Below are 57,671 nucleotides of genomic sequence, written 5' to 3'. Positions count from 1 at the left end.
AGGGGGCGACACCAACATCAGCCTGTCCAGCCTGGACCGGCTGGCCGACGCGCTGGGCGCCAGCTTCATCGAAATCGTCAGCGACCCGGCCGCGCAGCGCCTGCGCATGGACGCCATGGCCTGGCGCGGCACCCGGCCCGAAAGCCAGGCCATGCTGCTGGGCAGCGTGCCCGCCACGCGCGAGGCCCAACTGTGGTCATGGTCCCTGGGACCCGGCGAACGCTACCAGGCCGAACCCGACCCGGAAGGCTGGCACGAGATGATCGTGGTGATCGAGGGTCGCCTGCTGGTGGATCTGAGCGAAGGCCCCATGACCATCGAGGCTGGCGACTATGCCATCTACGGCAGCGCCCAGGACTACGCTTATGTGAACTTGCACGAAGGCGTGACGCGCTTCATCCGGAATGTGATTTCCTGAGAAGCGATCGAGTCCGATCCATAAGGGTTTCTTATCCTTGCAGCCCTGAACTTGTTGTTGGAACTGCGCGCAAGCCTCTGACATCATGGCCATCCATAAGCAGAGCAATGGAGACAAGCCATGGATGCCAAAGTGCAGCCCCCCGGGCTGGAAGGCGCAGCGCAGCGCAACCGCCGCCATATGCAGGAGCGCCTGGACGAGGTGCGGCAGCTGGAGCAGCGCGCCGTGCAGCGTTCGGCGCGCGCGGCGCAGCAGTTCCATGCCCAGGGCAAGCTGCTGCCGCGCGAGCGGCTGGCACACCTGCTTGATGCCGACAGGCCTTTCCATGAACTGATGTCCCTGGCCGGCTATTGCAGCCTGGAGGACCCGGACCCCGCCACCAGCCTGCCCGGCAGCGCCTTGATCACGGGCATAGGCCATGTCTCGGGCGTGCGCTGCATGGTGGCCGTCAATGATGCGGGCATCAGCGCGGGGGCCATGCAGTCGCTCACGGGGCAAAAGCTCATGCGGGCGCAGGAGATCGCGCTGGCGCAAAAGCTCCCGCTGATCCAGCTGGTGGAGAGCGCGGGCGGCAATCTGCGCAAGTACCGGGTGGAGCGCTTCCTGGTGGGCGGCGGCATGTTCTACAACCTGGCGCGGCTGTCGGCGGCAGGGCTGCCCGTGGTGTCGCTGATCCATGGCTCCTCTGCGGCTGGCGGCGCCTACCTGCCGGGGCTGTCCGATTATGTGGTCATGGTGCGTGGCCAGGCCCGCGCCTACTTAGCAGGGCCCTCGCTGCTCAAGGCCGCCACGGGCGAGGAGGCCAGCGACGAGGAACTGGGCGGCGCCGACATGCATGCCGCCACCTCGGGCCTGGCCGACTACCTGGCCGACAACGACCTGGACGGCATCATGCGCGTACGCGAGATCATGGCCCGCATAGGCTGGACCGATGCGCCAGCCCCCGCCTGGCGGCCCCCGCGCCACGACGCAGAGGAGCTGCTGCAGATCATGCCGGCCGACACGCGCACGCCGGTGGACATGCGCGAGGTCATCGCGCGGCTGGTGGACGGATCGGACTTCCATGCCTTCAAGCAGGCCTTCGGCGCCCAGACGGTCTGCGGCTACGCGGCCATCGAAGGGCACGAGCTGGGCCTGCTCACCAACAACGGCCCGCTGGACAGCGACGGCGCCAACAAGGCCGCGCAGTTCATACAGCTGTGCGTCCAGCTGGGCCGTCCCCTGGTCTTCCTGCAGAACATCACGGGCTTCATGGTGGGGCGCGGCCATGAGGAGGCCGGAATGATCAAGCATGGTGCCAAGCTGATCCAGGCCTTGTCGAATGCACCCGTGCCGCGCTTCACGGTGATGTGTGGCGCCTCCTATGGCGCGGGCAACTACGGCATGTGCGGGCGCGCCTTCCGGCCCGACCTGCTGTTTTCCTGGCCCAACGCGCGCACGGCCGTGATGGGCGGCGAGCAGGCGGCCATGACCATGCGCATGGTGGCCGAAGCCGCCGCACGGCGCGCGGGCGCCGAGCCCGACGCGCAGGCCCTGGATGCGCAGGACCGGGACATCGTCCAGGCCTTCGACTCGCAGTCGGGCGCTATCCACACCAGCAGCCTGTTGCTGGACGACGGCGTGATCGACCCGCGCGAGACACGCGCCTGGCTGGCCATGGCGCTGGCCACGGCGGCCGGCGCGCGCCGGCGCGACCTGCATCCCGTGCAGTTCGGCGTGGCCCGCCTCTAGAGCGCTGAGGGCGGCCCCGCCATCCCTTCCCGCCTGGTGGCGCGGCGCCATGCCGCGCGGGCCCGGCTTCGCAAGTTCACAGCCCACCAAGGAGAGCACAGCATGATGACTTCCGACCATATCGCCCTGCAAGACAGCGTGCGCAGGCTGATCGCCAGGGAGATCGAGCCCCATGTCGATGAATGGGAGGCGGCCGAGATCTTCCCCGCCCACGAGGTGTTCAAGAAGCTGGGCGCGGCGGGCCTGCTGGGCGTGAACAAGCCCGTGGAATACGGTGGCATGGGCCTGGACTACAGCTACGAGATCGCATTCTGCGAGGCCATAGGCAGCATCAGCAGCGGCGGCGTGGGCATGGCCATTGCGGTGCAGACGGACATGGCCACGCCGGCGCTCACGCACTTCGGTTCGGACGCATTGCGCGAGCAGTTCCTCAAGCCCACGGTGGCGGGTGACATGGTGGTCTGCCTGGGCGTGTCCGAGTCGGGCGCGGGTTCGGACGTGGCCTCGCTCAAGACCACGGCGCGCAAGGACGGGGACGACTATGTCATCAACGGCTCCAAGATGTGGATCACCAACGCCACCCAGGCCGACTGGATGTGCCTGCTGGCCAATACCAGCGAAGGCGATGTGCACCGCAACAAGTCGCTGATCTGCGTGCCGCTGCGCGAGAACGGCAGGCTGCGCCCCGGCATCAGCATGCAGAAGATCCGCAAGGTGGGCATGTGGGCCTCGGATACGGCCCAGGTCTTCTTCGACGACGTGCGCGTGCCCCAGCGCTATCGCATCGGCGAGGAGGGCAAGGGCTTCACCTATCAGATGCGCCAGTTCCAGGAGGAACGCCTGAGCGGTGCCACTCGGCGCGTGACGGCGCTGGACAAGGTGATCCATGACACCATCGAATACACGCGCCAGCGCCAGGCCTTTGGGCGCTCCATCCTCGACAACCAGTCCGTGCACTTCCGGCTGGCCGAACTCAAGACCGAGGTGGAACTGCTGCGCTCGCTGATCTACCGCGCGGCCCAGGTCCATATGGGCGGCGGCGACATGACCCAGCTGGCCTCCATGGCCAAGCTCAAGGCCGGGCGCCTGTGCCGCGAGGTCACGGATTCCTGCCTGCAGTACTGGGGCGGCATGGGCTTCACCTGGGACAACAGCGTCTCGCGCGCCTGGCGCGACCTGCGGTTGATCTCCATCGGCGGCGGCGCCGATGAAATCATGCTGACCATCATCTGCAAGCACATGGGCACTTTGCCCCGGCGTGCGGATTGAGCGGGGAGCCGGACATGCGCTTCGACACCCTGCTGATCGCCAACCGTGGAGAGATCGCTCTGCGCATCATGCGCACGGCGCGGCGCATGGGCCTGCGCTGCGTGGCCGTGTATTCCGATGCCGATGCGCACAGCCCCCATGTGCGCCTTGCCGACCTGGCCGTGCACATAGGCCCCACGCCGGCCGACCAGAGCTACCGCGATGGCGCGGCGCTGATCGCGGCCTGCCGGCGTGCGGGCGCCCAGGCCCTCCATCCGGGCTATGGCTTCCTGTCCGAGAACGCGGACTTCGCGCAGGCCGTGGCCGATGCGGGGCTGGTGTTCGTGGGGCCCTCGCCGGGCGTGATCGACCTGATGGGCAACAAGGCCCGGGCCAAGCAGGCCATGGACGCCGCAGGCGTGCCCACGGTGCCTGGGGCGGCGGCCCATGGCGATGCGCGCCAGGTACTGGATGCCGCGCGGCGCATCGGCTTTCCTGTGATCCTGAAGGCTGCGGCGGGCGGTGGCGGCCGGGGCATGCGCGTGGTGCGCCGCGAAGATGAACTGGAGGCGCTGCTGCGCCAGGCGCGGTCGGAGGCGGCCAGCGCCTTCGGCTCGGACGAGATCATCCTGGAGCGCGCCATAGAGCATGGCCGCCATATCGAAGTGCAGGTGCTGTGCGACGAGCATGGCCGCTGCCTGCACCTGGGCGAGCGCGACTGCTCGACCCAGCGGCGCTTCCAGAAACTGATCGAGGAGGCGCCGTCGCCCGCCGTGGACGAGGCGCTGCGCCAGGCGATGGGCGAGGTGGCGCGCAAGGCCTGCGAGGCCATCGGCTACACGGGCGCAGGCACGCTGGAGTTCCTGCTGGACGCGCAGCGGCGCTTTTACTTCATGGAGATGAACACGCGCCTGCAGGTGGAGCATGGCGTGACCGAGCTGGTCACGGGGCTGGATCTGGTGGAGCAGCAGATCCGCATCGCCCAGGGCCAGCCGCTGGCGCCGGCACAGCAGGACGTGCGCCTGCGCGGCCATGCCATCGAGCTGCGCCTGTGTGCCGAAGACCCCTGGCAGGGCTACCTGCCCCAGGTCGGCACGGTGGGCCTGTGGCGCGCGCCGCCCGAGGTGCGTGCCGACACCTGCCTGGAGGATGGCGCCGAAATCGGGCCCTTCTATGACTCCATGGTGGCCAAGCTCATGGCCTGGGGCGACAGCCGCGAGGCCTGCCTGGCAAGCCTGCGCCAGGCCTGCGAACGCACGGCGCTGCTGGGCGTGCGCAGCAACCTGGGCTTTCTGCGCCGCTGCCTGGCGCATCCGCAGTTCGCTGCAGGCGAGGTGACCACGGATTTCCTGGGGCGCCAGGACCTGGGGCAGGACCCCTGGCGGCGCACACCCTCGCCCCATGCGCGTGCGGCGGCCGCGCTTTTGCTGGGCGGCGGCATCGGCCTGGCGGCAGGCGCCGTCGCTGCGGGCCGGATCACGGACCGGTTGCCGGGCCGGTCGCTGTGGCTGCGCGATGCCAGCCACCCGGCGTCGCCATCCCCGGCGCAGGGCTACACGCTGAGCCACACCGGGGGCGGGCTGCAACTGATCTGCGAGGATGGCCCGCCGCCCATGGCGCGCGGTGCCACCGATCCTGCGCCTGCGGCCCCCTCTCTCTCCGTTTCCTGGCAACTGGGCAATCTGCGCTGGGAGCCCCAGACGGGTCTGCTGGGGCTGGAGATCGACGGCCTGTACCGGCCACTGCACTGCCACCAGGACGCCAGCGGGCAGCTCTGGGTACAGGACGGTGCGGACAGCTTCGTGTTCGAGCGCCTGCTGCGCTTCGATGCCGGCCACGGCAGTGCGGGCGGGGGAGGGGCGTTGCGCGCGCCCATGAGCGGCCGTGTCATCGCCGTGCTGGTGGACGAGGGCCAGCGGGTGGAGCGGGGCGATACCCTGCTGGTGATCGAGTCCATGAAGATGGAAATGCCGCTGGCAGCGCCCGGCGCGGGCCGCATCGCGGCGCTGGGCGTGCGCCCGGGCATGCAGCTGGCCGCGGGCCAGGTGCTGCTGCAGGTGCGTGCCGATGAAGACAAGGAGCTGTCATGAGCCGCTTGAACCTACCGGACCGGCCCGCGCAGCACACGGTGCTCATCGGCGGTGCATCGGGTTTCTGGGGCGACTCCCAGATGGCCGTGCCCCAGCTTTTGCAGCAGCCGGGCCTGCAGTACCTGGTGTTCGACTACCTGGCCGAGACCACCATGTCCGTCCTGCAGCGCGCACGGCTGCGCTCGCCCGAACTGGGCTATGCCACCGACTTCGTGACGGCGGCGGTCGGGCCCCATCTGCGGGCCATCCGCGACAAGGGCGTGCGCCTGGTCTCCAATGCGGGGGGGCTGCATCCTGCAGGCTGCCGCGATGCCATCCTGGCGCTGGCGCGCGAGCAGGGCGTGCAGGTCAAGGTCGCCATCGTCACGGGCGACGATGTGCTGGACCGACAGCAGGACTTCGAGCCCTGGCTGCAGGAGCCGCTGCCCGCGCAGCTGCCGCCGCTGATGTCGGCCAACGCCTATCTGGGCGCCGGGCCCATCGCCCGTGCGCTTGACGGCGGCGCCGACATCGTGGTCACGGGCCGCTGTGTGGACAGTGCGGCGCTGCTGGGCATTGCCATCCACGAGTTCGGCTGGCGCATGGACGACTACGACCGCCTGGCCCAGGCCAGCCTGGCCGGCCACCTGGTCGAGTGCGGCGCCCAGGCCACGGGCGGCCTGTTCACCGACTGGGAGTCCGTCCCCGACTGGGCCGACATCGGCTATCCGCTGGTGCGCATGCAGGCCGATGGCGGCTTCGAGCTGTTCCAGCCCGCAGGGCGCGGGGGCCTTGTCACGCGCCAGACCGTGGGCGAGCAACTGCTCTACGAGATAGGCGATCCCTGCGCCTATGCGCTGCCCGACGTGGTCTGCGACTTCTCGCAGGTGCGCATCGAGGACCTGGCTGGCCATGGCGGCGAGGGCGGGCGCGTGCGCGTCGGCGGTGCACGGGGGCGCGCGCCAGGGCCGGGCTACAAGGTCACGGCCACCTACCAGCAGGGCTGGCAGATCGCCATCATGATGGCCATCCGTGGCCAGCGCGCCATGGACAAGGCCCGCCGCACGGCCCAGGCGCTGCTGGCGCGCACCCGTGTGCAGATGCGTGCGGCGGGCTTTGCCGACTATGGCGAAACGCTGGTGGAACTGCTGGGCGCCGAGTCCATGTACGGCCCCCACCGCCGCGTGGCCGATAGCCGCGAGATCGTGCTGCGCATTGCCGCGCGGCATGCGGACCGGCGCGCGCTGGGCTTTTTGCAAAAGGAAGCCTCCTCGGCCGGTACCTCCATGGGTCCGGGCACGCGCAGCCACTTCGGCGGCCGGTCCGAGGTGCAAAGCGTTATTCGCACCGCCTCCTTCCTGCTGCCCAAGGCGGCCGTGGCCGTGCAATGCCAGGTGGCGGCCGATGCCTTGCCGGTCCCGGTCCCGGTCCCGGTCACGGTCGCAGTTACGGCGGATGGGGTGGCGTCAGCCATCGCTGATGAGGCCGCCGTGGCGGAGGCTCCCGCCGCGATGCCGTCGGACGAGGACACCGTGCGTGTGCCGCTGGGCTGGATCGCCCATGGCCGCAGCGGCGACAAGGGGGACGACGCCAACATTGGCCTCATGGCGCGTGCACCGCAATGGCTGCCCGTGCTGCGCGAACAGGCCAGCGCCGATCGCGTGCAGGCCTACTTCGCCCACCTGGCCAGCGGGCCGGTCACGCGCTACGAACTGCCTGGCCTGGGCGCATTGAACTTCGTGCTGCGCCAGGCGCTGGGCGGCGGCGGCTCCTGCAGCCTGCGCTCCGATCCGCTGGGCAAGTGCTATGCCCAGATGCTGCTCGATATGGAAATCGACTGCCCGCGGGCCCTGGCTCCCCAGGGCCCGCCCGTGGCCGCCCGCGCGCCCGGCGCATCACTGTGAAGGAGATCGATCATGCAGACGCAGGAACTGGAAACCCCAGAGGGCTGCGGCCCGAGCACGTTCAGGCCCATGCCTATGCCCTCGTCCCGCCGCGCCTGGCTGCGGGGCGGCTGTGCCGCGGGCCTGGTGGCCGCGCTGCCACCGCTGGCCCTGGCGCAGGGCAGCCGTCTGGACAAGCCCGTGCGCATCGTCGTCGCCTACGGAGCGGGTGGCGCCTCGGACAGCATTGCGCGCTATGTGGGCGAGGCCATCGCCCAGCGCGGCGGCAAGCCCGCCATCGTGGAGAACCGGCCCGGCGCGGACGGCAACATCGCGGCCGAGTACGTGCTGCGCGCGCCCGGCGATGCCTACAACCTGCTGGTGTCGGGATCGTCCACGCATGCGGCCAACGCCACCATCTACCGCAAGCTGGGCTATAGCCCGCAGGGCGATTTCACGCCGCTGGCCACCATGGCGACCACGCCCTATGCCATGCTGGTCAACCCCCGGCGCATCGCCCAGGCCACGGCGACCGACTTCCTGGCCTGGGCGCGCAGGCAGGGATCGCAGCTGTCCTTTGCCAGCGCCAATGTGGGCGGGCGCATCGCGGGCGAGCGCTTCAAGCAGCTCACCCGGATCAATGCCGTCAACGTGCCCTACAAAAGCAGCGCCCAGGCCATGACGGACCTGATCGGCGGGCAATTCGACTACTACTTCTGCGACATGCTCACGGCGCTGCCCCAGGTCAAGGCCGGCACGGTGCATGCGTTGGCGCTGTCCAGCGCCCAGCGCATACCCAGCCTGCCCGATGTGCCCACCGTGGCCGAGCTGGGCTACCCCGACTTCGACGTGAGTTCCTGGATCGCCGTCTGGAGCGCCAGGGCCGCCACGCCGCCCGCCGTCTCGGTCCTGCTGTCGCAATGGGTGGGCGAGGCCCTGTCCAGCGCGGCGGGCAAGGACTTCCTGGTCGGCAAGGGACTGGTGCCCACGCCCGTGTCGCCCGAGCACCTGCTCTTCCTGCAGGAGCGCGATACCCGGCTGTGGGGGCGGATCATCACCGAGGCGGGCATGACGGCCCCCTGAGCCGGGGCAATGCGCCATGGCGACTCAACGCGGAGCGATCAGATGAAGCACTTTTCTTGCGCTGTCATCCAGCGCGTCGGCGCGCCAGTAAAGGTGAAACCGCATGGGGGCGAGGGCGGGCAGGCGGACCTGGGGGTCGAGCACGCGCACGTCTGGGGCCAGCATCTCCACCGTGCGGGCCGTGATGCCCAGGCCCGCACGCACGGCGGCACGCACACCGGCCAGGGTGGAAGTCTGGAAGGCCGCATGCCAGCCGATGCCGGCCTCGTCCAGGGCCTGCACCATGCTGCTGCGAAACGGGCAGGCGTTGTCCATGAGGATCAGCGGCACGGAGCTGCCGGCCTGGTGGTGGTAGCGCGCACCCGCGATCCAGGCCACGGGCGAGGTACGCAGCACCAGCTGCTCGAAGCCCGCATGGGCGGCAATGTCCACCAGCAGGTCCACGTCGCCCCGGCGCAGCGCCGAGGCCAGCCAGCGGCTGCGCCCCACCTGGATGTCGATGCTGAGCTTAGGAAAGTTCTCGGCGCACAGCTCCAGGTAGGCGGGCAGCAGGGCGTCCAGCGCGTCGGCGCAGACGCCTATGCGCACCGGGTGGGAGAAGGTCTCCTCGGTGATGGCGCGGTAGGCCTCGTCGTTGAGGCTGACCATGCGCCGCGCGTATTCCAGCAGCCGCGCGCCCTCGGTCGTCAGGCGCTTGCGCCGGCCCACGCGCTCGAACAGCGCGCAGCCCAGCAGGGCTTCCAGTTTTTGCATCTGCTGCGAGACCGCTGCCTGGGTACGGTAAACCTTCTCGGCGGCATTGGTGAAGCTCTCGCGCTCCGCCACGGCCACGAAGGTGCGCAGCAGGCTGATGTCGAGGTTGCGGGCCGTCATCGCGTGGCCGGTCCCTGCCATGTGGTCGGGTGCACTTTGTCTCCTTGCCAGCCTTCAAAGGCCTTCTTTCTTGTCTGAACGCCGCATTCCATCGGAGGAAACCATGTCCGACGCCATCCTAGACCAGGCCGCGCCCGCCTGCGTGCTCCGCACCATAGACGGGCCGGTCTGCACCATCCACCTGAACCGGGCCGAGGCCCGCAACCCGCTGGGCGCGGACACGGTGCAGGCGCTGTCCCAGGCCGTGCGCGAAGCCTCGCAGGCGCCAGGCGTGCGCGCCATCGTGTTCACGGCCGCCGGGACGGCCTTCAGTGCCGGAGGCAACCTGGGCAATCTCCAGGACCGGCTGGACGCACCGGCAGGCCGCGATGGCCGCGACCCCATCGCGGCCGGCAATCGCCGCTACGGGGACTTCCTCACCGAGCTGTCCTGCGTGCCCCAGGTCACCATGGCCTGTGTGCAGGGGCCGGCCATGGGCGGTGGCGCGGGCCTGGCCTGTGCGGTGGACATCGCCATAGGTTCGCCACTGGCCCGGTTCGGTTTTCCCGAGGCGTCCATCGGCCTGGTGCCCGGGCAGATCCTGCCCTTCGTGGCCGCGCGCCTGGGCCTGCAGGCAGCGCGCCGCCTGGTGCTGACGGCAGAGCGCATCGATGCCACCGAGGCCCATCGCATCGGCCTGCTCGACTACCTGGCCGAATCGCCGCAGGAACTCATGCCCCTGGCCCAGCGCGTGTTGCGCTCCATCCTGGCCACCGCGCCCCAGGCCTCGGCCGCCACCAAGCGCCTGCTGGGCGGGCTGCCCGTGGCGCCGTTGCCGGCCAGCGAGGCGCTGCAAGGCTACCTGGACGCGGCCGCCGACCTGTTTGCACGGCAGATGCGCTCGGAAGCGCCCGAAGGCGTGGCTGCCGCACGCGAGCGCCGGCCGGCCAGCTGGAACCAGGCGGCCGGCTTGAGCCTCGGCATTTGAAACACTCAAGGAGACTTGCAATGGCTGCCATGGACGGACTCAAGGTGATCGATCTCTCACGCGTGCTCGGCGGGCCGCTGTGCGCGCAGATCCTCGGCGACCACGGTGCCGACGTGCTCAAGATCGAAGGCCCCGACGGCGACGAGACGCGGACCTGGGGCCCTCCCTTCGATGCGGCCGGCATGGCCTCCTACTTCGCGGGCATCAACCGCAACAAGCGCACGGTCTGCCTGGACCTCTCGCGGGCCGAAGGGCGTGAAGTCGTGATGCGGCTGCTGGAAGATGCAGACGTGCTGATCGAAAACTTCAAGGTCGGCACGCTGGAGCGCTGGGGAATGGGCTTTGGCGAGGTTCTGCGCCAGCGCTTTCCGCGCCTGGTCCACTGCCGCGTGACAGGCTTTGGCACCACCGGCCCGCTGGGCGGACTGCCGGGCTACGACGCGGCCGTGCAGGCGCTCAGCGGCCTCATGAGCATCAATGGAGACCCCGATGGTGTGGCCACGCGCATGGGCGTGCCCATCGTGGACGTGACCACGGGCCTGAACGCCGTCATCGGCATCCTGATGGCGCTGCACGAGCGCGAGCGCAGCGGCCTGGGCCAGTCGGTGGAATCGGCCCTGTACGACAGCGCCATCTTCTCGCTATACCCGCACTCCATCAACACCTTGTTCACGGGCCGTGCACCCCAGCGATCGGGCAACGGCCATCCCAACATCGCGCCCTACGACACCTATGCCACGGCCACTGACCCCATCTACTTGGCCGTGGGCAACAACGGCCAGTTCCAGCGCCTGTGCGAAGCCCTGGGCCATGGCCACCTGTCCAGCGACCCACGCTATACCACCAATGCCCAGCGGGCCGTGCACCGCTTCGAACTCAAGCGCGATCTGGAGGCCGCCTTTGCCCGCTTCGATGCGCAGGCGCTGTTCGAGAAGCTGGTCGCCACGGGCGTGCCCTGCGGCGTGATCCACAACGTGGTCGAGGCCCTGGACCATCCCCACACCGCCCATCGCGGCATGGTGGCGGAGGTGGACGGCTTCCGTTCCGTGGCCTCGCCCGTGAAGCTGGGCCGCACCCCGGCCAGCTACCGCCTGCGGCCGCAGCAGCGGGGCCAGAGCACCCTGCAGGTGCTGCAGGAGGCGGGGCTGAGCGCCGCGCAGATCCGCCAGTTGCTGGACCGTGGGGTGGCGGTCCAGGCCTGATGTTCAGCGCCTGCCTCTCAAGCCTGTGCCAGCAGCTCTTGTACCCGCCCCTTTACCTGCCCCTTTACCCGGCCCGATGCCCGCCCGGATGCCGGCCACGATGAAGCGCACCAAGTAGTCAGCCTTGTGCTCGATGTCGCCCGCGCGCATGGCGCCGGCCGACAGGCGCTCGATGCGCTGGTCGAACACGCTCATCACCAGCGCTCCCACCGCGAACAGATAGGCCCAGTGCGCGTAGTCCGAGCCCAGCTCGGGCAGGGCCTGCTCGATGGCGCGGATGAACTCGACGGCGAAGGGGTCGAAGTAGTCCTGCACGATGCCGCGCTCGGCCTCGCGCGGGTCGGAGGTCTCGCGCGCGATCAGCCGGGCGTAGGCCAGGCCGGCCTCGCCGCCCTGGCCCTGGATCACCGGCAGCACGAAGGCCCGGGCGATGTGCTCCAGTGCGTCCTCGCCCTGCGCCAGCGGCTGGCGCAGGGCGGCCAGGCGCGCGTCCAGCACGGCCTTGTAGCGGTCGAACAGGGCACGGTACAGGTTCTTCTTGGTCTCGAAGTGGTAGACGATCAGCGGCAGCCCGACACCTGCGGCCGCGGCGATGTCGCGCATGGACACGCCGTCGAACCCGCCTTCGGCGAACAGGCGCTCGGCCGCGTCCAGGATGCGTTCGCGCTTGCTCGCGGTGGCGCCAGCGCCTGCGGCGGCGGGCGCTTCGTCCGGGCGGGCCTTTTTCGTCTTCGGCGGGGTGGTGCCTTGCATGCGTCTCCTTGATGCAGGCGCGATTGTAGGGAAAGGGCAGGGGACTGCCGCAGTTCCGGTCATGGTTTGTACCGATGAAAATACTGACTGTACGATCGTACAGTCGATGCAAACAACCACCGGAAACCGGGAGACAAGACTGTGACCCCCTCACCCAACACACTGAAGTGGCGCGTGCTGATCGGCTACTTCCTCAGCTACATGTTCGATGCCGTGGACATCATCATCCTGGCCATCGCCATGCCCTCCATCACCGCCTCGTTGCAGATCGGCCCCACGCAGGCGGGCCTGCTGGTGACGGCGACGCTGCTGGGCATTGGCCTGAGCGGCGTGGTGATGGGGCCGGTGGCCGATGCGCTGGGGCGGCGCAAGGCCTTGCTGCTGTCGCTGGCCACGTTTGGCGTGCTGACCATGGCCATCGCGGCTGCCACGGACTGGCGCCAGATCCTGGTGCTGCGTTTCCTGGCCGGCCTGGGCCTGGGCAGTGTCTGGAGCACGGCTGCCGCCCATGTGAACGAGTCCTGGCCGGCGCACCAGCGTGGCCGGGCCACCTCGTTCGTGCTCAGCGCGTTTTCGGTGGGCGCGGCGCTGGCCGCGGCTGCGGCCGCATATTTCCTGCCCGTGCATGGTTGGCGCGTGCTGTTCTTCGTGTGCGGGGCGGCGGTGTCCCTCGCCATCGTCTATGTCTGGCTGCGCGTGCCCGAGTCCCAGGCCTGGCTGGAACAGCGCCAGCAGCGCCGCAGCCACGGCGCAGGCACGGCGGCGCGGGCGCCTGGCATTGCCGCTCTGTTCGCGCCGGACCTGCTGCGGGTCACCGTGCTGGGCACGCTGACCTCGGCCCTGGCCCTGGCCGCCTACTGGGGTGCCAGCACCTGGCTGCCCACCTTTCTCGTCAAGGAGCGCGGGCTGGACATGGGCACCATGGCGCGCTTCATGGCCCTGCTCAATATCGGCATGTTCGTGGGCTACAACGCCTTCGGCCTGATCGCGGACCGCATCGGCAAGCAGCGGGCCGTGATCGTGTCGCTGGTGGGCACGGGCCTGGCCCTGCCGCTGTACATCCAGGCCACGGACCGCACGGTCCTGCTGTGGCTGGGCCCTGCCTTCGCCTTCTTCATGGCCTTCGCGGGGCTGATGGGCTCGTACTTTGCCGAGCTGTTTCCCACGCACCTGCGCGCCACGGGCACGGGCTTTTGCTTCAACGTGGGTCGCGGCATTTCCGCCTTCGCGCCGCTGGCCCTGGGCTCGCTGTCGGCCAGCCTGGGATTCGCCATGGGCATTGCGCTGTGCGGCGGCCTGTTCCTGGTGGCCGCCGCCGTGGTCGCAATGCTGCCGCGCGATGGCGCCGTGGCTACCCCCAGTGCGCGCTGATTCCCATCCCACACACGACTCCAAGGAGAACACCATGCCCCGCCGTTTTGTCGATCTGTCCATCTACCTGGAGAACGACGTCGTCTCCGACCCGCCGGCCTTCCGGCCCGAGATCCAGTACTTCACCCATGAAAACACGGTCGAGCAGATCGAGCCCTTTTTTCCGGGCCTGCGCAAGCAGGACCTGCCTGATGGGGAAGGCTGGGCGGTCGAGAAGGTCACGCTGTCCACCCACAACGGCACGCACCTGGATGCGCCCTTCCACTTCCACAGCACCATGGACAAGGCGCTGGGCGAGAAGAAGCCGGCCATCACCATCGACCAGGTGCCGCTGGAATGGTGCTTCCAGCCCGGCGTGAAGCTGGATTTCCGCCACTTCGCGGACGGTTACGTGGTGACGGCCGCCGACGTCGAGGCCGAGCTGCGACGCATAGGCCATGCACTGCAGCCGCTGGAGATTGTGGTGGTCAACACGGGCGCCGGCAGCCGCTACGGCAGCAACGACTATGTCTCGTCCGGCTGCGGCATGGGCTACGAGGCCACCATGTACCTGCTGGAGCGCGGCGTGCGCCTGACGGGCACCGATGCCTGGAGCTGGGATGCGCCCTTCGTCCACACGGCCGAGAAATACGCGGCCACGCGCGATGCCAGCCTGATCTGGGAAGGCCACAAGGCCGGGCGCGACATCGGCTATTGCCACATCGAGAAGCTGCACAACCTGGAGGCACTGCCGCCGGACGGCTTTTTCATCAGCTGCTTTCCGCACAAGATCCGCGGGGCCTCGGCCGGCTGGACGCGGGCCGTGGCCATCTTCGACGAAGCGCTGCTGGCGCAACCCGCCTGAGGAACGCCATGACTGCACTCGACCATACCCATGACGCCGGCGCCCGCAGCTGGCTGGCATCGGCCCAGGCGGCCGGCACCGACTTTCCCTTGCAGAACCTGCCGTTCGCGGTGTTGCGGCCGCAAGGCTCCGGGCAGGCCTTTCGCGGCGGCGTGGCCATCGGCGACCAGGTGCTGGACCTGGCGGCGCTGGCCGCCGCCGGCGTGCTGGACGGGCCCGCGCGCCAGGCGCTGGGCGCGGCGGCGCAGCCGGCGCTCAACGACTTCCTGGCCCTGGGGCCGCAGGCCTGGCGCGGGTTGCGCCATGCGCTGTTCGCGCTGCTGCACGCCGATGCCCCCGCGGCGCAGGCCGACGCGGCACGCGCATGCCTGCTCCCCCTGGCCGATGTCGAGTACGCGCTGCCCGCGCGCATCGGCGACTTCACGGACTTCTACACTTCGCTGGACCATGCGCTCAACTGCATGCGCATCATGTATCCCGAGGCGGACGTGCTCCCCAATTTCCGCTGGCTGCCGCAGGCCTACCATGGCCGGGTGTCGTCCATCGGCGTCAGCGGCCAGCGCTTTCACCGGCCCATGGGCCAGTACCTGCCGCAGGGCGCCGCCACGCCGGTGTTCCAGCCATGCGCGCGCATGGACTACGAGCTGGAACTGGGTTTCTGGATAGGGCCGGGCAATGCCCAGGGCCGCCCCATTGCCCTGGAGCGCGCCGAGGCGCATGTGTTCGGCGTCAGCCTGCTCAACGACTGGTCGGCGCGCGACATCCAGGTGTGGGAAATGGCCCCGCTCGGGCCCTTCCACGCCAAGAATTTCGCCACCACCGTGTCGCCCTGGATCGTGACGCTCGATGCCCTGGCGCCTTTTCGCACGGCCTGGACCCGACCGAGCGGCGATCCGCAGCCGCTGCCCTACCTGGAGTCCCCGGGCAACCGTGCAACCGGCGCCCTCGACATCCAGCTGGAAGTCTGGCTGCACAGCGAGCAGGCACGCGCGCAGGGGCGGGGGCCGGCGCGGCTGTCGGGCACCAGTTTTCGCCACCAGTACTGGAGCATGGCCCAGATGGTGGCCCACCACACGGCCGGCGGCTGCAACCTGCAGCCGGGCGACCTGATCGGCAGCGGCACCATCTCGGGCCCCGGTCCCGGCGAGGCGGGCGCCATGATCGAGCTGGCGCGCGGTGCGCAAAGCCCCGTGGATATCGGCGGTGGCGAGCAGCGCGGCTTTCTGCACGATGGCGACACGGTGGTGCTGCGCGGCTGGTGCGAGAAGCCGGGCGCCGCGCGCATCGGGTTCGGGGAGTGCCGGGGGACGGTGCTGGCGGTGGATGTGCCAGCCTTGCCCGCTGCCACCGGGGGCACCGGGGCCGCCAAGTGCCGGGCGGACAAGATGCCTTTCGGGTGATGCCTCAGCCGATGGCTGCGCCCGACTGCCTGGCGATGTCCTGCCACTTGCGCGTCTCGGCCTGCATGAAGGACTCGAAATCGGCCGGCGTGCTGGAGACCACCTCGCCGCCCAGGTCGATCAGGCGGGCGCGCAGTTCGGCTTGGTCCACCACGGCACGGATGTCGCGGCTGATGCGCTCGCGCAGTGGCGGTGCCAGGGCGGCGGGGGCCAGCACGCCGAACCAGGTGGCGGCCTCGAACCCGGCCAGTCCCGATTCGGCAAAGGTGGGAATGGCGGGCACCTTCTCCACGCGGCGGCCGTTGGCCAGGGCGATGGCCTTGAGCCGGCCCGAGGCGATATGCGGCAGCACCACGGTGAGGGTGGCGAACATGGCGTCCACCGAGCCGCCCATGAGGTCGGTGATGGCCGGGGCATCGCCCTTGTAGGGCACATGGACCAGGCGTGACCGCGTGGCCGTGTTGAACATCTCGCCGGCCAGGTGCTGGGCCGTGCCATTGCCGGGCGAGGCAAAGCTGGCCTTGTCCGGTTGGGCCTGCGCATGGCGGATGAAGCCGGCCAGGTCGCCGACGCCCAGGTCCGGGCGCACCACCAGCACCAGGGGCACCTTGGCGATCAGGCTCAGCGCCGCAAAATCCTTGAGCGGGTCGTAGTCCAGCTTCTTGTAGAGGGTGGCGCTGATGGTGTGGGCCGAGGTGGTCATGTACAGCAGGTGCCCGTCGCCCGGGCCGCGCGCCACCTGGGCCGCGGCCAGCGTGGTGCCGGCGCCGGGGCGGTTGTCTATGACCACGGGTTTGCTCCAGCGGGCGTGCAGCCGCTCGGCCACGGCGCGGGCCACGATGTCGGTGGCGCCGCCGGCCGCGTAGGGCACGACCATGCGCACGTTGTCCGTGGGGAAGCTGGCGGCGCGGTCCTGTGTGCGGTCCTGGGCTTGGACCAGGGCCGGCTGCAATGCAGGCGCCAATGCGGCGGCCAGGCCGCAGCGCAGTGCGCGGCGGCGGGTGGGATGGGGCATGTCTGTCTCCTCGGGGTTCTTGTCGTCTTTGCGCCGGCCCGGCGCGGTCAGTGATGGCCGGCGATCAGGCGGCTGATCACCGGGTGGTATTGCTCGCCCAGGCCGCTGTCCAGGGCCTGGGCGAACCAGGCATCGACCACGGCGGCGCCGCGTGCGTCCACGCCGGCCTCGCGGGCGAGCTGCAAGGCGTATTGCAGGTCCTTGCGTGCGTAGCGCACCGAGAAGGCGCGCTCGGGGAACTCGCCGGGCAGCACGGCCTTCATGCCGTGGTTGCGCAGCGCAAAGCTGTCAGCCGAGCCCTTGGACAGGGTGTCGAACAGCACGGCGGGATCGACGCCGGCCTTCTCTGCAATCGCCTTGGCCTCGCTGAAGGCGACGACGGTCTCGAACAGCACCATGTTGTTGAGGATCTTGAGCACCTGGCCGCAGCCCACGCGGCCGCACAGGGCGATGCCCGAGGCGAAGGTGGCGATCAGCGGGCGCAGCGCCTCGAACAGCGCGGGCTCGGCGCCCACCATCACGGCCAGGGTGCCGGCCTCGGCGGCGGCGCGGGTGCGGGCCACGGGCGCATCGGCAAACTGCACGCCGCGTGCCTGGAATTCCAGGGCCAGGGCGCGCGTGGTGTCGACGGGGGAGGTGCTCAGGTCCACGAGGGTCTGGCCTGCGCGCGCCGACTCCAGCAGCCCGCCGGGCTCGCGGCACAGACGGGCCACGACTTCGCCCGAGGGCAGGGACAGGAAGATGGTGGCGGCGCGCGCCATCACCTCGGCCGCGCTGGCGGCGGCCTGCACGCCATCGGCGGCCAGGCGCTGCAGGGGCGCGGGGTCCAGGTCGAAGGCGATCACGGGGGCGCCGGATTTCTGCGCCAGGTTGCGGCAGATGGGCTCGCCCATCACGCCCAGGCCGATGAAGCCGATGGGGTGCTTGTTGTCGGAGTGCATGGTGTGGCTCGGTGCTTTCATGCCATGGAGAAATAGATGCCCTTGGGCTGCTGGTACAGGCGCATGCCGCCCACGCCCTTTTCGCGGCCCAGGCCGCTGTCCTTGAAGCCACCGAAGGGCGTGGCGATCGACAGCTGCTTGTAGGTGTTGATCCAGACCGTGCCGGCCTCCAGCGCGCGTGCCACGCGCCAGGCGCGCGGGTAGTCGGCCGTCCACACGCCCGAGGCCAGGCCGAAGGCGCTGTCGTTGGCCTGGGCGATGAGGTCGTCCTCGTCCTCGAAGGGCAGCACGCACAGCACGGGGCCGAAGATTTCCTCCCGGGCGATGCGCGCGCTGTTGGCAATGCCGCCGATCACCGTGGGCAGATAGTAGGCGCCGGCGGCCAGCCGCGCTGCATCGGGCCGTGCTCCGCCCGCAAGGATCTCGGCGCCCGCTGCGCGTGCCGCTTCCACCATGCGCTCCACCCGGTCGCGCTGGGCGAAGCTGGCCAGCGGCCCCATCTGGGCGCCAGGCGCATCGGGCAGGTCCACGCGCAGTGCGCGGGCACGCTCCAGTAGGCTGCCCACCACCTGATCCAGTACGGAGCGCTGCACGAACAGCCGCGAGCCCGCCACGCAGGACTGGCCGCTGCCTTCGAAGATACCGTCGGCCACGGCCGCCACGGCGGCTTCCAGATCCGCATCGGCAAACACGATGTGGGGCGACTTGCCGCCCAGCTCCAGTGCCACGGGCATGAGCTTGCGCGCCGCCACTTCGGCGATGCGCCGGCCGCTTTCCGTGCCGCCCGTGAACGACACCATGCGCACCAGCGGATGGGCGACCAGGGCGGCGCCGGCTTCGGCGCCCGTGCCGGGCAGCACATTGAGCAGGCCCGGCGGCAGGCCGGCCTCCAGCGCGATGCGGCCCACGGCCAGGCCCGTGGACGGCGTGACCTCGGAGGGCTTGAGCACCACCGCGTTGCCAGCGGCCAGGGCGGGGGCGATCTTCTGGGCCTCCATGGTCAGCGGCGAGTTCCAGGGCGTGATGGCCGCCACCACGCCATAGGGTTCGTAGGCCGTCATCGACAGGTAGTTGCCGCGTGCGGGCGTCACCTCGGCGCCCGTGGTTTCGCAGACGGCGCCGTAGTAGCGGAAGGTGGCGGCGGCGCTGTGCACCTGCTTGACGCATTCACTCCAGACCTTGCCGTTTTCCAGCATCTGCAGCCGTGCCAGCCGTTCACTGTCGCGCTCCATGCGTTCGGCCATGCCATGCAGGATGCGCGCCCGGTGCATGGGCAGCATCTGCGCCCAGCTGCGCTGGCGCACGGCCTGGGCAGCATTGCAAACGGCTTCGTCAACCAGCGCCGCGCCGGCCGCGGCCACCTCGTGGTTGGGGGTGCCCGTGGCCGGGTTGACCGAAAGCAGCGCAGCGATGCCTTGCTCGCCGCCGCGGTCCTGCCCGGCGATGAGCAAAGGGTGGGGTTGTGTCATAAAAGTTCTTTCAGAGAAAACAACTGTTCTGTTTTTGCGAATTCTAGGATTGATGTCGCAAAAATCAGTATTGGTGTTTTTACTGTCAGAACTTTTGTTCTGTTTTCAAGGTTAGTCCTGGCGATGGAAGATGCAGGCATGCACGGGCAGCGCACCGGGCGCCAGGCCGGGTGCGCAGGAAAGATGGAAAGAGGAGGAGGGCAGAAGCTGCGCCGCGTGCGCAGAACGAACCCTGGTCGTCAGGCCAGCGGCCAGTTCCCGCCCAGGCTTTCGGTGGCGCGCCGGGCAGCGCTCGTCACCAGGGATTTCATGCCTTCAACCGCCAGCTCGGAAAAGCGCTCCAGCGGCCCGGACACCGAGATCGCGCCCAGCAGCGAGGCCGACGGCCCGAACACCGGCGCCGCAATCGCACCACACAGCGGATCGCGTTCGCCGAACGAGGTGAAGATCAGATCGGCCTGCGTGGGGGACGCCGGCAGGCCCGCCTCCAGCGTGGTGATGACCTTGCCCGCCGCACCGCGCGCCAGCGGCAGCAGATCCCCCACGCGCACGCGGTCCAGCGTGGAGTGGTGGGAGTCCAGGCGCATGACGCAAAGCCGGTGCTGCTGGTCGTGGCGCACGTGGAAGGACGGGCTTTCCGTTCCCTGGTCCACCAGCCACTGCAGCACGGGCTCGATGGCGCCCTGCAGGCCATGCGTCTGCTCGAAGGAGCGACCCAACACAAAGGCCAGCGGTCCCAGCGTGTACTTTTTGTCCGCCCGGTGCATGACCAGGCCCGCGCGCTCCAGCGAGGCCAGCAGGCGCAGCAGCGTGCTCTTGTACATCTGCGTGGCGTGCGACAGCTCCGTCAGCGTCAGCCCCCGGTTGGCGTGGGCCAGGGCCGTTGCAATGTGCAGCGCGCGGTCTACGGCCGCGACGCCGTCGTTCTTCTCGGTGGCTTCGGCGGGGGCAATGGTGGACATGGGGTGTCAAAAAGCGGGATGTTTGCACAAGGTACGGAAGACCGATCGTATGCCGGCTTTGGAACGCTGCAGGCCTTGCAGGTGCGACATCCCGGCCAACTCCGCTCTTTGTCCTTTAGTCCTGGGGTTGATACCTAATGTCTAAGCATGTATAGACAACTAAAGTCATGCAATACCAAGGAGATGCAAATGAGGCGAGACGGACTGTTCCGGGGCTGGTACATCGTGGGCGCCGTCCATGTGCTGCTGGCGCTGATCTTTGGCGCGGCCTATTCGTTCGGGGCGTTTTTTGCCAGCATCCAGGCCCAGTTCGGCGCCAGCCGCTTTTCCACGGCCTCCATCTTTTCCCTGACGGCCCTGATCTACTACGGCGTGGGCGTGTTCTCGGGCGCCTGGAGCGACAGGACCTCGGTGCGCACCGTCACCTCGGCCGGCATCGTGCTGCTGGCGCTGGGCTTTGTGGCCAGCAGCCTGCTGTCGTCATCGCTGGTTGTGTTCCTGGGTGCCTTCTGCATTCTGGTCGGCCTGGGCGTGGGCCTGGTGTATGTGCCCGCCGTCTCCACCATTGCGCGATGGTTCGTGTTGTGGCGCAGTTCGGCCTCCGGCATCGCCCTGGCGGGCACTGGGCTGGGCACCTTGCTCGGCCCCGTGGTGGCGGGTGCACTCATGGAGCACCTGTCCTGGCAACTGACCATGCAGGTCTATGCCGCAGCCATCGCACTGGCCGGCCTGGCTGCTGCGGCCGTCCTGCGCGGCAGGCCTGAGGAGCTGGGGCTGCATCCCGATGGCGTGCCTCCCGGCGGTGCCGAGGCTGCAGGGCAGGCGGACCAAGGCCGGGATGTGGGTCTGGGGCAAGCTGCCCGGCAGGCGCGCTTTTGGTGGTATTTCGCCGCCATCTTCTTCGGCTCCATCGGCCTGTTCCTGGCGCTGATCCACATCAATCCGCTGGCACGTCAGCAGGGGCTGCCTGCCGCGCAGGCCAATCTGCTGATCGGGCTGATCGGCGTGGGCAATGTGCTCGGGCGTCTGGTGCTGGGGCGCCTGGGCGACAGGATGGGTCCGCTGCGCTTTCTGATGGTGCTGACCGTGTCCCTGGCCGTGCTGTGCGGGCTGTGGTCCATGGCGCAGGGCTTCACGGCCCTGGCAAGCTTCGCGCTGGCATTCGGTGCGGTCAATGGCGGCTGCATCGCGCTGTACCCGGCCGTGGCTGCCACCTGGTTTGGCACTCGGAGCCTGGGCGCCATCCTGGGCGCGCTCTACGTTTCGGTCGGTATTGCTGCCGTGGCCGGGGGCAGCCTGGCGGGGCTGTTGTTCGATCTGTCGGGCAGCTACACATCGTCCATCCTGCTGGCGGGCGGCAGCGCCGTACTGTCGGCCCTCGCAGTACGGATGGCGGCGCGCGCAGGAGGCGCGAAGCCACGAGCATGACCCAACGAAAAGCCCCAGGCTCTTGCGAACCTGGGGCTTCAAAGTGGTGCCGGAGACATGAATCGAACACGCGACCTTCTCATTACGAATGAGCTGCTCTACCAACTGAGCTACACCGGCGACAGAAAGAAATTATAGCGGCAAAATCAGGCCTCGGAATGATATTGCGTCACTTTTTCGACTTCGTTCCTGGAGCCGAGGATGACGCTCACGCGCTCATGCAGCTGCGTGGGCTGGATGTCGAGGATGCGCTGCTTGCCGTTCGTGGCGGCGCCGCCGGCCTGCTCGATCAGCCAGGCCATGGGGTTGGCCTCGTACATCAGGCGCAGCTTGCCGGGCTTGTGGGGCTCGCGCTTGTCCCAGGGATACATGAAGATGCCGCCGCGTGTCATGATGCGGTGCACGTCGGCCACCATGGAGGCGATCCAGCGCATGTTGAAATCCTTGCCGCGCGGACCTTCCACGCCGGCCAGGCACTCGTCCACGTAGCGCTTGATGGGGGCGTCCCAGTGGCGCATGTTGGACATGTTGATGGCGAATTCCTTGGTGTCCTCGGGAATGCGCACGTTTTCCTGTACCAGGACGAAGGAGCCTTGCTCGCGGTCCAGCGTGAACATGGCCACGCCGTCGCCCACGGTCAGCACCAGGGTGGTCTGGGGACCGTAGATGCAGTAGCCGGCGGCGACCTGCTGGGTGCCGGGTTGCATGAAGTCCTCCTCGGTCACGCCGGGGTGGCCTTCGGGCTTCTTGAGCACGCTGAAGATGGTGCCGATGGAGACGTTGACGTCGATGTTGGAGGAGCCGTCCAGCGGGTCGAACATCAGCAGGTATTCGCCATGGGGGTAACGGTTGGGCACCAGGTAGATGCCTTCCATTTCCTCGGAGGCCATGGCCGCCAGGTGGCCGCCCCATTCGTTGGCCTCGATCAGCACCTCGTTGGCGATGATGTCCAGCTTCTTCTGGACCTCGCCCTGCACGTTCTCGCTGCCGGCCGTGCCCAGCACGTCGCCGATGGCACCTTTGTTGACGGACTGGCTGATGCGCTTGCAGGCGCGGGCCACGACTTCCAGCAGCAGGCGCAACTGGCCGGGGATGAGGCCGTCCACGCGCTGCTGCTCGACCAGGTAGCGGGTCAGGCTGACGTTTTTCTTCATGGGTTCAACTCCTAAAAATCCGGGAGCAGATGCGGCGTGGCGCATGCATCTGCTGATGAACAGCATTTCAGTGATTCCTGGCTTGCAGCATAAAACCGGCGCTGCTCAAGCCAGGGACACCGAGGAAGAGCAGCCTCGCACCGAGGGTGTCGTCCCCCTGCAAGGGGGAAGGCGCGAAGCGACTCAGGGGGTGGCTCGTCAATCCGCGAGGGCGCGGGTGACGACTTCACGCACATCGTTGCTGAGTTCGGCGCGTGCCGCCACGCGGGCGATGGCTTCGCGCGCGGCCGTGCGGTAGGGTTCGGCCAGCTTGCTCCAGCGGTCCAGGGCGCGTGCCAGGCGGGCGGCGACCTGCGGGTTGATGGCATCCAGCTCGATGACGCGCTCGCTCCAGAACACGTAGCCTGCCGCGTCGGTGCGATGGAAGGCGCCGGGATTGGCGCTGCAGTAGCTGAAGATCAGGCTGCGGGCGCGGTTGGGGTTCTTGATCTGGAAGTCCGGGTGCTTCATCAGCTGCTTGACGGCCGGCAGCACGTTGCCGCCGCGGTCGCAGGCGCCGCCTTGCAGCGCGAACCACTTGTCCAGTACCAGCGCGTCGTGCTGGAACAGCTTGTGGAAACGCGCCAGGGCCTGGGCGGCCAGCGGGTGGCCGCTTTGCACCAGGGCCGAGAGGGCGGCCATGCGGTCGGTCATGTTGCCCGCGTCCTTGAAGCGCTGCAGCGCCTTGCCGGGCCAGACGCTGTCGCCCGAGGCGCGTGCTGCCAGGCACAGCATGGACAGGGCCATGCCGGCCAGCGCGCGGCGGCCGGAGCTGACGGAGTCGGGGCGGTAGGCCCCGGTCTCACGGTGCTCGTCCCAGGCCCATTGCCAGTCGGCCAGCAGCTCGGTGGCCAGTTGCAGGCGCATGGCTTCGCGCACGGCATGCACGCGCTGGGGATCGACCACGTCCAGCTGCTCGGCGATGTAGCTTTCCCCGGGCAGGGTCAGCACCAGTTCCTTGAAGGCGGCGTCCAGCTGCGGGTGGCGCAGCACGCCGCGCATGGCCTCGATGAAGGAGGCGGGCAGCAGGGGGGCCGTGATCTGGCCCGTGCCGTCAGCGGCAATGGCGTTGTCGCCGATGGCCTGCAGCGCAATGCGCAGCGCCAGGCGCTGGCCGGCTTCCCAGCGGTTGAACGGGTCGCTGTCGTGGGCGAGCAGGTTCAGCAGGGCCGTGTCCGTGATGTCCTGGTGCAGCACCACGGGGGCGCTGAAGCCGCGCAACAGCGAGGGCACGGGCTCCTGCTCCACATCGGTGAAGACGAAGCGGTGGCTGGACTCGGACAGCACGAGCAGGCGGCTGTCGCCGGTGGCCTGTTCCTCGCCTTGCAGGCGCAGGGGCAGCGCACGGCCGTCCTGGCCCAGCAGGCCCATCTGCACGGGGATGACGAAGGGCAGCTTTTCTGCCTGGCCGGGCGTGGGCGCGCAGCTTTGGCTCAGCGTCAGCGTGTAGGTGCGGGCGTTGGCGTCGTAGGCGCCTTCGGCGCGCAGCTGGGGCGTGCCGGCCTGGCTGTACCAGCGCTTGAACTGGTCCAGGCGCAAGGCCAGCTCGCTGCCGGGGTTGGCGTCGGCCATGGCCTGGGCAAAGTCGTCGCAGGTCACGGCATGGCCGTCATGGCGCTCGAAATACAGCTTCATGCCCCTGGCGAAGCCTTCGCGGCCCACCAGGTTGTGCTGCATGCGCACGACCTCGGCACCCTTTTCGTAGATGGTGACGGTGTAGAAGTTGTTGATCTCGATGTAGCTGTCGGGCCGCACCGGATGGGCCATGGGGCCTGCGTCCTCGGGGAACTGGGCGGTGCGCAGCACGCGCACGTCCTCGATGCGCTTGACGGCGCGCGCCGAGGGGCTGCCCGCCATGTCCATGCTGAATTCCTGGTCGCGGAACACCGTCAGGCCTTCCTTGAGCGACAGCTGGAACCAGTCGCGGCAGGTGATGCGGTTGCCCGTCCAGTTGTGGAAATACTCGTGTCCGACCACGGATTCGATGTTGGCGTAGTCGGTATCCGTGGCCGTGGACTGGCTGGCCAGGACGTACTTGGTGTTGAAGACGTTCAGGCCCTTGTTTTCCATGGCGCCCATGTTGAAGTCGCTGGTGGCGACGATCATGAAGCGGTCCAGGTCCAGCGACAGGCCGAAGCGGGCCTCGTCCCAGGCCACGCTGGCCATGAGCGAGTTCATCGCGTGTTCGGTCTTTTCCAGGTCGCCGGGGCGCACGAAGACCTGCAGCAGGTGGTCGCGGCCCGCGCGGCTCCTGATCTTCTGTTCGCGGGCGACGAGGTTGCCCGCCACCAGCGCGAACAGGTAGCTGGGCTTTTTGTGGGGATCGACCCACCGGGCGAAGTGGCGGCCGTCTTCCAGCGCGCCCTGCTCGACCAGGTTGCCATTGGACAGCAGCACCGGATAGGCGGCCTTGTCGGCGCGCAGGGTCACGGTGTACATGGCCATCACGTCGGGACGGTCCAGGAAGTAGGTGATGCGGCGGAAACCTTCGGCCTCGCATTGCGTGAAGAACGTGCCCTGGCTCACGTACAGGCCCATGAGCTTGGTGTTCCTGGCGGGCGCGCAGGTGGTGAAGATCTCCAGGTCGACGGGCTCGCCGCCCTCGGGCAGGTTCTCCAGCACCAGCTGGTCGCCCTCCATCTTGAACGAGGTGCCGCCGCCGTTGACCAGCACGCGGGCCAGGTTCAACTCATCGCCATCGAGGCGCAGCGGCTGTGCCGGCACGTCGGGGTTGCGACGCACGCGCATCTTGTTGAGCACGCGGGTCTTGGCCGGGTCCAGGTCGAAAGTCAGGTCCACGGTGTCGATCCACCAGGCAGGAGCCTGGTAGTCGGCGCGGTGGATGGCGGTGGCAGGGGCCTGCCCGTCACGCAGTTGCAGCATACAGATTCCTTCCTATGCTCGGTGTCAGTTGTCAGGGACCAGGGCCCCGGACGGCGTTGCCGCCCCGGGGCTCTGTCTCACAGGCCTTGCTTGAGCGAGGCTTCGATGAATGCGTCGAGGTCGCCGTCCAGCACTTTCTGGGTGGCCGAGATTTCGACGTTGGTGCGCAGGTCCTTGATACGGCTGTTGTCGAGCACGTAGGAGCGGATCTGGTGGCCCCAGCCCACGTCGGTCTTGGTGTCCTCGAGCTTTTGCTGCTCTTCCATGCGCTTTTGCATCTCGTGCTCGTAGAGCTTGGAGCGCAGCCGCTGCCATGCCACGTCGCGGTTGCTGTGCTGGCTGCGGCCATCCTGGCATTGGACGACGATGCCGGTCGGAATGTGCGTCAGGCGCACGGCCGAGTCGGTCTTGTTGATGTGCTGGCCGCCAGCGCCCGATGCGCGGTAGGTGTCGGTGCGCACGTCCGAGGGATTGATCTCGATCTGGATCGAGTCGTCGATCTCGGGGTAGACGAACAGCGAGGCGAAACTGGTGTGGCGCCCGCCCGAGCTGTCGAAGGGCGACTTGCGCACCAGGCGGTGCACGCCGGTCTCGGTGCGCAGCAGGCCGTAGGCGTATTCGCCCTCGATGTGGATGGTGGCGCTCTTGATGCCTGCCACGTCGCCGGGCGTCTCTTCCTCGACCGTGGCCTTGAAGCCCTTGCGCTCGGCGTACTTCAGGTACTGGCGCAGCAGCATGCCGGCCCAGTCGCAGGCCTCGGTGCCGCCGGCGCCGGCCTGGATGTCCACGAAGCAGTTCAGCGGATCGGCTTCCTTGCCGAACATTCGGCGGAATTCGAGCTCCTCGATCAGGGGCTGGAGCTTGGCGGTCTCGCCCTCGATGGTGAGCAGGCCGGCCTCATCGCCTTCTTCCTTGCTCATCTCGAACAGCTCGGCATTGTCGGCCAGCTCGCTGGTCAGCTTCTGCAGCGTCAGGACGACGCCGTCGAGCAGCTTCTTTTCCTTGCCCAGTTCCTGGGCCTTCTTGGGGTCGTTCCAGACCCCGGGGTCTTCCAGAGAGGCGTTGACGGTGCGCAGTCGTTCGTACTTTGCATCGTAGTCAAAGATACCTCCGTAGATCTGCCGTGCGCTGCGACAGATCTTCGAGGGTGTTGCCGATGAGGTTGATGCGTTCTGCTTCCATGATGTGTTCCGTCTTCTGATGAATGTGTTTCTGGCTGAATCGCCGATTTTCTCATGTCGGGACGCCGTGGCGGGCCAAGCGCTTGTCTGGCAGAGCCGTGCAGGGGCTGTAGAGGTTCTGCGCCTTTCAAAACAAGGGCTTGCGTTCGCCAATCATGGCAGATTTGAAGGTATTGGGGCCTGTGGCAGGGGCGTGCGGGTCTGGGGCGGCAAGAGACAAGGCCCGGCCGGCGGCTGCCGGTCGGGCCTTCGGGGGGCTGGTGAGAGGCCCGGCGCGCCAGCCTCCCGGCGCAGGCCGGGCGGCCGCTTCGCCCGCAGGCTCAGAAGGTTTCCCAATCGTCGTCCGAGGCGGTGCCGGCCGCCGCCTTGGACCGGGCCGGTGCGGCGGGCCGGGCAGGCGGGGAGGCGGGCTGGGCAGGGCGGTGCGTGGCCGCGGGCAGGGCGGCTGTCGAGCCTGCGGGCGCGGGCCTGGCGCCGCGGGCCGGCGCCAGGGACGGGCGGGCCTGGGGCTGGGGCGCGGACACTGCCGATGGCATGGCACGGGGCGCCGCGACGGTTGCCACATCGACGGTGGCGTGGCGCATGCCCGCCGAGGAGGGGGCGAGCTTGAAGACGCTGACCACTTCGGCCAGCGCCTTGGCCTGGGCCTGCAGGGCCTCGGTGGCGGCGGCCGACTCCTCGACCAGGGCGGCGTTCTGCTGGGTCATCTGGTCCATCTGGGTGACGGCCTGGTTGACCTGCTCGATCCCGGCGGTCTGCTCATGGCTGGCCGCGGAGATCTCTCCCATGATGTCGGTGACGCGGCGCACGCTGGAGACGATCTCGTCCATGGTCTTGCCGGCGGCGTCCACCTGGGCGCTGCCTTCCTCGACCTTGCCGACCGAGTCGTCGATCAGCTGCTTGATTTCCTTGGCGGCCGCGGCCGAGCGCTGGGCCAGCGTGCGCACCTCGGAGGCGACGACGGCGAAGCCCCGCCCCTGGTCGCCAGCGCGAGCCGCTTCCACCGCCGCGTTCAGCGCCAGGATGTTGGTCTGGAAGGCGATGGAGTCGATGACGCCGATGATGTCCACGATCTTGCGCGAGGCATCGTTGATGGCGGACATGGTCTGCACGACCTGGGCCACGGCCGAGCCGCCGCGCACGGCCACCTGGGAGGCGGCGGCGGCCAGCTGGTTGGCCTGCTGGGCGTTGGCGCCGTTTTGCTTGACGGTGGAGGTCAACTCCTCCATGGACGCGGCGGTCTCCTCCAGCGAGCTGGCCTGCTCTTCGGTGCGGGCCGACAGGTCCTGGTTGCCCGAGGCGATCTGGCCGCTGGCGGTGGCGATCGAATCCGTGCCCTGGCGGACCTGGCCGACGATGCGCTGCAGGCTTTCGTTCATGTGCTGCAGGGCCTGCAGCAACTGGCCCGTCTCGTCCTTGCCATGTGCCTGGATGCGGCTGCTGAGGTCACCGGCGGCGACGGCCTGCGCCAGTTCAACGGCTTGCTGAAGCGGTCGGGCGACGCTGCGCGCGATGAGCAGGGCCAGGCCCAGGCCCAGGGCGACGGCGCCCACCAGCAGGGCGATGACCCACCAGCGCGCGGCGTTGAAGATGATGTCGCCCGCGTCGTTGGCGGCCTCGGTCCCCTCGGTGTTGATCTTCACCAGCTCGTCGAGCCGGGTGTTGATGCTGCGGCTGATGGTGACCGATTCACCACGCAGGATGGCCGATGCCTCGTCGGTACGCATCTGGTGGGACAGCTCGATGATCTTCGCGGTCTGTTGCGCGTAGCGCTCCAGGTCCTGGCCGATGCCGGCCAGCAGTTCGCGCTCGCGCGCGGTGTTGGCATGGCGCTCGAAGGCCTTGTGGTTCTTGAGCAGCTCGGCCCACAGCTCGGGCATGCGCTTGTCGTAGGTGGCCATCTCCTCCTGCGAGGTGGCCAGCACATGCTGCATGGTCTGCGAACGGTAGCGCTGCAACTGGTAGCGCAGTTCCTGCAGCGTGCGCTCGGCCGGCAGCCAGTGGTGGGCCAGATCCGTGGCGGTCTGGTTGACGCGGTCCAGCTGGACCACGGAGAACAGGCCCAGGCCGGCGGTCAGCAGCAACAGGGCGACGAAAGAGGCCAGCAGCTTGGGGGCCAGCTTCAGATTGCGGAAAAACATCATGGTGGGAGGTGCCGTGCGGCAAAGAGCGAAAGCGTATGGGCGGCTGGGGCAGGGGAGATCCGGGCTGACGGGCGACCGGCAGCGTTGCAACTGCGCACCGCCATGCCGCTGTTATCGGTCGATCCCCGACAAGGCTTAGGGAAAAAGCGTGAGAGCCAAGGGAGTTACATATTGTTTCTATTGCCCCTCCACCCCGCGCAGTTCAGCCCCCTGCCGACCCGTCCTGCGGCGCCGCCTGAAGCCATCGCTTGAAATCCTCGGCTGGCAGTGGACGCGAGAACAGGTAGCCCTGGGCGACGGGATAGCCCTGCTCGCGCAGGATGGTGTTCTGCGCCGCCGTCTCCACGCCCTCGGCCACCACGGTCAGGTGCAGGCTGCGGCCTATGCCGAGAATGGCGTTGCTCAGCGCCTGCGCGGCCTCGTCGTTTTCCAGGTCGGCGACGAAGCTGCGGTCCAGCTTGAGCTCGCTGACCGGCAGGCGGCGCAGGTAGCTGAGGCTGGAGTAGCCGGTGCCGAAGTCGTCCATGGACAGCCGCACGCCTTGGGAGTGCACGGCCTGCAGCGTGCGCATGGTGCCGGGGTTGGTGTCCAGCAGCAGGCTTTCGGTGATCTCCAGCGTGAGGTCCTCGGGTTTGAGTGCATGGCGGTCCAGGGTGTCGGCGATCATGCGCGGCAGGTCCAGGTTGTGAAAGCTGGTGGGCGAGAGATTGACCGACATGGCCGGCACGGCCAGGCCCTGGCTGCGCCATTCACCGAGCTGGCGGCAGGCCTCACGCAGCGCCCAGGTACCCAGCTCGCCGATCAGTCCGCATTCCTCGGCCAGGGGGATGAAGCGTGCGGGCGAGACATCGCCGAACTCTGCGTGTCTCCAGCGGGCCAGCGCCTCGACGCCGTAGAGGCGGCCGTCCCTGAGGTCGATCTGGGGCTGGTAGTGCAGGTGCAGGCCGCCGCCGCGCAGCGCGTCGCGCAGTGCCGTCTCGAGGACGAGCCGTTCTTGCGCCAGGCGGTTCATCTCGGGGCTGAAGAAGCTGTAGAGGCCGCGCCCGCCCGACTTGGCCTGGTACATGGCCATGTCGGCGCGGTGCAGCAGGGTCTCCATGTCGCGGCCATCGGCGGGGAAGACCGCGATGCCGCAGCTGGCCGTGCTGGCCAGCGCCACGTCGTCGATCATGCAGGGCTGGCCCAGGGCCGCCTGCAGGCGCTCGATGACCTCGGCGGCCTGCGTGCCGCCGCAGCGCGGCAGCACGATGACGAATTCATCGCCCGACAGGCGGCCCGCGATATCGCCCGCGCGCAGCTCGGCCTGGATGCGCTGGGCCACGCTGCACAGCAGCCGGTCGCCCGCGGGATGGCCCAGCGAGTCGTTGACCTGCTTGAAGCGGTCCAGGTCGATGAAGACCACGGCCAGTTCCGTGCCTTCGTGGGAGGCCAGGGACAGCGCCTGCTCGGCCTGGGCCAGCAGCAGGCTGCGGTTGGGCAGCGTGGTCAGCCCGTCGTAGAAAGCCAGCTGCCGTATGCGCCGGCGCGCCTGCTCGCGCTCCAGCGCGAGGGCGCACAGGTCCGTGCATGCCTCGACCAGCCGCTGGTGGAAGGGGTCTGGTCCGCTGCGGTCGAAATGGCGGTAGTAGAAGGCGAAGGTGCCGGCCACGCGGCCTTGCAGCGCGCAGATCGGCGTGGACCAGCAGGCCGTGTAGCCCAGCGGCAGGATGAGCTGCTTGTAGTCGGCCCACAGCGGATCGGTGGCGATGTCGCGCACGAGCACCGAGCGGTTGTGGAAGGCTGCCGTGCCGCAGGAGCCCACTTCGGGGCCGATGGGCACGCCGTCCAGGGCCGCCGAGTAGGAGGCGGGCAGGCTGGGCGCGGCCAGCGGATGCAGCCGGTTCTGGTCATCGACCTCCAGCACCGAGACGGCAATATCGGGCGCGATGCGCTCGACTTCGCGACACACCAGGTCCAGCACTTCTGTCAACGGCTGGTCGCGGGCCATGGCTTCCAGCGCGCGCCGTTGCAGCACCTCGTGCATCTTGGCCTCGGTGATGTCGGTGATCACCGTCACCGTGGTCAGCAGCCGGCCTTCCGGGTCCATGACGGGATTGGCCTGTGCACTGACCCAGTAGCGTTCGCCGTCCTTGCCGACCAGGATCTCCTCGCGGTACACGGGCTTGCCCGCATCCAGCTCGGCGCGGTAGGCCGCCGTGAACTCGGGTGAGGCGTGGGGAACCAGCAGGGCGATGGGTGCGCGTCCGACGACCTCCTCTCCGTCCCAGCCGAACATGCGCGTGAAGCCCGCGTTGACGTAGGTGATGGTCCAGTTGCCGTCGGCGATGACCACGGCCGCGTCTGTGGCATCGGCCACCAGGGACAGGCGGCGCAGGTGCTCCTGTCGGGCGCGGTCGGCCAGGACGCGGGCGGAGATGTCGGTGGCAATGCACAGCACATGGCTGAACGTGCCCCGCGCATCGAGGACAGGCGCGTAGGTGGTCTCCAGCCAGCAGGTCGTGCCGTCGATGCGGCGGTGCTCGCCCACGCGGGATACCGTCTCGCCCGCGCCCCAGCGCTGGCGCCATTGGTCATAGGCGGGCGGATCGGCCTGGGCCTGGGTGCACAGGTCGCTGTGCCTCAGGCCCTCGGCGCCGCAGGTCGGGTAGCCGAGGATGGCCTCGTAGTTGGCATTGGCGCGCATCAGCCGGCCGTCGGGCGTGAATTCCGCCAGCGCCATGGCCTTGTCCAGCGCGCTCCACAGCGCCTGCTGCTCCAACGTGCCTGCTACCCTCGTCTCGAACATGGTTCGCTCCCTTGCTGAGCTGATGTTGATTGTTTCCAAATGATACCGATCCGGCGCAGTGCATGGATGTCCGCCCCCTGCGGATCGCTGCGGCCGCTGACCGTGCGCAAGGCAGGGGCGCAGCGGCTGGTTACAATGAATTGAGAATGATTCTTGTTCTGTGATGCCGGCACTGCCAGCCGCAGCGCACCATCCCCTGCCATGTCCTCCGCTCCCCCCGTTGCCCTGCCCGCTGCACCGTCCATTTCCTTGCCCATGTCCCGGGGCGATATTTCCGTGCTCTACGCCGGCCACCATGGCTGGCTTCAGCGGTGGCTGCAGCGCCGGCTCGCCAATGCCGGCGATGCAGCCGACCTGGCCCAGGACACCTTCGTGCGGCTGCTGGTCGCGCCTTCGTCCGAGGCGACCGCGCTGCGCGAGCCACGCGCCTACCTGGCCACCGTGGCGCGCAGGCTGCTGATCAACCACCTGCGCCGCCAGTCGCTGGAGCAGGCCTGGTTGCAGGCGCTGGCCGCGCTGCCCGAGCCGCAGGCGCCGTCGCCCGAGCAGCAACTGCTCATCCTGCAGGCGCTGCAGGAGGTCGACGCCATGCTCGACGGCCTGCCGCCCAAGGTGCGCAGGGTGTTCGTCCTCTCCCAGGTGGAGGGGCTGACCTATGCGGCCATCGCCGAAGAGATGGGCGTGGGGCTGCGTTCGGTCAAGCGCTACATGGCCCAGGCCATGGCCGAGTGCATCCTGCTGTCCGCATGAGCCCGCAGCCCTGCGATGCCGCAGCGCCATTGCCGCGCGAGGTGGCGCTCCAGGCCGCCGAATGGTTCGTGCTGCTGCATTCGGGTGAGGCGGGCGAGGCCGATCTCCATGATTTCGAGGCCTGGCGCACCCAGGCCGCCGTCCATGACCAGGCCTGGCAGCGCGCCCTGGCCGTGAGCCAGCGCGCGGCCGGCCTGCCGCCTGCGCTGGGCGGGCCTGCCCTGGGCCGCAAGCAGCGTCGCATGGGCCGCCGCGAATCGGTGCGCGCGCTGGCGCTGCTGATCACGGCGGCGCCCGTGGGCTGGCTGGCCTGGCGCGTCGCGCCCTGGACGCAGTGGACCTCCACCCATGCGACGGCCACGGGCGAGCGGCGTGAGTGGACGCTGGCCGATGGCAGCCACCTCGTGCTCGATACGGCCAGCGCCGTGGATGTGCGCCTGGACGGGCAGCGGCGCATGCTGTTCCTGCGCAGCGGGGCCGTGCTGGTCCGGACCGCCCCCGATCCGCTCGGGCGCTCGTTGGTGGTCGTCACGGCCCAGGGGCGCGTGCGTGCGCTGGGGACGCGCTTCACCGTGCGGCAGGAGGACGGGCGCAGCCATGTGGCGGTGTTCGAGGGCGCGGTGGAGATCGTGCTGCATGAAGACCTCGGAATGCGCCAGGTGCCGGCGGGGGCCGGGCTTTCGTTCAGCGATACGCGGATAGAGCCTGCCACGGCCGTGGATGCCGGTGCCGGCCAGTGGGCGCGCGGCCTGCTGGCGGTGCAGGACATGCGGCTGGCCGACTTCCTGGCCGAGCTGTCGCGCTACCGGCAGGGCTGGCTGATCTGCGATCCGGCCGTGGCCGGGCTGCGTGTCACGGGGGCCTTTCAGCTGGTCGACACCGATGCCGTGCTCGGCAACCTCGTGCACCTGCTGCCCGTGCAAGTGCGATATCGCACGCGCTACTGGGTGACGGTGGCACCTCCGGGCGGATGATTTTCTCGCGGGGTCTGGCCCCTTTGTGTCCGGCGGCGTGTCCTGTTCGATGGCAACCGATTTCATCGAACGACTTTCCAAGGAAACACCGACCATGGCTTTGCAGCCCGCCGCCCGCCGCATGGCGCCCGCTCCCTTTCCTCTGAACCAGGCCGCCATGGCCGTGCTCATGGCTGCGGGCCTGGCCGCAGGCACGGCCTTGCCGCGCAGCGCCCAGGCCCAGCCGGCGGCGGCATCCGCCAGTCCGGCCCTGCGGCAGTTCCAGGTGCCTTCAGGCCCGCTGGCCGCCGCGCTTGCCGCCTTTGCCGCCGATGCGGGCGTGAGCATCAGTGCGCCACCCGCGCTGGTCCAGGGCCGGCGCACCGAGGGCGTGCAGGGCAGCCACACGGTGCGTGAGGCATTGGACAGGTTGCTGGCGGGCTCGGACCTGCAGGCGCTGTCGGCAGGAGCGGGCGGCTATGTGCTGGAGACTGTCGCCGAGGCCCGGCGCGCGGCCCCGGCCGTGGACACGGCATTGGCCGAAGTGCGCGTGACGGCACGGGCCGAACGCAGTGCCGTGACCGAAGGCACGGGCGGCTATGCCGCCGCCGGTTCCAGCAGCACGGCGACGCGGCTGGGCCTGTCACAGCGCGAGACGCCGCAGTCGCTGAGCGTGATCACGCGCGAGCAGATCGAGGACCGTGGCTTTCAGTCGCTGGAGGAGGTTGCGCTGGACGCCACGGGGCTGAGCACGCGCCAGATCGGTGGCGGGGAGCGCACGCAGTTCTTTGTGCGCGGCTTCGAGGTCAACTCGTTTCTGGCGGACGGCGTGCCGCTGGCCTTCGACTACGACACCCAGGGACTGGCGACCATGGCCATGTACGACCGCGTGGAGGTGCTGCGCGGAGCGGCCGGCCTCATGACCGGCACGGGCAACCCCTCGGGCACCATCAATCTCGTGCGCAAGCGGCCCACGGACACCCCTCAGGTCGCACTGACGGGCAGTCTGGGCTCGTGGAGCAACCGGCGAGGCGAAATCGATGCCTCGGGCCCGCTCAATGCGGCGGGCTCGCTGCGTGGCCGTGCCGTGATCGCGTTGCAGGATACGGACACCTTCAAGCGGTCCTACCGCCACGAGCGCCAACTGGTCTACGGCACGCTGGAGGCCGATATCGCACCGCGCACGAAACTGAGCCTGGGCGGCTACTACAACCGCGAGGACAACCCTGGCGCCGATTGGAACGGCCTGCCCACGCGGCGCGACGGCAGCTTCTACCCATTGCTGCGTTCGGCGCGCGTCACACCTGACTGGGCCTACTGGAACAAGGAGAACGCCAGCCTGTTCGCCGAACTGGAGCATGGGCTGGGCCATGGCTGGAAGACCCAGCTGACCGCGCGCGTGCTGCAGTCCAGGATGGACATGCTGGGCACGTATCTCTATCCGCTGGAGGATTCGCAGGACTTCGGCCAGGGCGTGGGCGCCTATGCCTACAAGAAGACCCAGTACAGCCTGGACGCCTTCGCGCAGGGGCCCTGGCAATGGTTGGGCCGCACCCATGAAATGGTGTTCGGCGCCAGCGTGAGGCAAAACAGCGACGACGACGGGCCTGGCGGGTGGCCGTCGGACTACCAGCAGATCGTGGACCCCATGACCTGGGACCCAGGCTCCGTTGCCCGGCCGGCCATCAACACCCTGTGGTCGCGGCGCGGCCACCAGCGGCAACTGGGTGCCTACGGAACACTGCGGTTGAGTGTCTCGCAGCCCCTGACCGCGCTGCTGGGTGCGCGCGTGGATTCCTACTCCTACGACATGCTCACGCGCTCGGGGGAGTGGAGCGATTCCAGCAGGTACCGGGTCCATGACCGCATCACGCCCTATGCAGGCCTGGTCTATGCGCTGGACAGCCGGCATTCCGCCTATGCCAGCTGGACCAGCGTGTTCCAGCCCCAGAGCAATCAGGGTGCCAGCGGCGCGCTGCTGGACCCGGTGACGGGACGCAACCTCGAGCTTGGCGTCAAGGGCGAGTACGCCCAGGGTCGGCTGCAGGCCAGCGCGGCGCTGTTTCAGATCAACCAGAAGAATCTGCCGCTGCAACTGCCGCAATCGCAGTGCAGTCCCACGGTGGCGTCCTGCTATGCGCAGACCGGAGAGGTGCGAAGCAGGGGGGTGGAGTTCGAGGTGGCGGGTGCCGTCACGCCGTCCCTGCAGCTGATGGCCGGCTACACCTACAACAGAGCGCAGCATGTCCGCGACTCGGACGTCGCCAAGGCCGGCACGCCCTATGACACCCAGACCCCTCGCCATCTGCTCAAGCTGTCGGCCCGCTACCAGTTGCCGGGCGCCTGGCAGCGCTGGTCCCTGGGTGGATCCGTGCGCACGCGCAGCGAGACCCGCTCGGCCGGCTACGGCGTGCGCCAGGGGGGGTATACGCTGGTGGACCTCACGGCGAGCTACCAATTCAGCCGGCAGCTGGATATACGGCTGAACATCAACAACCTCACGGATAAGTACTACTACCAGGCCATTGGCAGTACTCAGGACAACAACCATTTCGGGGCACCGCGCAATGTGCTGCTGACGGCGCGCTACCGCTTCTGAAGCAGAGACAGGCTGGCATGGATACAATCGAATAAGAATGATTCTTGTTTGATTGCGGGCCCCGCCCCCAAGGGAATCGGGACCTGCCATGCCATCCGCCTCCGCCCCCCAGCACCGAGAAGTCACAGCCCTGTACCTGGCCCACCACGGCTGGTTGCAGGGCTGGCTGCGCAAGAAGGTGGGCAATGCCTTCGACGCGGCCGACCTGGCGCAGGGCACGTTCCTGAAGGTGCTCACGGCCCGGGGCCTGGACCAGGTCCGGGAGCCGCGCGCCTATCTGACCACCATCGCGCGCAACCTGCTGATCAACCAGGTGCGGCGCCGTGCCATCGAGCAGGCCTACCTCGACGCCCTGGCCGCCATGCCCGAGCCCGTGGCGCCGCCGCCCGAGGTCCGGCTCATGCTGCTGGAGACCCTTGTGGAGATCGACCGCCGCCTGGGCCGGCTGCCCGCACTGGCCAAGCAGGCCTTTTTGCTGGCCCAGCTCGAAGGACTCAGCCATGGCGAGATCGCGGCCGAGCTGGGCATTTCCATCTCCACCGTCAAGCGGCATCTGGCCAAGGCGGCCATGCGCTGCTTCTTTCCGGATTGAGCCGCGTGGAGACCTCGCTGCCCATTTCAGGCGAAGTGGCCCGCCAGGCCGTGCAATGGTGGATGCAGCTGCATGCGGACCAGGGGCGGGTGCGGCATGGGGAAGGGCTGCAACGCTGGCGCGCAGCCAGTCCCGAGCATGAGGCCGCCTGGCAGCGCATCGAGGCCATGGGCCGCCAGATGGCCGGCATTCCCACGCCGCTGGCGCGGGCGGCGCTGGCTGCTCCGGGCTCTGCCCGCAGGCGCCGCGCCGTGCAGGCCCTGGCCGTGCTGCTGGTTTCGGGCGCAGGCTCCGCGGCCGTTGTGCGCTCACAGGCCTGGCGCGGCTGGATGGCCGACCAGGTGGCTGCAGTGGGCGAGCAACGCCAGCTGCCACTGCCCGACGGCGGCAGCGTGGTGCTCAACACCGGCAGCGCCCTCAATGTGCGCTATGGTCCCGAGCAGCGCGTGCTGGAGCTGGTGCGCGGGGAAATCCTCGTGCAGACGGCGCCGGACTACCAGCACCGGCCCTTCATCGTGCAGACGGCCATGGGCGCCGTGCAGGCTCTGGGCACGCGCTTCACGGTGCGCGAGCGCGCGTCCGGCGTGGACGTGGGCGTGCTGCAGGGCGCCGTGCAACTGCGGCCCGTGCATGCGCCGCATGCCGCACAGCGCATCGGGGCCGGAGAGCAGGGCAGGCTGACGGCCGCCCAGGCCGCGCATGCCGGAGCGCTGGACACATCGGCCAGCGCCTGGACCGAGGGCATGCTGGTGGCCTCGGGCATGCGGCTGGAGGATTTCCTGGCCGAGCTGGGCCGCTACCGGCGCGGGCGCCTGGGCTGCGACCCGGCCGTGGCCGATCTGCGCGTCTCCGGCGCCTATCCGCTGGCCGATACCGATCGCGTGCTGGCCGCGCTGACCTCGTCGCTGCCGGTGGAGATCCATTCCTTCTCGCGCTACTGGGTGATGGTGCGACCTGCAGCGCCAGGCAAGGCATGACCGGCATGGCGGCCTTCGCATTCTTCTGAAAAATATTTGAGCTGGTTGGCCAGGGATGGCTGTCAACAGAGACAGGGGCGCACCGCAGCGTGCGCCAACGCTTCTCCAACACCATTGCGACAAGGCCTTTCCATGCGCCCTCAGACCATGCGCCAGAACTTCCTGCGGCAGACAGCCGCCTCCACTTTCTCCGCGACACCGGCACTGCGCCCTGTGGCGCTGGCGCTGGCGCTGCAGGTGCTGTGCGCGGGCACGCTGGCTGCCGCGGGCGCCCTGGCGCCAGCCCGGGCCTGGGCGCAGCCCGCGGCGGGAGCGCAGGAGCAGCGCCAGTACGCCATTGCGGCCGGCCCGCTGGAAAACGTGCTCAACCAGCTCGGGCGCGATGCCGGCGTGCTGGTCACCTTTGGCTCGGCCGTCACCGAGGGGCTGCGCAGCGGTGGCGTGAGCGGGCGCTTCACCGTGGAGCAGGCGCTGGAGCGCGCGCTGCTGGGCACGCCGCTGGCGGCCGTGCGCTCGGCGGGCGGCGGCTACACGCTGCGCGAGATGCCCGTGGTGCCCGCCACCTCCGGGGCGGCGGGCGCGCCGTCCTCCCAGACACTCAGGACCGTGCTGGTCACGGCCTCGGCGCAGGCCAGTCCCACCACCGAAGGCTCGGGCGCCTACACCACGCCGTCCACGGCGGCGGCCACCGGCCTGAGCCTGTCGCTGCGCGACACGCCGCAGTCCGTCAGCGTGCTCACGCGCCAGCAGATCGAGGACCAGGGCCTGCTCTCGCTCAATGACGCCATGCGCAGCGTCACCGGCATCCACGTCGTCAGCTCGGACAGCGACCGCTCCGACTTCTACGCGCGCGGCTTCTACGTGGACAACCTGCAGTACGACGGCGTGCCGACCTCGATCGGCCTGTCGTTCTATGGCGAGTCGGGCAATGACACCACCATCTATGACCGCATCGAGGTGGTGCGCGGCGCCACGGGCCTGCTCACGGGCGCCGGCAACCCCTCGGCCTCGATCAACATGGTGCGCAAGCGTGCCGACAGCAAGGTGTTCACGGGCACGGCCTCGGCCAGCCTGGGCTCCTGGAACCACCACCGGGGATCGGTGGACCTGTCCATGCCCCTGACGGCCGATGGCCGCATCCGCGCCCGCATCGCCGGCATGGCCGAGGAGCGCGACTCGCACGTGGATCTGTACCACGCGCGCAAACGTGTCTTCTATGGCGTCATCGATGCCGACCTCACGCCCGACACCCGGCTGAGCGTGGGCGCCGACTACCAGGCCAACCGCCCCACGGGCTCGACCTGGGGCGGGCTGCCGCTGGTGTTCTCCGACGGCACGCCCGCCAACTGGAGCACCTCCAAGACCACGGCCGCCCACTGGACGCGCTGGAACAGCACCAACAAAAGCATCTTCGCCAACCTGCAGCACCGCTTCGGCAACGACTGGAAGCTCAAGGCCAACTTCGTGCACCGTGACAGCGCTTACGACGCCAAGCTGCTGTACCTGATGCGCCAGCCCGACATCGGAACGGGCCTGGGCATGACGGCCTTGCCCAACTACTCCGAATACAGCTTCCAGCAAAACAGCGCCGACCTGCAGCTGACGGGGAGCTGGGAGATGGCCGGGCGTCGGCACGAGGCCGTGGTGGGCCTTGCCAGCAGCCGCGCACGCGAACACAAGGCCGGCCATCCGCGTACGAGCGCCTTGCCTGACCTGGGCAATTTCCACGATTGGGACGGCTCCTTCCCCGAGCCCGCCTGGGGGCCGCTGACCACCAGCAGCCTGGACCATACGCGCCAGGACGCCCTCTACGGTGCGCTGCGCCTGTCGCTGGCCGACCCGCTCAAGCTCATCGTGGGCGGGCGCCAGAGCCGCTGGAAGGTGCGCAGCCTGAGCGAGAACCGCTCGCACGATGTCTTCATCCCCTATGCCGGCGTCGTCCTGGACCTGAGCGAAGGCTTCTCGGCCTATGCCAGCTACACCGACATCTTCCAGCCCCAGAACTACCGCGACCGCGGCGGCAGCTACCTGGACCCGGTGGCCGGCAGGAGCCATGAGGTCGGTATCAAGGGCGAGCACCTGGACGGCTGGCTCAACAGTTCGCTGGCCCTGTTTCGCATCCAGCAGGACAACGTGGCCCAGCTCGACGAAGGCCAGGTCGTGCCGGGAACCAGCGATTTCGCCTACTACGGTGCCAAGGGCGTGACCAGCAAGGGTTTCGAGGCCCAGGTCTCGGGTGAACCGGCCACGGGCTGGAACCTGTCAGCCGGCATCTCGCGCTCGTTCGCCCGCGATGCCCAGGGGGTGACCATCAACGCCTGGACGCCCAAGACCCAGGTGCAGCTGTTCAGTTCCTGGCGCCTGCCGGGCGGATGGCGCCGGCTGACCGTGGGCGGCGGCCTGCGCTGGCAAAGCGCCACCTCCGCCACCCTCGCGGTGGGCGGCAGGGATGTGGACTTCGAGCAGAAGTCCTTTGCCACCGTCAGCCTGATGGCGCGCTATGCCATCAACCCCCGGCTGTCGCTGCAGCTCAATGTGAACAATCTGTTCAACAAGAAGCACTACGTGAATGTGGACGGGCAGGGCCAGTTCGGCACGCCGCGCAGCGCCATGGCGGTGCTCAGCTACAGGTTCTGAGCAGGTGAGGGCCGCCTGCGGTGGATGTATTTGAGAATGATTCTTCTTTCCGCGGGTTATGATCCAGGCCCATGGAATTGTCCGCCTCTTTCACCCGTGCGCTGCTGTCCGGTTTCGACCGGGCCTATGCCGACCTCGTGCGCACTGCCACGCGCAGCACGGGTAGCCGCGAAGAGGCGGGGGACCTGGTGCATGACACCTGGTTGCGCCTGGCCGAGCATGCGCGCAGCGCAGCAGGCGAGTCTGCCATGCGGCCGGCACAGTCCGATGCGCCGCGCGATGCCACGGCCTATATTGCCGTCATGGTGCAGCACATGGCGCTGGATGCGCAGCGTCGCCGCCAGCGCCATGGCCGCTACCTGGACCTGGCCGCAGTGCGCGAACAACTGGCGCCCAGCCACGTGCCCGACGTGGCCGACTCCGTCATGTACCGCCAGGCGCTGGCCGTGCTGGAGTCCGCGCTGGCCGGCCTGCCCGAGCGCAGCCGCGCGGCCTTCATCGCCCACCGCGTGCAGGGTGAGCGCCAGCCCGAAATTGCCGAACGGTTCGGTGTGTCCCTGAATACCGTGGAGCGCGACCTGATCCAGGCCCACGCCTGCATCGAGGATGCGCTGCACCGCTGGCGCGGCACGCTGCCTGGTGGCGCAGGGGCCCGGCAGGCCGGGCGCCGCCGCAGCCTGGGCGCGCTGCTGGGACTGGCCGGCGCGGGTGTGGGTGGCGCCGTGGGCTGGCAGCAATGGCAGAGCTACCGGGACAACCATGTGCAGTGGCAGGCCCGGTGGAGCAGCCCGCGCGGCCAGCAGGGCCGCCATGGCCTGCCCGACGGATCCAGCCTGCTGCTCGATGCATCGAGCAGTGCCCAGGCGCAGTACTTCGCCACGCGCCGCCATGTGGAACTGGCGCAGGGCGCGGCTTTCTTCGATGTGGCGCGCGATGTGCAACGGCCCTTCGTGGTCCATGCCCGGGGCGTGCGCGTGACGGTGCTGGGGACACGCTTCGGCGTGGAGATCGCGCAGGCCGCGGGTGGCCGGGAACTGGTCTGCGTGCAGGTGGAGTCCGGACGCGTGCGCGTGCAGTCCGATGGCGCCGAAGGCATCTCCTATGAACTTGGCGTCGGCCAGGGACTGCGCATGGAAGGTGGGGTGGTCACGCCCACGCATGGCGCGCCTGGCGATGCGGCCTCCTGGCGCCATGGCCAGCTGGTCTTCAGCGGGTCCACGCTGGGCGAGGCCCTGGCGCGGCTGTCGCGCTATGCCCCGTTCACGTTGTCGGCCACACCCGAGGCCGCACGCCTGCCGTTGAGCGGCCGCGTGAGCATCGGCGCGGCCCATGCCTGGGTTCGGGCGCTGCCCCGTGCCATGCCCGTGCAGGTCAGCCGCCAGCCTGATGGCGGGCTGGTCGTCGCACTGCGTTGAGCGGGGGCCGAGCATGCATCCGCCATTGGCGCCCGATCTTTTTTTCAGGAACTTTCCTGGCCAATCGTCCAAGCGGTGATCCCTATGGATTCAACGCATCTTCTTCAAGGACGATTTCCATGGCATTTCCCCGCCCCTTCTCCGCTGCCAGATTCCACCGCACACCTTTGGCCCATGCCGTGCTCTGCCTGGGCCTGGCCCTGCCGCTGCACACCGTGCAGGCCCGGCAGCCCGACGACAGCGCGCGCTTCGACATTGACGCGCAGCCGCTGGCCGGAGCGCTGGACCAGTTCGCACGCCAGGCCGGCGTCCAGCTGGTGTTCACTCCTTCGCTGGCGGCGCAGCGCCAGGCGCCAGCCGTGCGTGGCGAGCTGGCGCTGCGTCGCGCGCTCGATGCCCTGCTCGAAGGCAGCGGCCTGCAAGGCCGCCTGGAGGAGGGCACCTTGACGGTCGAACCGCTGGCCCGCACCGACAAGACCCTGGCCGAGGTGCGCGTGGCCGCGCGCCGCGCGGGCGACGGCACGACGGAGGGCACGGGCTCGTACACCAGCCGCGTGACCAGCATTGCGTCCAAGACGGACCAGTCGTTCCGCGAGATCCCGCAATCGGTGTCGGTGGTCACGCGCGAGCAGCTCGACGACCGCCGCATGACCGACATCCGCGACGCGCTGGCCGCCACGCCCGGCATCACCACCAGCCAGATCAATTTCGAGTCCACCTATTTCTACTCGCGCGGCTTCCAGATCGACAGCATGCAGATCGACGGGGGAGCGCCGCTGAACATCGCCAGCTATACCTACAGCGTCAACCAGAGCATGGATTTCTACGACCGCGTGGAGGTCATGCGCGGCGCCTCGGGCCTGCTGGGCGGGGTGGGTGACCCGGGCGGCATCATCAACATCGTGCGCAAGAAGCCGCTGGCCGAGCCGCGCTTCGTGGTCCAGCAGTCCATCGGCAGCTGGAACAACTACCAGACCATGGTGGATGCCACGGGCCCGCTGGCACTGGACGGCCGTGTGCGCGGCCGTGCCGTGCTGTCCTACCAGGACACGGACCAGTTCGTGGACATCAAGCACACGCGCGCGCCCCAGTTCTACGGGGTGGTCGAAGCGGACCTGACGCCCGACACCCTGCTGACCGTCGGCATGAGCCGCAGCAATATACGCACGCGCGGCGCTGGCGGCGGCGACGTGCCGCGCTACAGCGACGGCAGCGATATCGGCCTGCCGCGCCACACCAGCTTCACCCAGCCCTGGGCCACGGGCCGCCAGGACAACAGCGAGCTGTTCGGCGCGCTGGAGCACCGCTTTTCCTCGCGCTGGAAGGGCAAGCTCAACCTGACGCGGACCAAGTCGGACTATGACGGCACCACGGCCTTCGGCTATGGCACGCTGGACCGCGCAACCGGCCTGGGCGTGACCTGGAGCGGTGGAGGCCATTACCTGTACGAGAACAAGCAGACCGTGCTGGACGCCAGCCTTGCCGGCAGCTTCGACCTGGGCGGGCGCACGCACGAAATACTGCTGGGCATGGACCGGCAGAAGATAGAGAGCTTCTGGAACGTGGGCTATTCCTCGGACCCCACCGGGGTGGTGCCCATCGACGTCTACAACCCCGGCGACTGGCGCCCCGCGCCGGCCGGCGGGATCTCGCGCCGTTACAACCCCTGGGGCCAGGACCAGTCAGGCGGCTATGGCGTGCTGCGCCTGCACCCCACGGACCGCCTGCATGTCATCGTGGGCGCGCGCTACGCCAAGTACCGCTTCAACCAGGTCTATGAGTCGCTGAATGCGGCAGGCCAGTGGGAATTGGCATCGGGCAGCCGTTTTTCGGAGCCGGCCAAATTCACACCCTATGGCGGCGTGATCTACGATCTGAACAGCCAATGGTCGGCCTATCTGAGCTATTCCTCCATTCTCAAGCCCCAGGCGCTGTCCAAGGCCGGGCCTCCGCCCGGCAATTCGCTGGACCCGGTCAAGGGCAAGAGCTACGAGGCCGGTTTCAAGGGCGAGCTGGCCGAGGGCCGGCTCAATGCCACGTTCAGCCTGTTCAATGTGGAGCGCACCGGCACGGCAGTGGCGGATACGCGCTACCCGAGCAATCACGAGGAATGGTCGGGCAACTGCTGCTATCTGCCCCAGGGCAAGGTGACCAGCCGCGGCTTCGACGCCGAGATCGGCGGCGAGCTGCGCCCGGGCTGGCAGATCGCGGCCGGCTACACCTACACCACCACGCGCGACAAGACCGAGGATGCGCCCTACAGCAGCATCACGCCGCGCCATCTGTTCAAGCTGTCCACGGCCTATGTGCTGCCGGGCGGGCTGTCGCGCTGGAAGATCGGCGGCAGCGCCCATGTCCAGAGCAAGCACCATGTGCGCGATACGCTGTATGACGCGGACTGGAATGAAATCGGCCGCTACAACTTCACCCAGGGCGGCTATTCCGTCTGGAATGCCATGGTGCAGTACCGCATCGATCCCCGCTGGACGGTGTCCCTGAATATCAACAATATTTTCGACAAGGTGTACTACCAGACCGTGGGCTCTGCGAGCGGCGGCAACTTCTATGGAAGGCCACGCAATGCCGTGGTGACACTGCGCGGCACTTTCTGATGCCGTGAAAGGGGCCCTGGCCGGCGATCCTGCGGGCCCGTGGCCGCAGGGGCGAAGGCCGTTGCGACTGGCCTTTTTCTCGATCTCGTTTGTCATGTATCAGGAGGGCCATTCTGGCCATTGCTTCATGGCACTCGCTTTGCCTTTCATCCGATCACTGATTACATGCCCCATTCCACCCCTGTCCACCCCGGCCTGCTTGTGCTTTCCCGATTGCTGGCCGCCGTCTTCGGAGGCTATGCGCTGGCCAGCGCCCTGGCCGCCTTCCTGGCTGGCGCGCTGCCCGGCGCGCGTGTCGATGCCGTGTTGGCCGGCATGCAGTGGAGCTTCGTGCTGCACCTGCTGGCCGTGATCTGGGCGTTTTCGCCGGTTTCCGTGGGCCGGGTCTGGCTGGGCCTGCTGGTGCCAACGGCCGTTCTGGGGGCTGTTGCATTGCTGCTGGCGCGCAATGGCACAGGAGTTTGAGATGGCTAAGGCGCGGATCGACAAGCTCCCTGGCAGCGGCGTCGCCAGCGGCGGTTTCCGCCAGGCCCAGGCCTGGCTGCACACCTGGTGCGGACTGTGGTTCTCGTGGCTGCTGTTCGCCGTCTTCCTGACGGGCTCGCTGGCGGTGTTCCAGGAGCCCATCACGCACTGGATGACGCCCGAGCACCATGCCGAGGAAGCCGCCGAGGCCGCAGCCCGGGCGGCGGCGCCGCCCGGCGCCGGCCGCGCGCGGCGCCTGGCCTGGGGCGCGGCCTACATGGAAAAGCACCACAAGGGCGCGCAGATGTGGGAGATCTGGCCCAGCGACGCCCAGGGCGCGGGTGACCTGCATGTCTACTGGTTCGACGAACAGCGCCAGTACGCCGGAGCCGAGCTGGACACTGCCACGGGCGAGCCCCTGCCGCCCGGCCACGGCCACGGCGCGGCGCGCGCCACGCTGGGCGGGCACCACTTCGTGGACTTCCACTACGAGCTGCATGCCGGCCAGGCGGGCCTGTGGGTGATAGGCATCGCGGCCATGGCCATGCTGGTCGCCCTGGTCAGTGGCGTGATCACGCACAGGCGCATCTTCAAGGACTTTTTCACGTTCCGCGCGCACAAAGGCCAGCGCAGCTGGCTGGATGCGCACAACGCCGTGGCCGTGCTGACGCTGCCGTTCCAGTTCATGATCGCCTATACCGGCATCGCGCTGTCCAGCCTGAGCTTCATGCCGGCAGGCGTCTGGACCCAGTACGGGACCGGCAACGCCGCCCGCACGGCCTTCATCGCCGACATGAGCGAGGCCGGCGCGCCCGCGCCTTCCGGCCGCCCCCTGGCCGTCCCCGATCTGGAGTCGTTTGCGCGGCGTGGCCAGGAGCTGATGGGCCAGGCCGTGCGGGCCGTGGTCATCAACCATCCGGGCGATGCGGCCGCTCGCATCGGCGTCTATGGCTGGAACAGCGATGAGGATGCCCACCGGCGCCTGAGCCCCAATTCGGGCATGGCCATGTTCTCGGCCGCCACTGGCGAGGTGCTGCAGGTGCGCCTGCCGGGCGGCGCCGACGGCGGCACGCCTTCGCTGGCACAGGCCGTCATCGGCGGGCTGCACATGGTCAAGTTCGGCGGCCTGGCGATGAAGTGGCTGTACTTCCTGTGCGGGCTGGCGGGGGCCGCCATGATGGCCACGGGCGCCATCCTGTTCATGGTCAAGCGCCGCAGCCGCCACCTGGGCGAGTTCGGCGGCGCCACGGCACGCGTGTACCGGCTGATCGAAGGCCTCAATGTCGCGGCCATCACCGGCCTGGGCCTGGGCTGCGTGGGCTACTTCTGGGCCAATCGCCTCGTCCCCGTGGAGATGGCGCACCGGCCACGGTGGGAACTGGCCGTGTTCTTCGGCCTCTGGGCCCTGGCCCTGGTCCATGCGCTGGCCTGCAAGCCGGCCACGGCCTGGCGCCAGCAGATGGGATTGCTGGCCTTGCTGTGCCTGCTGCTGCCCCTGCTCAGCTGGATCACCGTGGGTCAGCCACTGTCCGCCCAGGTGCTGGAGGGCGACTGGGAAAGCGCGGGCGTGGAGCTGTTCGCGCTGGCCACGGGACTGGCGGCCGCCTGGGCCTGGCGCTGGCTGGCGCGGCGGGGCCAGGAGCCGGAGGCCCAGGCCGGGGGGCGTGCCGCAGCACGGGGCCCGGCGGAGGTGCGGGCATGAGCACGCTGCACGCATCGCTGGCCGCGCTGGCCCTGGCCTTCGCCGGCATGGTGGCCCTGGCCTTTGCCATGGACCGCCACTACGAACAACTGACCGGCGCGCGCGCGCTGCCGGCCGGCCGAGGCCGGCAGTTGCGCTGCCTGGGCGTGCCGCTGCTGGCGCTTTCCTCGCTGCCCGCCTTCTGGGCCTGGGGCGCGACGGCGGGTACGGTGGCCTGGCTGGGCTTCCTGTCCTGTGGCGCTTTGGCGGCCGTGGGCCTGATCGGCGTCCACGCACGCTGGACAGCGCGCCTGGCCTGCCTGGCCACGTTGGTGGTGGCCGCCGATCTGGTGTGGTTCTTTTCTCGCTTTGGTACTTCAGGATTGTTCAGATGAGTCTCTTGTTTTCGTTCCAGGTCCCGGTGTGCAGGGTCGGAGGGCGGCCATGACGCGCACGCAGCAACGCTGGAAAGCCGGCGCCGTGGCGGCGGTGCTCCTGGTGGCAGCCGGTGGTGCGGCCGCCTGGTGGGCCAGCCGGCCCGCCGTGGCCTACCAGACCGAGACCGTGGGCCGCACGGACATCGAGTCCACGGTCACGGCCATCGGCACGCTGCAGCCGCGCCGCTATGTGGACGTGGGCGCCCAGGTGTCGGGCCAGGTCACCCGGCTGCGCGTGGAGCCCGGCGCCCAGGTGGAAAAGGGCGCGCTGCTGGTGGAGATAGACCCCAGCGTGCAGCGCGCCACGGTGGATGCGGGGCGCGCCTCGCTGGCCGGCCTGCGCGCCCAGCTGGCCGAGCAGCAGGCGCTGCGCAAGCTGGCCGAGCAGCAGCTCGCGCGCCAGCGCCAACTGGCCCGCGATGGCGCCACGCGCGAGGAAGACCTGCAGACGGCAGAAGCCAACCTGGCTGCGGCCGGCGCGCGCATGGAGCACCTGAAGGCGCAGATCGACCAGACCCAGGCCACGCTCAAGGCCGACGAGGCACGGCTGGGCTATACGCGCATCTATGCGCCCATGGCCGGCACCGTGGTCTCGGTGGAGGCCCGTGAAGGCCAGACGCTGAATGCCACCTACCAGACGCCCAACATCCTGCGCATCGCCGACCTGTCGGCCATGACGGTGTGGACCGAGGTCTCCGAGGCCGACGTGCGCCGCGTCAAGGACGGCATGGCCGTGTACTTCACCACGCTGGGCGGGGCCGACCAGGCCAGGCCCCGGCGCTGGAACAGCCAGGTGCGCCAGGTGCTGCCCTCGCCCTCGGCCAGCCAGGCGCCGGCCGGCGGCAATGCGGGCCAGGCACCCGCGCCGGCCACCAAGGCCGTGGCCTATACCGTGCTCTTCGACGTGGACAACGAGGATGCCGAACTCATGCCCCAGATGACGGCGCAGGTGGTCTTCGTCACCGGCAGGGCCGCGCAGGCGCTGACCGTGCCGCTGATGGCCGTGACCGACAAGGGCGACAGCGAACAGACGGCGCGTGTGCTGGATGCCGGCGGGCGGCCCGAACAGCGCAGCGTGCGCCTGGGCGTGCGCAGCCGCCACCAGGCCCAGGTGCTCGAGGGCCTGCAGGAAGGCGAGCGCGTCATCGTCGGTGAGACGCCGCTGGAGCGCGGCCCGCGGTGGCTGCAATGGTGATGGGGCAGGGCATGCAGGCCGGTGCGCCGCTGATCGCACTGCGCGGCATCACCAGGCATTACGGCGGCGGCGACAGCGGGCAGCCCGCCGTGACCGTGCTGCATGGCATCGACCTGGAGATCCGCGCGGGCGAGTTCGTGGCCGTGGTGGGCAGCTCGGGCTCGGGCAAGTCCACGCTGATGAACATCCTGGGCTGCCTGGACCGGCCCAGCGAGGGCAGCTACCACTTCCAGGGCCAGGACGTGGCCAGCCTGGACTCCGATGCGCTGGCCTGGCTGCGGCGCGAGGCCTTCGGCTTCGTCTTCCAGGGCTATCACCTGATAGCGAGCGAAAGCGCCAGCGAGAACGTGGAGATGCCCGCCATCTACGCGGGCCTTCCCAAGGAGGAGCGCGTGCGCCGCGCCCGGTCGCTGCTCACGCGCCTGGGCCTGGGCACGCGCCTGGGCAACCGGCCCAACCAGCTGTCGGGCGGCCAGCAGCAGCGCGTGTCCATCGCACGGGCGCTGATGAACGGCGGCCAGATCATCCTGGCCGACGAGCCCACGGGCGCGCTGGACTCGCACAGCGGTGCCGAGGTCATGGCCCTGCTGCGCGAACTGGCCGACGCGGGCCACACCATCATCCTCATCACCCACGACCGTGCCGTGGCCGCCCAGGCACGCCGCGTGATCGAGATCAGTGATGGCCGCATCACCAGCGACAGCCAGCGCGACGAAGCAGCGAAGCCCGGTGGCGCCGCGCAGCCTCTCACGCCGCAGCGCGGCGGCGCCAGCGCGCCCTGGCTGGCCGAGCTGTTCGAGGCCGCGCGCAGCGCCTGGCGCGGCATGCGCATGAACCGCGTGCGCACCAGCCTGACGCTGCTGGGCATCGTCATCGGCGTGGCCTCGGTGATTGTCATGCTGGCCATCGGCGAGGGTGCGCGGCGCAAGGTGGTCGAGCAGATGGGCACCATGGGCACGGCCATCCTCTACATGGGCAGCAAGCCGCCATCCACGGGCGGGCCGGCCGGTCAGATGACCGAGGAAGACCTGGCCGCCGTGCGCGAGCTGCCCGAGATCCGGCGCGTCATGCCCGTGATCGGCGACCCCATCACGGTGCGCTACGGCAAGGCCGACAAGCAGATCTATGTCTTCGCCGCCAGCGAGGAAATGCCCCTGGTCCACCACTGGAAGGTGGCCCAGGGCCGCTATTTCACCGAGGCGGAGGACCGCGACCTGGCGCCGCTGGTGGTCTTGGGGCACAAGGCGCACCGGCATTTCTTTCCGGACACGCCCAACCCGCTGGGCCGCCAGCTCATCATCGGCACCTCGTCCTTCGAGGTGATCGGCGTGATGAGCGAGCGCGGCGCGGACTCGGGCGCGCAGGACTATGACGACATGGTCTTCATTCCCTACCGATCGGGCCGGGCGCGCGTCTACCAGTCGCAGACCCAGCCCGACTATGTGGTGATCGAGGCCATGTCCTCCGACGTGGTGCACGAGGCCGAGGAGGCCATGCGCAAGCTGCTGCTGGCCCGCCACGGCGGGCGCGAGGACTTCGGCATCGGCAACGCGGCAGCGCGCATCCAGGCGGAGGCGGCCACGCGCCAGAGCATGGCGGTGATGCTGGGCCTGATCGCGGCTGTGTCCCTGGTGGTGGGTGGCATCGGCGTGATGAACGTGATGCTGATGACGGTGCGCGAGCGCACGCGCGAGATCGGCATCCGCATGGCCACGGGTGCGCGCCAGCGCGACATCCTGCGCCAGTTCCTGACCGAGGCCAGCCTGGTCACCTTCGTGGGAGGCACGGTGGGCCTGTTTGCGGGGCTGGCCGTGGGCGTGGTGCTCATCGTGGCGGGCGTGCCCGTGGTGTTCTCGGTGCGCGCCATGCTGGGCGCCTTTGCCTGCGCCGTGGTGACGGGGCTGGTATTCGGCTACATGCCGGCCAAGACGGCGGCGCGGCTGGACCCGGTGCGTGCGCTGGCGGGAGAGTGAGATGAAAGACATGAACGACAAGACGATGCCGATGCGCCGGGCGCCGACGCGTCATGCCAGCCTGGGCTGCATCGCTTTGGCGCTGCTTGCCCTGGGCGGCTGTGCTGCGCAGAAGACGATGCCGGACCGGGAGGCGCCTGCGCTGGCCGCTTCGTGGAAGCAGCAGGGCGAAGCCGTCCCTGCCTCTGTCTCGCCGCAGTGGTGGCAGGCCTTTGGCAGTGCGGAACTGGGCAGCATGGTGCAGGCCGCCCAGGACCAGAGCCTGGACATGGCCGCCGCCATGGCGCGCGTGCGCCAGGCCGAGGCGGCCACGCGCCAGGCGGGCGCGGCGCTGCTGCCGTCGCTCAATGGCGAGTTGCGCGCCCAGCGCATGAACCATGCGCAGGTGGCAGGTGGGCAGGCCAGCGTCTACGGCGCTGCGCTGACGGCCTCGTATGAGGTGGACTTCTGGGGCCGCAACCGTGCCACGCGCGATGCGGCGGCGGCGGCCTGGCAGGCCAGCCGGTTCGACCAGGACACGGTGCGCCTCACGGTCACGGCCCAGGTGGCCCATGGCTGGCTGCAGGCCGTGGCGCTGCGCGAGCGCCAGGCCATTGCGTCGCGCAACGTGGCCAATGCCGAGCGGCTGCTGGGCCTGGTGGAGTCCCGCGCGCGCGCAGGCGCCGCCACCCAGCTGGAGCTGGCCCAGCAGCGCGGCCTGGTGGCCAGCCAGCGCCAGGCCCTGGCCACGCTGCGCCGCCAGGGCGAGGATGCCGATGCCACGCTGGCCGTGCTGCTGGGCCAGGCCCGGCGCCCCGCGCTGACCACGGATTCGCTGCACGCCCTGCAGCTGCCCGAGATCGGCGCAGGGCTGCCCACGCAACTGCTGCAGCGCCGCCCCGACATTGCCAGCGCCGAGGCGCAGCTGGCCGCCGCCAGCGCCAACCTGCAGGCGGCCCGAGCGGCGCTGTGGCCCCGGCTGACCTTGACGGGCAGCGCGGGCACCAGCGCAGGCCGCGCCAGCGACTGGCTGCGCGAGCCCGTGTATTCGCTGCTGGCCGGACTGGCCGGCCCCATCTTCGACGGCGGCCTTCTGGCGGCCGGGCGCGATGGCGCACAGGCCCGGCGCGAGGAGCTGCTGGCCGGCTATTACAAGTCCATCGTTGCGGCCTGGGGCGATGTGGAGCTTGCGCTCAACGCCGTCCACGGCCTCAAGGCCCAGTCCGAGGCCCAGGCCGACGTGCTGGAGCAGGCCCGCCAGGCCGTGTCGCTGGCCGAGCTGCGCTACAAGGCCGGGGCGGAAAGCCTGCTGTCCCTGCTGCAGGCCCAGACCACGCTGTATGCCGCGCAGGACGAGGCTGTGCTGCAGCGCCTGCTGCAATTGCAGGCGCGCGTGGCGCTGTACCGCGCGCTGGGCGGGGGCTGGGAGCCGCCGCCTGCCATGGGCGCCGCCCAGCAGGCGCAAAAAAGCCAGGAGGCATTGCCACCTGGCTGAGAGGGGAGGGCCAGGGTCGCCACCCGATCGATCCTGTCGGGTGTGTGGCCTCAGGCTTGAAGCATGCTCAGCTGCCGCGCGTGATGGGCACGCCGGCATCCTTGCCGTAGGCGCCGTACTTGCCCAGCTCCCACTTGGCGATGGCGTTGCGGTGCACCTCGTCGGGGCCGTCGGCAAAGCGCAGGGTGCGGGCATGGGCATAGGCACTGGCCAGCGGGAAGTCATCGCTCATGCCGCCGCCGCCATGCACCTGCATGGCCCAGTCGATGACCTGGCAGGCCATGCTGGGGGCCACGACCTTGATCATGGCGATCTCGGTGCGGGCCACCTTGTTGCCGGCCACGTCCATCAGCCAGGCGGCCTTGAGCGTGAGCAGGCGTGCCATGTCGATCTTGCAGCGGGCCTCGGCGATGCGCTCCTGCGTCACCGTCTGCTGGGCCACGCTCTTGCCGAAGGCGATGCGCGAGCTGGCACGCTTGCACATCAGCTCCAGCGCGCGCTCGGCCAGGCCGATCAGGCGCATGCAGTGGTGGATGCGGCCAGGGCCGAGGCGGCCCTGGGCGATCTCGAAGCCGCGGCCCTCGCCCAGCAGGATGTTGCCGGCCGGCACGCGCACGTTCTCGAAATACATCTCCATGTGGCCGTGGGGCGCGTCGTCATAGCCCATGACGTTGAGCGGACGCACGATGCGGATGCCGGGCGCATCGCCGGGCACGATGATCATGCTCTGTTGCGAGTGCTTGGGTGCCTCGGGATCGGTCTTGCCCATGGTGATGAAGACCTGGCAGCGCGGATCGCCGGCCCCCGAGATCCACCACTTGTGGCCGTTGATCACGTACTCGTCGCCCTGGCGCTCGATGCGCGTGCAGATGTTGGTGGCGTCGGAGGAAGCCACTTCGGGCTCGGTCATGGCGAAGGCCGAGCGGATCTTGCCTTCCAGCAGCGGCTTGAGCCAGCGCTCCTTGAGTTCGGTGCTGCCGTAGCGCGCAATGGTCTCCATGTTGCCCGTGTCGGGCGCGGAGCAGTTGAACACCTCGCTGGACCATGGCACGCGGCCCATGATCTCGGCCAGCGGCGCGTATTCCTGGTTGGTCAGGCCGCCGCCCTTGTAGCCCGCGGCCTCGGCGCTGTCCACGGGAAGGAACAGGTTCCACAGGCCCTGCTCGCGGGCCTTGACCTTGAGCTTCTCGATGGTCTGCAGGGGCGTCCAGCGCTTGCCGGCGGCTGTGTTGGCCTCCATCTCCGCGGCATAGTCCTTCTCACCGGGATAGATGTGGTCGTCCATGAACTTCAGCAGGCGTTCCTGCAGGTCCTTGGTCTTGGGCGAGTATTCAAAGTCCATGGATGCGCTCCTTCTCTTGGCTTTTCGCTTGTGGTGGAAACGGGGTGGCGGCTGCGGTCTCAGCTGCGCTGTGCAAAGGACCAGGCCAGCTCGGCCATGGGACGGGCCGTGTCGCCCGAGGCCTTGGCCTGGGCGCTGGAGGCCGTGCCGGCCTCCACGCGCTTGGCGATGCCTTGCAGGATGGCCGCGATGCGGAACATGTTGTAGGCCATGTAGAAATTCCAGTCGGCGCGCAGCGTGTCCACGTCCTTGAGGCCCGTGCGTTCGCAGTAGCGGCGGATGTATTCCTGCTCCGAAGGGATGCCCAGTGCCGCCAGATCCTTGCCCGCGATGCCCCGGCCCAGCGTGGCCGGGATGTGCCAGCTCATGCAGTGGTAGCTGAAGTCGGCCAGCGGATGGCCCAGCGTGGACAGCTCCCAGTCCAGCACGGCGATCACGCGCGGCTCGGTGGGGTGGAACATCAGGTTGTCCAGGCGGAAGTCGCCGTGCACGATGGACACGCGCGAGGCATCCAGCGCGCTGGCCGGCATGTGGGCGGGCAGCCACTGCATGAGCTGGTCCATCTCGGGGATGGGCTGGGTGATGGAGGCCACGTACTGCTTGCTCCAGCGGCCGATCTGGCGCTCGAAATAGTTGCCGCTCCTGCCGTAGTCGGCCAGGCCCTGGGCCGTGAAGTCCACGGTGTGCAGGGCCGAGATGACGCGGTTCATCTCGTCGTAGATGGCGGCGCGCCGGTCTGGCTCCATGCCGGGCAGGGACTGGTCCCAGAGCACGCGGCCTTCCATGCACTCCATGATGTAGAAGGCGCGGCCGATGATGGACTCGTCCTCGCACAGCGCATACATGTGGGGCACGGGCACGTCGGTGCCGGCCAGGCCCTTCATCACGCGGAACTCGCGCTCGATGGCATGGGCCGAGGGCAGCAGCCTGGCCACCGGCCCGGGCTTGGAGCGCATCACGTAGCTGCGCCCCGGCGTGACCAGCTTGTAGGTGGGGTTGGACTGGCCACCCTTGAACATTTCCACCTGCACCGGGCCTGCGAAGCCGTCCACGTGGCCCTGCATCCAGGCCGTCAGCGCCGGCACATCGAAGGCATGCTGGTCGGACACGGGGCGTGTGCCCACGAAATGGTCGAAAGTGCTCATGGGGCAGTCAGTCCTGTGATCGGTTCGAGAAAGGGCAACAGCCGCGCGGCAGGGGCGCGGCAAGGCACCGGCCGGCGCGTGCGTCCGGTCGGTGGGAGGGATGTGGCAGGAAAGAGGGCGCGGCACGGGCCGCGCAGGCTCAGGCGTCGGGCGCGGCGATGCGCAGCAGCGTGTCGCGGTTGCAGACCACCAGGCCACCAGGCTCGATGCGGATGGCGTTCTCGCGCTCCATGGCCTTGAGTTCCTGGTTCACGCGCTGGCGCGAGGCGCCCAGCAACTGGGCCAGTTCCTCCTGCGCCAGATGCAGGCCGATGCGGATCTCGCTGCCGTCCGACAGGCTGGTCACGCCATAGCTGCGCACCAGATGCAGCAACTGCTTGGCCAGGCGCGCGCGCAGCGGCAGGGTGTTGAGGTCCTCGACCAGGCCGTACAGCTGGCGGATGCGCCGCGCATGCAGGCGCAGCATGGCCTCCGAGAACTCCACGTGCATGGACAGGATCCGCTTGAAGTCGGGCTTGGACACGCACAGCAGCGTGGTCTCGCCATGCGCATAGGCGTCGTGCGTGCGCTTGTCCCCGTCCAGGATGGCCACGTCGCCGAACCAGATGCCCGGCTCCACGTAGTCCAGCGTGATCTGCTTGCCCGTGATCGAGGTCGAGCTCACGCGCACGGCGCCCCTGGCGCAGGCGATCCATTCCTCGGGCGGCTCTCCGCGTGCGCAGATGAGCGTGCCATCTTTGAACCGTTTGACGTAGGCGCATCGAAGAATGTCGTGCCGAAGCGATGGAGAAAGGGATGAAAACCAGCGACCGGAATTGATCGCTTCACGTTCTTCGATGGTAAGAATCGGGTCGTCCATGGCCTGTCTTTTGCGTGACTGATGACGGTCACATTGTCGCGTGTGGGACCGCCGCGGCGCAGCATGCCGCCGGCGGGTCTGTCACTTCGGTGTCTGGGCCTGCGGCAAACGGGGCAGGGCGGCGAAAAAAAGGCGACCCGTCTTGCATCGGGTCGCCGGCTTTGCAGGGCTATTGCTCCTCGTGCGTGAGGCTCAGCCCCAGCGCTCCACGGCGGCGCAGCCAGGGGCTGGGGCGGTAGCGCGGATCGCCATACACCGTCTGCAGGTTGAACAGCACCTCCAGCACATTGGTGGGCCCCCAGCGATCGCCCATGGCCAGCGGGCCCATGGGGTAGCCCAGGCCCAGGGTCACGGCCTTTTCCAGGTCGGCCGGGCTGCCTATGCCCTGCTGGCATATGTCGCTGGCGATGTTGACGATGGAGCCCACCACGCGCTGCGTGACGAAGCCGCCGCTGTCGCGGATCACGCTCACGGCCTTGCCATCGCTGGCGAACAGTGCGTGGGCGGCATCACGCATGTCGGAGCGCGTGGCCGGGTTGGTCGCCAGCACACGGCGGCGCGTGGAGGCGTCGTCCACCAGCATGTCGATGCCCAGGGTGCGGGTGGGATCCAGCCGCTCCACGGCCGCCACGGTGGTCACGTCCAGCCCCAGCGGCGCCACGAGGATCAGCGCCTGCTCGCTCGGTGCCTGTCCGGTCTCGATGCGCGCACCCAGGTTCTTGAGCAACTGGTAGATCTCCGGGCGGCGGGCCGCGCGTGGCGAAACCCAGACCGGGGGCAGCTCCCGCACCTGGGGAGCCGAGGGCTCGGCGGGCTGCTCGGCCCGGCCTTCGGCGTAGCGGTAGAAGCCCTGGCCGGTCTTGCGGCCCAGCAGGCCGGCCGCCACGCGCTGCGCCGCGATGGGACTGGGGCGGTAGCGTGGCTCCTGATAGTACTGCCCATAGATGTACTCCATCACCGCATGCGTGACGTCCAGGCCCGTGAGGTCCATCAGCTCGAAGGGGCCGAGCCTGAATCCCGCCTGGTCGCGCAGGATGCGGTCGACGGTGGCGAAGTCGGCAATGCCCTCCTGCGCGATGCGCAACGCCTCGGTCACGTAGCCACGCCCCAGGTGGTTGACCAGAAAGCCCGGTGTGTCCTGGGCGCGTACCGGCGTGTGGCCGAAGCGTCGCGCAAAGGAGGCCAAGACGTCGCAAGTCGCCTCGTCCGTGGCCAGGCCCTGCACGATCTCCACCACCTTCATCAGAGGCGCCGGATTGAAGAAATGAAAGCCCGCGAAGCGCCGTGGATGGCGCAGCGCCGTGGCCAGCGTGGTGATGGACAGTGCCGATGTGTTGCTCGCGATGATGGCGGAGGGCGCGACGATGTCCTCCAGTTCGCGCAGCAACTGCTGCTTGGCATCCATGCGCTCGACGATGGCCTCCACGACCAGATCGCAATCCTTGAACGCTGCCAGATCGTCCACCACAAAGAGCCTGGCCGCATATTCCGCGGCTTGCTCGCTTGTTATCTTTTGTTTCTTATTGAGTTGGGTCCAAAGCGCAAGCAATTGTTGCCGGGCTTGTTCGGCGGCGCCGGGGCGTGCATCCTTCAGCAGTACCCTGGCACCGGCCTGGGAGGCAAGCTGGGCAATGCCCTGGCCCATGGCACCAGTGCCTATGAGGCCTACAATTTCGATAGTGGAAATGTCTTTTTGGGTCATGCGTGCAGTGGAATTTGTCCTACAGTCTTCTATGCAAAAATGCAAGCGTTCAAAGAAAGGCTGATGTGAGAATTTGTAGCACCGTTCTCGGCGTCGCCCTGTCCTCCATGGCCTGGAGCGCGTCCGCATTATCGTTGGGTAGCCCCCGGGGCAATGTGGTGCTGGGCGCCCCCTTCGATCTGGTGGTGAACCTGCAGTCCGATCCCGGCAGCGATGCGGGCAGTTCCTGCGTGCGTGCCGAGCTGCTGGCTGGAGACCGGCCCATCGAGGCCTCGCGCCTGCGTATCACTCCGACGCCATCGGGCCAGGCGGTCCGGGTGCAGGCCAGCTATACGGTGGATGAGCCTGTGCTGACGCTGAAGCTGCGCGCGGGTTGCGAAGGTGGCATCAGCCGCAGCTATACGCTGCTGGCGCAGTTGCCGGAGTCGGTAACTGCCGCGGGTAACCAGCCCATCAATGTGCGGGAATTGGCCGCTGCGCAGCCCGCGTTGCCGACCGTCGCTGCTACGCAGGCCGGTGAAGGGACTCCGGGTGTGGCGCAGCCGGCCCCGGCGATCCCGCGCACGGCTGCCCGGGCCGATGTCCGCGCGCCAGCTCCATCGGCCGCCGCACAGGCGGCAAAGCCCGGACCCAAGGCCGCGCCCAAGCCCAAGCCCACGCCCAAGCCCACGCCCAAGCCCAAGCCCGCGGCGCAGAAGCCCAGGCCCCCGGTGGGCGTCACGGCCCAGGCGCAGGCCGGGCAGCTGCAGGCCGGCCTGCGCATCGAGCCGAGGTTGCGCATGGAGCCGGTCGAGGAGTGGCTGGGGACCGCGGGCGCTCCAGGCCCGTCGGATGATGGGGCCAGCCCCGTTGCCCCGCCGCCTGAGGCCGACAGCCAGCCGCTGGCCGAGGCCAACAGGCGCGTGCAGGCCCTGGAGGCCGAGATGGCCGCCCTCAGAAAGCGCGACGGCGTGGACCGCGGGCAACTGGCCCAGTTGCGTGCCGAGCTCGATGCGCTGCGCCAGGAATCCGGTGGTTCGT

Annotated in this window: 42 protein-coding genes and 1 tRNA gene (2 of these 43 running past the window's edge); 27 read left to right on the top strand and 16 right to left on the bottom strand. The window is 68.9% G+C overall.

Annotated features, from left to right (window positions below; genetic code table 11):
- From L1Z78_RS16560 to L1Z78_RS16535, 6 genes are all read left to right on the top strand, one after another.
- Positions 1-418, top strand: partial view of a helix-turn-helix domain-containing protein gene (locus L1Z78_RS16560; protein WP_234637485.1) — the 3' portion only. The gene continues 152 nt to the left of window position 1, outside the view; 418 of the gene's 570 nt are visible here — the last part of the coding sequence; its start codon lies off the left edge, out of view; the stop codon is at positions 416-418.
- 120 nt (positions 419-538) lie between these two features.
- On the top strand, positions 539-2,149 hold the full coding sequence (locus L1Z78_RS16555) for an acyl-CoA carboxylase subunit beta (protein ID WP_234637484.1): 1,611 nt from the start codon (positions 539-541) through the stop codon (positions 2,147-2,149).
- 102 nt (positions 2,150-2,251) lie between these two features.
- Entirely contained in the window at positions 2,252-3,418 is a 1,167-nt protein-coding gene (locus tag L1Z78_RS16550) for an acyl-CoA dehydrogenase family protein (RefSeq protein WP_234637483.1), read from the top strand.
- Between the two features lie 14 nt (positions 3,419-3,432).
- Positions 3,433-5,487, top strand: coding sequence for an acetyl/propionyl/methylcrotonyl-CoA carboxylase subunit alpha (locus L1Z78_RS16545; RefSeq protein ID WP_234637482.1), 2,055 nt, complete (start codon positions 3,433-3,435; stop codon positions 5,485-5,487).
- A complete protein-coding gene (locus tag L1Z78_RS16540) occupies positions 5,484-7,370 on the top strand; it encodes an acyclic terpene utilization AtuA family protein (protein WP_234637481.1) in 1,887 nt (628 codons plus the stop codon). The genes L1Z78_RS16545 and L1Z78_RS16540 overlap by 4 nt, the downstream gene beginning before the upstream one ends.
- Before the next feature lie 12 nt (positions 7,371-7,382).
- Positions 7,383-8,432 (top strand): Bug family tripartite tricarboxylate transporter substrate binding protein, encoded by a 1,050-nt coding sequence (locus L1Z78_RS16535; protein ID WP_234637480.1) that lies wholly within the window; start codon positions 7,383-7,385, stop codon positions 8,430-8,432.
- A gap of 24 nt (positions 8,433-8,456) precedes the next feature.
- Here the strand turns inward: L1Z78_RS16535 and L1Z78_RS16530 are convergent, their stop codons facing one another.
- Positions 8,457-9,326 carry a LysR family transcriptional regulator gene (locus tag L1Z78_RS16530; protein WP_234637479.1) on the bottom strand — a complete coding sequence of 290 codons (870 nt, stop codon included), beginning with the start codon at positions 9,324-9,326 and terminating at the stop codon, positions 8,457-8,459.
- Positions 9,327-9,408: 82 nt separating this feature from the next.
- On the opposite strand from L1Z78_RS16530, the gene L1Z78_RS16525 reads away from it, so the two are divergent.
- Positions 9,409-10,272: an enoyl-CoA hydratase/isomerase family protein gene (locus L1Z78_RS16525; protein ID WP_234637478.1), complete on the top strand. Its 864-nt coding sequence runs from the start codon at positions 9,409-9,411 to the stop codon at positions 10,270-10,272.
- 20 nt (positions 10,273-10,292) lie between these two features.
- The gene (locus tag L1Z78_RS16520) at positions 10,293-11,474 is read left to right on the top strand and encodes a CaiB/BaiF CoA transferase family protein (RefSeq protein ID WP_234637477.1); all 1,182 of its coding nucleotides are present in this window, start codon (positions 10,293-10,295) and stop codon (positions 11,472-11,474) included.
- Positions 11,475-11,477: 3 nt separating this feature from the next.
- Here the strand turns inward: L1Z78_RS16520 and L1Z78_RS16515 are convergent, their stop codons facing one another.
- Complete coding sequence (locus L1Z78_RS16515) at positions 11,478-12,227, bottom strand: TetR/AcrR family transcriptional regulator (RefSeq protein ID WP_234637476.1); 750 nt, start codon at positions 12,225-12,227, stop codon at positions 11,478-11,480.
- Between the two features lie 141 nt (positions 12,228-12,368).
- Here L1Z78_RS16515 and L1Z78_RS16510 point away from each other — a divergent pair, with 141 nt between their 5' ends.
- The 3 genes from L1Z78_RS16510 to fahA are packed head-to-tail and all read left to right on the top strand — an operon-like array spanning position 12,369 to position 15,842.
- Entirely contained in the window at positions 12,369-13,598 is a 1,230-nt protein-coding gene (locus L1Z78_RS16510; RefSeq protein WP_234637475.1) for an MFS transporter, read from the top strand.
- Between the two features lie 34 nt (positions 13,599-13,632).
- Entirely contained in the window at positions 13,633-14,442 is an 810-nt protein-coding gene (locus tag L1Z78_RS16505) for a cyclase family protein (RefSeq protein WP_234637474.1), read from the top strand.
- An 8-nt stretch (positions 14,443-14,450) separates the two neighbouring features.
- Complete coding sequence (gene fahA / locus L1Z78_RS16500; protein WP_234637473.1) at positions 14,451-15,842, top strand: fumarylacetoacetase; 1,392 nt, start codon at positions 14,451-14,453, stop codon at positions 15,840-15,842.
- Between the two features lie 4 nt (positions 15,843-15,846).
- Here fahA and L1Z78_RS16495 read toward each other — a convergent pair whose 3' ends face one another.
- From L1Z78_RS16495 to L1Z78_RS16480, 4 genes are all read right to left on the bottom strand, one after another.
- Positions 15,847-16,857: a tripartite tricarboxylate transporter substrate binding protein gene (locus tag L1Z78_RS16495; protein WP_234637472.1), complete on the bottom strand. Its 1,011-nt coding sequence runs from the start codon at positions 16,855-16,857 to the stop codon at positions 15,847-15,849.
- 47 nt (positions 16,858-16,904) lie between these two features.
- Complete coding sequence (locus L1Z78_RS16490) at positions 16,905-17,798, bottom strand: NAD(P)-dependent oxidoreductase (RefSeq protein ID WP_234637471.1); 894 nt, start codon at positions 17,796-17,798, stop codon at positions 16,905-16,907.
- A 17-nt stretch (positions 17,799-17,815) separates the two neighbouring features.
- Positions 17,816-19,267: an aldehyde dehydrogenase gene (locus tag L1Z78_RS16485; protein ID WP_234637470.1), complete on the bottom strand. Its 1,452-nt coding sequence runs from the start codon at positions 19,265-19,267 to the stop codon at positions 17,816-17,818.
- Between the two features lie 239 nt (positions 19,268-19,506).
- Positions 19,507-20,229, bottom strand: coding sequence for an IclR family transcriptional regulator (locus L1Z78_RS16480; protein WP_234637469.1), 723 nt, complete (start codon positions 20,227-20,229; stop codon positions 19,507-19,509).
- 189 nt (positions 20,230-20,418) lie between these two features.
- On the opposite strand from L1Z78_RS16480, the gene L1Z78_RS16475 reads away from it, so the two are divergent.
- Entirely contained in the window at positions 20,419-21,657 is a 1,239-nt protein-coding gene (locus L1Z78_RS16475; protein WP_234637468.1) for an MFS transporter, read from the top strand.
- 44 nt (positions 21,658-21,701) lie between these two features.
- Here the strand turns inward: L1Z78_RS16475 and L1Z78_RS16470 are convergent.
- The 6 genes from L1Z78_RS16470 to L1Z78_RS16445 all read right to left on the bottom strand — a co-directional run bounded on the left by L1Z78_RS16470 (position 21,702) and on the right by L1Z78_RS16445 (position 31,843).
- Positions 21,702-21,777 (bottom strand) — tRNA-Thr (locus L1Z78_RS16470).
- A 26-nt stretch (positions 21,778-21,803) separates the two neighbouring features.
- Positions 21,804-22,811, bottom strand: coding sequence for a class 1 fructose-bisphosphatase (locus L1Z78_RS16465; protein WP_234637467.1), 1,008 nt, complete (start codon positions 22,809-22,811; stop codon positions 21,804-21,806).
- A gap of 198 nt (positions 22,812-23,009) precedes the next feature.
- The gene (pepN, locus tag L1Z78_RS16460; RefSeq protein WP_234637466.1) at positions 23,010-25,733 is read right to left on the bottom strand and encodes an aminopeptidase N; all 2,724 of its coding nucleotides are present in this window, start codon (positions 25,731-25,733) and stop codon (positions 23,010-23,012) included.
- A gap of 77 nt (positions 25,734-25,810) precedes the next feature.
- Positions 25,811-26,915, bottom strand: a protein-coding gene (prfB, locus tag L1Z78_RS16455) for a peptide chain release factor 2 (RefSeq protein WP_234637465.1) whose coding sequence is annotated in 2 segments (ribosomal slippage) — positions 25,811-26,833 and positions 26,835-26,915 — 1,104 coding nt in all. Because the reading frame shifts where the segments join, the coding sequence is not laid out codon by codon here.
- A gap of 319 nt (positions 26,916-27,234) precedes the next feature.
- Positions 27,235-29,058 carry a methyl-accepting chemotaxis protein gene (locus L1Z78_RS16450; protein WP_234637464.1) on the bottom strand — a complete coding sequence of 608 codons (1,824 nt, stop codon included), beginning with the start codon at positions 29,056-29,058 and terminating at the stop codon, positions 27,235-27,237.
- Positions 29,059-29,260: 202 nt separating this feature from the next.
- A complete protein-coding gene (locus L1Z78_RS16445; RefSeq protein ID WP_234637463.1) occupies positions 29,261-31,843 on the bottom strand; it encodes an EAL and GGDEF domain-containing protein in 2,583 nt (860 codons plus the stop codon).
- Positions 31,844-32,098: 255 nt separating this feature from the next.
- Here L1Z78_RS16445 and L1Z78_RS16440 point away from each other — a divergent pair, with 255 nt between their 5' ends.
- The 14 genes from L1Z78_RS16440 (at position 32,099) to L1Z78_RS16375 (ending at position 51,603) form a co-directional block, all read left to right on the top strand.
- Positions 32,099-32,593 (top strand): sigma-70 family RNA polymerase sigma factor, encoded by a 495-nt coding sequence (locus tag L1Z78_RS16440; RefSeq protein WP_234642192.1) that lies wholly within the window; start codon positions 32,099-32,101, stop codon positions 32,591-32,593.
- Positions 32,590-33,567 carry a FecR domain-containing protein gene (locus L1Z78_RS16435; protein WP_234637462.1) on the top strand — a complete coding sequence of 326 codons (978 nt, stop codon included), beginning with the start codon at positions 32,590-32,592 and terminating at the stop codon, positions 33,565-33,567. Before L1Z78_RS16440 ends, L1Z78_RS16435 begins: the two co-directional genes overlap by 4 nt.
- Before the next feature lie 94 nt (positions 33,568-33,661).
- On the top strand, positions 33,662-36,145 hold the full coding sequence (locus L1Z78_RS16430) for a TonB-dependent siderophore receptor (RefSeq protein WP_234637461.1): 2,484 nt from the start codon (positions 33,662-33,664) through the stop codon (positions 36,143-36,145).
- 88 nt (positions 36,146-36,233) lie between these two features.
- Complete coding sequence (locus L1Z78_RS16425; RefSeq protein ID WP_234637460.1) at positions 36,234-36,737, top strand: sigma-70 family RNA polymerase sigma factor; 504 nt, start codon at positions 36,234-36,236, stop codon at positions 36,735-36,737.
- Between the two features lie 5 nt (positions 36,738-36,742).
- Positions 36,743-37,714 carry a FecR domain-containing protein gene (locus L1Z78_RS16420; protein WP_234637459.1) on the top strand — a complete coding sequence of 324 codons (972 nt, stop codon included), beginning with the start codon at positions 36,743-36,745 and terminating at the stop codon, positions 37,712-37,714.
- Positions 37,715-37,846: 132 nt separating this feature from the next.
- A complete protein-coding gene (locus L1Z78_RS16415; RefSeq protein WP_234637458.1) occupies positions 37,847-40,351 on the top strand; it encodes a TonB-dependent receptor in 2,505 nt (834 codons plus the stop codon).
- A gap of 71 nt (positions 40,352-40,422) precedes the next feature.
- A complete protein-coding gene (locus L1Z78_RS16410) occupies positions 40,423-41,766 on the top strand; it encodes a sigma-70 family RNA polymerase sigma factor (RefSeq protein WP_234637457.1) in 1,344 nt (447 codons plus the stop codon).
- 119 nt (positions 41,767-41,885) lie between these two features.
- Positions 41,886-44,378, top strand: coding sequence for a TonB-dependent siderophore receptor (locus L1Z78_RS16405; protein ID WP_234637456.1), 2,493 nt, complete (start codon positions 41,886-41,888; stop codon positions 44,376-44,378).
- 165 nt (positions 44,379-44,543) lie between these two features.
- Positions 44,544-44,843: a DUF3649 domain-containing protein gene (locus L1Z78_RS16400; protein WP_234637455.1), complete on the top strand. Its 300-nt coding sequence runs from the start codon at positions 44,544-44,546 to the stop codon at positions 44,841-44,843.
- Between the two features lies 1 nt (position 44,844).
- Positions 44,845-46,545 carry a PepSY-associated TM helix domain-containing protein gene (locus L1Z78_RS16395; protein ID WP_234637454.1) on the top strand — a complete coding sequence of 567 codons (1,701 nt, stop codon included), beginning with the start codon at positions 44,845-44,847 and terminating at the stop codon, positions 46,543-46,545.
- Positions 46,542-46,919, top strand: a complete 378-nt coding sequence (locus L1Z78_RS16390; protein ID WP_234637453.1) for a DUF3325 domain-containing protein — start codon at positions 46,542-46,544, stop codon at positions 46,917-46,919. Before L1Z78_RS16395 ends, L1Z78_RS16390 begins: the two co-directional genes overlap by 4 nt.
- Positions 46,920-46,968: 49 nt before the next feature.
- Positions 46,969-48,156, top strand: a complete 1,188-nt coding sequence (locus tag L1Z78_RS16385; RefSeq protein ID WP_234637452.1) for an efflux RND transporter periplasmic adaptor subunit — start codon at positions 46,969-46,971, stop codon at positions 48,154-48,156.
- On the top strand, positions 48,156-50,129 hold the full coding sequence (locus L1Z78_RS16380; protein WP_234642191.1) for an ABC transporter permease: 1,974 nt from the start codon (positions 48,156-48,158) through the stop codon (positions 50,127-50,129). Before L1Z78_RS16385 ends, L1Z78_RS16380 begins: the two co-directional genes overlap by 1 nt.
- A gap of 1 nt (position 50,130) precedes the next feature.
- On the top strand, positions 50,131-51,603 hold the full coding sequence (locus L1Z78_RS16375; RefSeq protein WP_234637451.1) for an efflux transporter outer membrane subunit: 1,473 nt from the start codon (positions 50,131-50,133) through the stop codon (positions 51,601-51,603).
- A gap of 67 nt (positions 51,604-51,670) precedes the next feature.
- Here L1Z78_RS16375 and L1Z78_RS16370 read toward each other — a convergent pair whose 3' ends face one another.
- The 4 genes from L1Z78_RS16370 to L1Z78_RS16355 form a co-directional block, all read right to left on the bottom strand.
- The gene (locus L1Z78_RS16370) at positions 51,671-52,945 is read right to left on the bottom strand and encodes an acyl-CoA dehydrogenase family protein (RefSeq protein WP_234637450.1); all 1,275 of its coding nucleotides are present in this window, start codon (positions 52,943-52,945) and stop codon (positions 51,671-51,673) included.
- A 59-nt stretch (positions 52,946-53,004) separates the two neighbouring features.
- Positions 53,005-54,090 carry a phosphotransferase gene (locus tag L1Z78_RS16365; RefSeq protein WP_234637449.1) on the bottom strand — a complete coding sequence of 362 codons (1,086 nt, stop codon included), beginning with the start codon at positions 54,088-54,090 and terminating at the stop codon, positions 53,005-53,007.
- Positions 54,091-54,229: 139 nt separating this feature from the next.
- Positions 54,230-54,949, bottom strand: coding sequence for a Crp/Fnr family transcriptional regulator (locus L1Z78_RS16360; protein ID WP_234637448.1), 720 nt, complete (start codon positions 54,947-54,949; stop codon positions 54,230-54,232).
- Positions 54,950-55,118: 169 nt separating this feature from the next.
- Positions 55,119-56,651 (bottom strand): 3-hydroxyacyl-CoA dehydrogenase, encoded by a 1,533-nt coding sequence (locus tag L1Z78_RS16355; protein ID WP_234637447.1) that lies wholly within the window; start codon positions 56,649-56,651, stop codon positions 55,119-55,121.
- A gap of 134 nt (positions 56,652-56,785) precedes the next feature.
- Between L1Z78_RS16355 and L1Z78_RS16350 the strand changes: the two genes are divergently transcribed.
- Positions 56,786-57,671, top strand: the beginning of a protein-coding gene (locus tag L1Z78_RS16350) for a hypothetical protein (protein WP_234637446.1). Its footprint extends 1,757 nt past the window's final position; 886 of the gene's 2,643 nt are visible here — the first part of the coding sequence; the start codon lies at positions 56,786-56,788; its stop codon lies off the right edge, out of view.

This window comes from Delftia tsuruhatensis (assembly GCF_903815225.1).
In the GTDB taxonomy this organism is placed as follows: domain Bacteria; phylum Pseudomonadota; class Gammaproteobacteria; order Burkholderiales; family Burkholderiaceae_C; genus Comamonas; species Comamonas tsuruhatensis_A.
The sequence above is the reverse complement of the archived record's forward strand: the minus strand, read 5'-3'. Positions and strand labels throughout refer to the sequence as shown.

Bases quoted from the DNA above. Each gene is read 5' to 3' on its own strand.
- fahA (WP_234637473.1), top strand. From the start codon at position 14,451: ATGACTGCACTCGACCATACCCATGACGCCGGCGCCCGCAGCTGGCTG.
- L1Z78_RS16495 (WP_234637472.1), bottom strand. From the start codon at position 16,857: ATGCCCCATCCCACCCGCCGCCGCGCACTGCGCTGCGGCCTGGCCGCC.
- L1Z78_RS16540 (WP_234637481.1), top strand. From the start codon at position 5,484: ATGAGCCGCTTGAACCTACCGGACCGGCCCGCGCAGCACACGGTGCTC.
- L1Z78_RS16405 (WP_234637456.1), top strand. From the start codon at position 41,886: ATGGCATTTCCCCGCCCCTTCTCCGCTGCCAGATTCCACCGCACACCT.
- L1Z78_RS16525 (WP_234637478.1), top strand. From the start codon at position 9,409: ATGTCCGACGCCATCCTAGACCAGGCCGCGCCCGCCTGCGTGCTCCGC.
- L1Z78_RS16385 (WP_234637452.1), top strand. From the start codon at position 46,969: ATGACGCGCACGCAGCAACGCTGGAAAGCCGGCGCCGTGGCGGCGGTG.
- L1Z78_RS16430 (WP_234637461.1), top strand. From the start codon at position 33,662: ATGGCTTTGCAGCCCGCCGCCCGCCGCATGGCGCCCGCTCCCTTTCCT.
- L1Z78_RS16520 (WP_234637477.1), top strand. From the start codon at position 10,293: ATGGCTGCCATGGACGGACTCAAGGTGATCGATCTCTCACGCGTGCTC.
- L1Z78_RS16415 (WP_234637458.1), top strand. From the start codon at position 37,847: ATGCGCCCTCAGACCATGCGCCAGAACTTCCTGCGGCAGACAGCCGCC.
- L1Z78_RS16375 (WP_234637451.1), top strand. From the start codon at position 50,131: ATGAAAGACATGAACGACAAGACGATGCCGATGCGCCGGGCGCCGACG.
- L1Z78_RS16485 (WP_234637470.1), bottom strand. From the start codon at position 19,267: ATGACACAACCCCACCCTTTGCTCATCGCCGGGCAGGACCGCGGCGGC.
- L1Z78_RS16410 (WP_234637457.1), top strand. From the start codon at position 40,423: ATGGAATTGTCCGCCTCTTTCACCCGTGCGCTGCTGTCCGGTTTCGAC.
- pepN (WP_234637466.1), bottom strand. From the start codon at position 25,733: ATGCTGCAACTGCGTGACGGGCAGGCCCCTGCCACCGCCATCCACCGC.
- L1Z78_RS16395 (WP_234637454.1), top strand. From the start codon at position 44,845: ATGGCTAAGGCGCGGATCGACAAGCTCCCTGGCAGCGGCGTCGCCAGC.
- L1Z78_RS16450 (WP_234637464.1), bottom strand. From the start codon at position 29,058: ATGATGTTTTTCCGCAATCTGAAGCTGGCCCCCAAGCTGCTGGCCTCT.
- L1Z78_RS16505 (WP_234637474.1), top strand. From the start codon at position 13,633: ATGCCCCGCCGTTTTGTCGATCTGTCCATCTACCTGGAGAACGACGTC.
- L1Z78_RS16490 (WP_234637471.1), bottom strand. From the start codon at position 17,798: ATGCACTCCGACAACAAGCACCCCATCGGCTTCATCGGCCTGGGCGTG.
- L1Z78_RS16555 (WP_234637484.1), top strand. From the start codon at position 539: ATGGATGCCAAAGTGCAGCCCCCCGGGCTGGAAGGCGCAGCGCAGCGC.
- L1Z78_RS16535 (WP_234637480.1), top strand. From the start codon at position 7,383: ATGCAGACGCAGGAACTGGAAACCCCAGAGGGCTGCGGCCCGAGCACG.
- L1Z78_RS16425 (WP_234637460.1), top strand. From the start codon at position 36,234: ATGCCATCCGCCTCCGCCCCCCAGCACCGAGAAGTCACAGCCCTGTAC.
- L1Z78_RS16440 (WP_234642192.1), top strand. From the start codon at position 32,099: ATGTCCCGGGGCGATATTTCCGTGCTCTACGCCGGCCACCATGGCTGG.
- L1Z78_RS16515 (WP_234637476.1), bottom strand. From the start codon at position 12,227: ATGCAAGGCACCACCCCGCCGAAGACGAAAAAGGCCCGCCCGGACGAA.
- L1Z78_RS16390 (WP_234637453.1), top strand. From the start codon at position 46,542: ATGAGCACGCTGCACGCATCGCTGGCCGCGCTGGCCCTGGCCTTCGCC.
- L1Z78_RS16435 (WP_234637462.1), top strand. From the start codon at position 32,590: ATGAGCCCGCAGCCCTGCGATGCCGCAGCGCCATTGCCGCGCGAGGTG.
- L1Z78_RS16545 (WP_234637482.1), top strand. From the start codon at position 3,433: ATGCGCTTCGACACCCTGCTGATCGCCAACCGTGGAGAGATCGCTCTG.
- L1Z78_RS16475 (WP_234637468.1), top strand. From the start codon at position 20,419: ATGAGGCGAGACGGACTGTTCCGGGGCTGGTACATCGTGGGCGCCGTC.
- L1Z78_RS16380 (WP_234642191.1), top strand. From the start codon at position 48,156: ATGGGGCAGGGCATGCAGGCCGGTGCGCCGCTGATCGCACTGCGCGGC.
- L1Z78_RS16360 (WP_234637448.1), bottom strand. From the start codon at position 54,949: ATGGACGACCCGATTCTTACCATCGAAGAACGTGAAGCGATCAATTCC.
- L1Z78_RS16465 (WP_234637467.1), bottom strand. From the start codon at position 22,811: ATGAAGAAAAACGTCAGCCTGACCCGCTACCTGGTCGAGCAGCAGCGC.
- L1Z78_RS16400 (WP_234637455.1), top strand. From the start codon at position 44,544: ATGCCCCATTCCACCCCTGTCCACCCCGGCCTGCTTGTGCTTTCCCGA.
- L1Z78_RS16370 (WP_234637450.1), bottom strand. From the start codon at position 52,945: ATGGACTTTGAATACTCGCCCAAGACCAAGGACCTGCAGGAACGCCTG.
- L1Z78_RS16550 (WP_234637483.1), top strand. From the start codon at position 2,252: ATGATGACTTCCGACCATATCGCCCTGCAAGACAGCGTGCGCAGGCTG.
- L1Z78_RS16445 (WP_234637463.1), bottom strand. From the start codon at position 31,843: ATGTTCGAGACGAGGGTAGCAGGCACGTTGGAGCAGCAGGCGCTGTGG.
- L1Z78_RS16355 (WP_234637447.1), bottom strand. From the start codon at position 56,651: ATGACCCAAAAAGACATTTCCACTATCGAAATTGTAGGCCTCATAGGC.
- L1Z78_RS16480 (WP_234637469.1), bottom strand. From the start codon at position 20,229: ATGTCCACCATTGCCCCCGCCGAAGCCACCGAGAAGAACGACGGCGTC.
- L1Z78_RS16530 (WP_234637479.1), bottom strand. From the start codon at position 9,326: ATGGCAGGGACCGGCCACGCGATGACGGCCCGCAACCTCGACATCAGC.
- L1Z78_RS16365 (WP_234637449.1), bottom strand. From the start codon at position 54,090: ATGAGCACTTTCGACCATTTCGTGGGCACACGCCCCGTGTCCGACCAG.